Below are 57,671 nucleotides of genomic sequence, written 5' to 3'. Positions count from 1 at the left end.
TTTGAAAGTGAAAATAAAAAGTTAAAAATAGAATTAAAGAGGAAATTACTCGATTTAGAAGTGTTATATATTCAAACAGAGAAAAAAGTAAATGGGCTATATACAATACGTCAACAAATAGTAACTGCTTTGTCCACTATTGCGTTTTTAAAAATACAGGAACACAATGATTCTAATTTGAATAAAATGATAGAAATGAGAATTAATAAAAGTTTAGAAAAAAATTCACTGGATAGCTTACTATATTATCAACAGAAAAAGCAAAATATTGAAAACGAAATGATATTTATCAAACAAATTATTAATGGAGAATTAAAAAATGGAGAATTGTAGAAAAGTATAAATTCTTCAAAAGTATTGCTCTTCAGTAACTCAAAATCCTACCATAACGTAAACAAAATATCGTTTTGTATATTTTTAAAATAAGATTAACTATTCCTGTTAATTTTTTTATAAATTTATTTTGTGCTAATTTTATGGCATATGACTTGCGAATGTATAATTATAACTTTAAAAATTATAATTATGTATTCAGTTAGCAACCTAACAACAATTGCAGATTGCAATGTGTTATTAACCATGGCCGGAAAAGAAAAATCTGATTTAGCTTTTAAAAAGCTTTCCGAAGAGCGATTAGTTTCAAATTACAGTAGTAATGCTGTTGAAATCGATGCAATTTTACAAGGAGTTATTGCAGAAATTGCAGCAGTCGACACGGTGCTTATCGTTTTACCTCCGGGATCAACAAGAGATTCCGAAGAAAAAAGAAAAGTACGATTAGAGTACCGCAAATTTTTGTTAGAAAACAGAAAAGAAAGTTATGGAGCAGTCGCTCTTCTTGAAAAAGAATTAGACCTAGAACGTGTTATTAAACAATTGGATGAAGTTGATGCTTTTATTGTAGAAGTGACAACACATCGAGATACGTTGTAAGGTGATGATTCATTTAGCTTTAAGCCGCCTTTTAAAGGTGGCTTTTTTCATTTAAAAGAATGAATGTATTTTTTATTCCTTATTTCTATCATTCTTTTTTATACATTTATAAAAGCTAATTCATTGATTATGATAGAAAAAATTAAACTCGACAACATTTTATTTCTGGATATTGAAACTGTTCCGGAAGAAGAAAACTTCAAATTGCTTGATGAAGAGAAGCAGTATCTTTTTGAAACCAAAACACAGTACCAACGAAAAGACGAATTTACTCCTGAAGAATTTTATGATAAAGCCGGTATTTGGGCTGAATTTGGAAAAATTGTTTGTATTTCAGTGGGTTATTTTATAACGAAAGGAGATGTCCGAAATTTTAGAGTCACTTCTTTTTTTGGAGAAGAGAAAATGATTTTGAAGGATTTAAGCAATTTACTCAATAACCATTTTAATCAACCACAGCATATTTTATGTGGCCACAATGCCAAGGAATTTGATTTTCCTTTTATCGCCAGAAGAATGATTATTAATCAAATTGAAATTCCAGCTAAATTGAATTTATTTGGCAAAAAACCTTGGGAAGTTCCACATTTAGACACGCTTGAGCTTTGGAAATTTGGCGATTACAAACATTATACTTCCATGCGATTACTCACTAAAGTGCTGCAAATTCCATCTCCTAAAGATGATATTGACGGTAGTGAAGTAGCCTATGTTTATTATGTAGATAAAGATATTGACCGCATCATCACTTATTGTGAAAAGGATGTGATAGCCGTTGCACAAGTTTTTTTACGATTACGTAGAGAGGATTTATTAATTGAAGAGGAAATTATTCATGTATAAATTGATTTCCTCTATTTAGTTTTTTTTATTTCTTTAAAATTATTTTTTTAATGATTTTGTGGTTATTATTTTGAATAGAAAGAAAATAAATGCCATCTGTTAGACCACTAAGATTTAATTCTTCAGTGTTCTGAATTGTGTTTTTTGAGATGATTTTTCTTCCCTGAATATCAAATAAATCTATTTTAGTTTCTCCCACTATTTCATTTGTGAGCTGAATTGTAATATAATTTTGAGTTGGATTAGGGTAAACACGAACAAATTCTATTAAATTTTCTGATGTACTTAAACTGTTTTCAATTGTAATTATAACGGTATTATTTGGCAACCAACCCGAAGAACTGTTAAGTATATCTGCTTTAAACGAATCTTGACCGGGTTCAAATTGTGAATTTGAATAGCTTATTCGACCTTCATTTATATCACTTTGTGTAAAAGTATTACCTATTGTAAGTGCAGTTCCATTTTTTGTAAGCAGACCAAGTATAGGCGTTTCTGTAAGTGTATAAGTTTGGTTATTGTCTGATTGAGAAGGTGTTGAGGCATTTATTTCAGTGTTTAAAATAATTTTATCACTTGACGTTGTAGTTATAATTCCATTGTTTTCAAAATTTAAATTATTTGTAACAGTTGATAAACTACAAAAATCTAATGAAAATGAATTGATGCTTCCACCATCACCATTATAATTATCAACCACTTGAAGTTTCCAAATTCCATCAGCAGGTAAATTGTTTAAATTACTTAATAGTTGTAGTGGTTTTATAATTCCTGAAATTGCGGGTGCTGGGTTTATTCCACACTCCAAATCTAATCCGGAGTCATCTAAAATGGCATCTATATCATCTTCTCCACCGCAAGGCTCCTCAAACAAAGTTATTCTCGGACTTCCAATAGAAGCTGGGCCATCAAGATAAATTGTCATGTCTTGAACCCAAGTATGTGTTAAATTTAAAGTAACATTTATATCTCCAATGACAAAACCACCCGAAACGGTTACTGGGACTGAAGCCAATGAATTTGCTACACTGCCAATAGAGGCGTCTGAAAAATCTGTTCCTATAAATTGATTTTGACAATTCAAAATACCGGTTTGAAAACTGGAAACACTATAATTTGTTGCAGTTCCACAACGATTACTTGGTTTAACTCTCCAATAATAAACGGTTTCACTTGCTAAGTTAGTTACGGTATAATTTGTGTTTGCAGTTGATTGAGATTCAATGATTGAATTAAAATTAAAATCTGTAGCAATTTCTAGCATATAATTTTCAGCATTAATATCTTCTTCCCATGTTAAATTTAAGGTGGTTGAAAGACCTGTTTGACCATTTATAGGGTAGGTCGTGGTAACAGAATTAAATTGATTGCTCAAAATCTTTAAATTTACATAACGGGTTTCCGTATCCAATCCATTACTTCCTACTACTCCAATGGAATATTCTCCCGGAATAACATTTGATAAATTTGAAACAGTCATCGTAAAAATACCATTCGTGTTTATGGGGTTTGAACTAAAATTGACATTAGCTCCGGCAGGTATATTTATTGCGGATAAATTTACATTCCCACTTGATGCTCCATTGAAATTAAATGAAAAGACGGCTTCCTCGTTGGCACATTTTACTTGATCATATCCAAGAGGAACTATTCCAAAAGAAGAATCAATCCCTGAAATAATCAATCCGAAAGGTTGATCATTATTGACTAACGTTCCTTTACTGGAAATAGTGATGGTATAATCTCCACCATTAACTGAATCTATTTTAATTGTTTCAACGGTATCTACAAAATTATCCCCGTTTCTTACTGCTAAAAGAGAAGCATTAGATTGTAACCGCCATGGAAAATAGGTATTGGAACCTTGTGTAATTCTAATATCTAAATCATTTACTAAAGCGGGAATTGTGCTGTTTAATACTCCGTTATTAACAATTCCGGGCACATCAGTCCAACAGATCGTCGCGGTTAAAGGAGCCCCAGCAATAGATTTTACAGTCATTGTGTAGGTATCATTTGTCGCTATTTTTTCTTCAGAAATCCAAGTACTTAATCCATTGTTTGTGATGGCAATGGCAGCCGCTTTTGCATTCAAAAGACCCCAGCCAAATTTTGCATCCGGCCCGGCATTTCCGGCATCATCTGCTGTATGACAAACTAATCCTTTTAAAGTTGAAGAACGAATGAATTTTTGATATAAATTGGAATAATGTTGTTGTAATAATAATAGGGTTCCCATAACATTCGGACTTGCCATTGATGTTCCCGATAAAGAGGTGTATTGATTATCACCCGAACTCGTGGTTGAATTTAAGGATGTTCCGTTTCCTGTTATATCCGGTTTTATTCTGAAATCATCTGATGGCCCTTGACTACTGGATGAGTTTATATTTACTAAAAGTAGATTTCCATTAGTATCAACAATAGCATCTTGTGCGTTAGCAATGACTAAATTGTTTTTTCCGTTTTTATTTCCTGTTAATTTATCATAGCCAGCTGTAGAGGGGTTTTGATTTGTGTTCCCACCATCATTTCCGGCAGAAACAACCATTAAATAATAAGGTGAAACGTATTGAATTTCATCCCATGCTCTTGTATCTGCAGAATAGGCTCCTATATACCATGGCCCAGGAGCACTTGAAATCGGAACACCATAGGAATGATTTGATAACAATAAACCATTTTGAATTTCAGCTAAAACCTCTGCTTCATCATTAGTCCAATCAAATGTTTTTACGGTTGCTAAATTAGCCATCCCTTTTGCATTTGCTTGAACGCCGGTTGCTGTTATTGTTCCTGTCACATGTGTACCATGGAAACTATTTGAGTTTAAAACAGTTACACCGTCTCCAATTTGAACTCTTCCCCCAAATTCTTGATGGGATATTCTAACAGGACCACCATCCCAAACTCCTCCAATCATGTTTTGACCATTTAAATTGAGGCCTAAACTTCCACCGGAATTTAAGTGGTTTGTTCGTGTTGATTTTGCAGCATTTATGTTGTTTATGGAAAAATATTTTGGACTTCCGTCAGGATGTAGACCAATTAACTCATCAAAACTTCCATCCGAATTATATTTAAAAATCTCCCACTGATTAGCTCGGGCAGCAAGGATAGCTTTTTCTTTTTCTATCTTGGCTTTTTTTGCAAACTGAACTTGTAGTGTTTTAATTTTAGCAATATCATATTGCTCTAATAATTCTTTTTTTTGTTCAACAGTTTGCCCTTTTAACAAAAAAGGAGTCGTAAAAACAATTATTATTAGAATAATAATTTTACCTGAGAAATATATATTTTTCATCAATTTATTTTTAAATCATTTCAAAGATATAAAATATTACTTCCTTTAAAAGAATTTATATTACTCTTAAGTCATCTCTAAACTTAATTATAGCTCACTTTTATTTAAAAAATATTTTTAAGATGAAAATGAAAAAAATAAATTAATTTTAAAACATGAATAATCAAAAGCTGTTATCGGTAGAAAACTTGACTATTTCTTTTAAAAGAGAGAATGAATTTATTCTGGTTGTTCATCAATTAACCTATGAATTATATGAAAATGAAATTTTAGGAATTGTCGGGGAATCAGGATCCGGAAAGTCTGTTTCTTCCTTGGCAATCATGGGTTTGTTGCCTTCTTCTATTTCAAAAATCGCCAATGGTTCAATCGTTTTTGAAGGCAAAGATATTTCCTTTTTGTCGGATCAGGAATTTCAAAAAATCAGAGGAAATGAAATTGCAATGATTTTTCAGGAACCCATGAGTTCACTGAATCCTTCGATGAAATGCGGCATGCAAGTAGCAGAAATTTTAGAAATACACACTTCACTTTCAAAAAAAGAAATTAAAAATCAAGTAATTTCTCTTTTTGAAAAAGTAAAATTACCAAATCCGGAAGAACTGTTTTTTAAATATCCTCACCAAATTTCCGGCGGACAAAAGCAACGGGTTATGATAGCTATGGCAATTGCTTGTAAGCCTAAAATTTTAATTGCAGATGAACCCACAACTGCTTTGGATGTTACCGTTCAAAAGGAAATCATACAATTGCTAAAAGAGTTACAGAGAGAAACGAAGATGAGTATACTTTTTATTTCACACGATTTATCTTTAGTTTCTGAAATCGCTAATCGGGTTTTAGTGATGTATAAAGGTCAAATTGTAGAACAGGGAATTGCCAAAGAAATTTTCGAAAATCCGCAACATAATTACACTAAAGCTCTTATTGCCTCGCGACCTTCATTGGATTTTCGCTTGAAAAGGCTTCCCACCATTCAAGATTTTTTGAAAGAATCATTCAAAAGTGAAATAGTATCTGCAGAGGAAAGAAATAAAAACCAATTGAAAATCTATTCAAAATCGCCACTTTTAGAAGTAAAAAATATTGGAAAAGACTATTTTTCTTCGGTAGGTTTATTTGGAAAGCAACATTCTTTTAAAGCCGTAAATGAGGTTAGTTTTAAAATTTATGAAGGCGAAACAGTTGGCTTAGTTGGGGAATCAGGGTGTGGAAAATCAACATTAGGAAATGCTATTTTGCAATTAGATAAAGCTACATCGGGTCAAATTTTATATAAAGGAAATGATATTACAAACTTAAATAAGGAAGATATTCGAAAATTACGAAAAGAAATTCAAATCATTTTTCAAGATCCATATTCTTCTTTAAATCCGAGAATTCCAATTGGAAAAGCCATTATGGAGCCTATGAAAGTACATGGTTTATTCGCTAACGATGCTGAACGAAAAGTAAAGACAATCGAAATTTTGGAACGAGTTGGTTTAGGAGAACCCTTTTTTAACCGTTATCCACATGAGTTTTCAGGAGGACAGCGGCAACGCATTGGAATAGCCAGAACAATTGCCTTACAACCCAAGCTTATTGTTTGTGACGAATCGGTTTCGGCGTTAGATATATCTGTTCAGGCTCAAGTGTTGAATTTATTGAACGAATTAAAAGAGAATTTTGGCTTCACTTATATTTTTATTTCACATGATTTAGCGGTTGTAAAATATATGAGTGACCAAGTTTTAGTGATGAATAAAGGAAAAATTGAAGAAATGGCTGATGCCGATGAATTGTATGCTCATCCAAAAAGTGAGTATACTAAAAAGTTGATTGAAGCGATACCGAAAGGATAAAAATTAAAAAAATATGTTATTTACTGCAACTTTTTCAGAGTTTTATGAAAAATTTAAAACCAGTCTTTCTGATGGGACTTTTGCCAAACTTACTTTTGCCAAAACCATTGGAAAAACGGAATTAAAAAATATTTTTATTCGTCCTATTTTAGAAGAAAATGAGTTGAAATTAGAACTAAAATTCCGATTTCAAAAAGAAGAGTTGTTTGAAATTCATACTATTAACGAAGCCTTTAATCGCTTGCTCCCTTTTATTAATAATCCGTTTTTATCAGTTATTTTATTTACAACAGAATTTGATTTGACGTATAAATTAAACAAAAAAAGAGTGGTGAATGTAACCGATCAACATCCAACTTTTGGCAATGCGAATGAGGTTTTATTGGCCTATTTAAACAAATAAAAAGCTATTAAAGGTTGAATTTTAATAGCTTTAATTTTTTTTTAAACAATATTTAATCTAAAATCATCTCAGGAATTTCACCTTCTACAATTAATTTCCCTTCTGTGGCTTTGACAATTTCTTCTACAGAAACACCAGGAGCTCTTTCTAGTAATTTAAAACCATTTGGGGTAACATCCATCACGGCTAATTCGGTGACAATTTTTTTAACACAACCCACTCCGGTTAATGGTAATGTACAGTTTTTAAGCACTTTAGATTCGCCGGCTTTGTTAACATGCATCATCGCGACGATGATATTTTCGGCAGAAGCAACTAAATCCATTGCTCCTCCCATTCCTTTCACCATTTTTCCGGGGATTTTCCAATTAGCAATGTCTCCCTTTTCAGAAACTTCCATGGCTCCTAATATAGTTAAATCTACTTTTTTACTTCGGATCATCCCAAAACTGAATGCTGAATCAAAAAAGGAAGCTCCGGGCAAAGTCGTGATTGTTTGTTTTCCCGCATTAATGATATCGGCATCTTCTTCTCCTTCAAAGGGAAATGGACCCATACCAAGCACGCCATTTTCACTTTGAAATTCAACAGAAATGTCTGTTCTGACAAAATTTGCTACTAATGTTGGAATGCCAATTCCTAAATTTACGTAGTAACCGTCTTTTACTTCTTTTGCAATTCGTTTTGCAATTTGATTTTTATCTAGTGCCATGATTTATGCTTTTTGTCTAACGGTTCTTTGTTCAATTCTTTTTTCAAACTTTTCCCCTTTAAAAATACGATTGACCATTATTCCCGGAATGTGGATTTGGTTAGGGTCTAGAGTTCCGGCGGGCACTAATTCCTCCACTTCTGCAATCGTAATTTTAGCTGCTCCGGCCATACAAGAATTGAAGTTTTTGGCTGTACCTTTGAATATTAAGTTTCCGGCTTCATCTCCTTTCCACGCTTTTACAATGGCAAAATCAGCTTTATAGGCTTCTTCCATCACATACATTTTTCCGTTAAATTCGCGGGTTTCTTTACCTTCAGCTACTTCAGTTCCGTATCCGGCAGGTGTAAAAAAAGCAGGAATTCCATGTTGAGCCGCTCTACATTTTTCAGCTAATGTTCCTTGTGGAGTGAGTTCTACATCAAGTTCACCGGAAAGCATTTGGCGTTCAAACTCTGCATTTTCTCCTACATAAGATGAAATCATTTTTTTAATCTGTTTTTTTTGGAGTAGTAATCCTAACCCAAAATCATCCACTCCGGCATTATTAGAAATGCAAGTTAAATCTGAAATGCCTAATTTAACTAATTCAGCAATGCTGTTTTCCGGAATACCACATAGGCCAAATCCACCCAACATGATGGTCATATTATCTGTAATGCCGTTCAGAGCTTCCTGCACGGAATTTACTTTTCGTGTAATCATACGTTTGTTTGTTTTTCGAGTTTTAAAGGTATAAAAAAAATGAGCTTTTCGCAAAGCCCATTTAGTATATTTAAAATTCAAATTGATTTAAAAATTAAATTCATCCACTTCTTGGTCAAAGTCTAAAGTGTCTTTAACGGGTTTCCAACAATCTACTTTTATGGAAATATTTTTAGGCCTATCAAAAGCTTCTTTAGAAACATTGAGCTTGTCATCTTTGTAGCATTTATCCATATAAAGTCCCCAAATCGGGAGAGCCATTGTCGCTCCTTGTCCCATGGAAGTGCTTCTAAATCGAGCAGAACGGTCTTCACAGCCTACCCAAACGCCGGTACATAAATTAGGAACTATTCCCATGAACCAACCATCTGAGTTGTTTTGAGTTGTACCGGTTTTTCCTGCAATGGGGTTGGTAAACTGATAATTATATTTTGTAAATCCGGCACCGCCCCAACGCAATCGGGTTCCGGTTCCGTCTTCGGTTACTCCTTCCATTAACTTAATTACGGCATAAGCAATATCTTGATTTAAAACATCATGTGTTTCAGGAATTGATTCAAAAATGACATTTCCATTTTTATCTTCAATGCGGGTAATAAGTTGAGGTTTGATATAAATTCCTTTGTTGGCAAAAGTACTAAAAGCAGCAACCATATCCTGAACGGTTATTTCTACAGCTCCAAGGCAAATGGCAGGTTGTTCGGGAATTTCGGTTGTAACACCAAGTTTATGAGTCAAATCAATTACTGCTCTTGGTCCGGTTCGGTCTATTAATTTAGCCGAAACGGTATTAATTGAGTTGGCTAACGCTTTTTTCAAAGTAATCATGCCTCGGTATTTTCCGTCTGAATTTCTGGGGGTCCAACTTTCAGTAACATTATGTCTGCCTCTTGGAATTGTAAAAGGAGAGTCAATAATAGAATCACATGGCGACATGTTTAATTGTTCAATAGCAGTAGCATAAACAAATGGTTTAAAGGTTGAACCAACTTGACGGGCACCTTGTCCGGCATGGTCATATTGAAAATGCTTATAATTTATTCCTCCAACCCAAACTTTAACATGACCGGTTTGAGGTTCCACGGAAATCATTCCTGTTTGTAAAAAATGTTTATAATACCGAATAGAATCCATTGGAGACATAATTGTATCCCGTTCACCTTTCCATGTGAAAATCCGCATATCGGTCTTTACAGAAAATGATTTTATTATTTCTTCATCGCTTTTTTCCTGAAGTTTCATAAGTCGCCATCGTTCAGAAACTTTCATGGCTCGCATTAAAAGTTTGTCTGTTTCATCCTTATTAAGTTTTAAAAACGGAGCGTTTTTATTTGTCTTTTGAGCAGCAAAGAATTCTTTTTGTAGGTTTTTCAAATGCTCATCCACCGCTTCTTCAGCGTGTTTTTGCATGCGGGAATCTATCGTCGTATATATTTTTAAACCGTCATTGTAAACATTATATTCCGTACCATCCGGTTTTTTATTTTCCTTACACCATTTTTTCATGTAATCCCGGAGGTATTCTCTAAAATAAGTTGCAATTCCATCGGTATGACTTTCCGGATTAAAATCTAAAACAACCGGTTTTTTCTCTAAAATAGCTTTCGCTTCGGGCTCTAAAAAGTTATTTCGAACCATTTGGGCTAATACTGTATTTCTTCGGTTTAACACTAATTGTTTTCTTTTTTCACGAACCGGATTAAACAAAGACGGATTTTTAAGCATTCCAATTAAAAGAGCACCTTCTTCAATAGATAAATCTCTCGGTTCTTTACCAAAATAGACTTTTGCAGCTGAACGTATTCCTACGGCAGTATTAACAAAATCTGCTCGGTTTAAATACAAAGCAATGATTTCATTTTTAGTATATTGGCGTTCTAATTTGGTTGCAATAATCCATTCTTTTACTTTTTGCACCATTCTGAAAAGAATGAATCGGGAACCTTCTCCGTGAAACAAAAGTTTGGCTAATTGTTGTGAAATAGTACTTGCTCCACCATCGGCTCCTAATTTTACTGCTGCACCAAAAGTTCTACGGGCATCAATTCCGGAATGTTCATAAAAACGTTCGTCTTCCGTTGAAATTAAGGCATCAACTAAATGTTTTGGTAAGTCTTCAAATTTTACAGGCGATCGATTTTCGCGATAAAATTTACCTAAAATTACCCCGTCTGAAGCGATAATTTCTGTAGCTAGGTTTGAATCAGGATTTTCTAATTCATCGAAACTTGGCATCGAACCAAACAAACCAAAATTGGCAAAAACAAAAAACAAAAACACACCACCTAATCCTAAAAAAAAGATTTTCCAGAATTTTTTTTGATAATAAGCAATGTCTTTTACGCCGGTATATTTTTTTTGAGCCATAGTATTCTTTATTCTTGTTTTTCTATTCTAAATCCAACTTCGGTTATGCCGTCTAATTTTTCAATACCTTCAATTTTTCCGGATTGTCTGACCGCTTGTTGAATGGTAACTTTATATTGACCTGAATTTTTAAACACAAAATTTTCTTTATAAAACAATTTATTTTCTTTGGTATCTGATAAACCTTCCCCTAAAAGTGTTCCATCCGGTTTGGCCATTTTATATTCAAGGGTGTCAACCAACGTTTTTTTAGAAGGATGTTCCATTTCAACAATCAAAAATAAATTATTAAAAGGATAATTTTTATTGTTTCGTATATTGATAAAAAGATTTTGCTTCGTTAAGGTATCTTTTTGCTCAAAGGTAAAAGAAACAATACTGTCTTTGTGCCAATTTTGACCCACCGTTTTGTATTCATCAAAAACCCGTTTCTTATCACAAGAAACCAGAAACAAAAGTAGGACAACTAGAAAAAAACTATTTTTTAGAGTCATTTCTAATGATATTATTAGGTCTTCTTTTCTTATTATTGTTGTTATTATTGTTTTTCTTTTTCTTGGGCTGATCAAAACGTGTTAAACTCTCTTGGCCCATGGCATTATTGAAATCTTGTTTTGGTTCCTGAACAATTTCAAGAGCAAAGTCTTCTAAGGAAGCTACTCTTCTTTTTTGTTTGTTTTCGGCTACTATTTCTTTAATTTGCTCTACATGTAACACGTGCCAATTAGCAATATTATCGGCATAAGCATACCACATCAACCCTTTAAAAATATCTTGTTTTTGGCAATAGGCAACTCCTTTTTCCGTTTCCAGTTTTGTTTCAAAATCAGGAAAATCTTTCAAAGCATCCATATACGTATCTAACTCATAATTTAAACAACATTTGAGTTTTCCACATTGTCCGGCTAATTTTTGAGGATTTAGCGAAAGTTGTTGATAACGTGCGGCAGAAGTATTTACACTTCTAAAATCAGTTAACCAAGTGGAACAACACAATTCTCTACCACAAGAACCAATTCCCCCTAAACGAGCTGCTTCCTGTCGGAAACCCACTTGTTTCATTTCAATTCTAGCCTTAAATGTTTGAGCATATTCTTTGATTAATTGACGAAAATCGACACGATCTTCTGCCGTATAATAAAAGGTTGCTTTTGAACCATCACCTTGGTATTCAATATCAGAAATTTTCATTTGCAATTGAAGATGAATGGCAATTTCACGTGCTTTCACTTTCATCGACTCTTCTTTTGCCTGCATATCTTTCCAGATATCAATATCTTTTTGTGATGCTTTTCGGTACACTTTGGTAATGTCCGGACTGGTGTGATTCACCCCTTTTTTCTTCATTTGAATTTTTACCAACTCGCCGGTTAAGGTTATGATGCCAACATCATGCCCCGGAGAAGCTTCGGTAGCTACTATGTCACCAATACTTAAGGTAAGTTTTTCAGTATTGCGATAAAATTCTTTTCGTCCGTTTTTAAAACGAATTTCGACACAATCAAACGGCTCTTGTCCGTTAGGCAAACTCATGTTAGAAAGCCAATCGAAAACCGTTAATTTATTGCAGCTATCGGTGCCGCAAGTCCCTTTATTTTGACATCCTTTGGGAGCTCCTCCATCTTTACTCCCGGTAGAACAGTTTGTACAAGCCATAATTGATTATATATTGGTCATTCCGATTCTATCGGAACTACTGACATTAAACGTTAAGTGTGTAAAGATAGTATTTTTTTGATAGAAGTTTAAGCTTCCAATTTCAAAATCAAAACAATCAAAATTATACCAATTTACGTCTCTTTCACCGAAATAATATGAACCGGACAAGCCTTTTCGGCAGCTTCACAGGCTTCTACTATCAAGTGATTAGGCGATTTTACGGTGTGAAAACCTTTGTTATTGACTGACTTTAATAACACCGATTTGCCATCTTTTTTAGACATTTGAAATTGGGCAGGTGCCATTTCAACACAATAATTGCAACCAATACATTTGTCGCGTTGAAGGGTAATAATAACCATATTATTGCTCCACAATTTTATACAATTTATCTGAATTTCGAACTCTAAACGGAAGTTTTAAGGTGCAACTGTCGCCTTTGGAAGCTTTTTCCAGCTTTAAATCGTTTACCATCATGTCTTCAATTATCAATTCTTGAACACCGGTTGTGGGTCCGGTTATCATGATTTTATCGCCAATTTTGATGTCATAGGCTTCAATTTTAAACTCTGCAATAGTTGATTTTGGAAAAAAGTGAACACCTTTGCCTACATATACTTTCTTTTGCGTCGCATTTGAACCCGGATTAGCACTCCATTCGCCTAATTTTTGTCCCAAATAATAACCGGACCAAAATCCTCGGTTGTAAACTGTACTTAAATCTTCCATCCATTGGTCGATTTTTTCTTTCGTGAATGTTCCGTCGTAGTAAGAATCAATCGCGTCACGATAGGTTTTGGTAACCATCGCCACATATTCCGGTGCACGACCTCGACCTTCTAATTTCAAAACTTTGATCCCAGAATCGATAACTTGGTCTAAAAAATCTAAGGTGCACAAATCTTTGGGCGACATCATGTATTCGTTATCAATTTCAATTTCAAAACCGGATTCTTGATCGATAACGGTATATTTTTTTCTGCAATTTTGCTTACAAGCTCCGCGGTTAGCGGAGGAATTATGCGAATGTAAACTCAAATAACATTTCCCGGAAACGGCCATACACAAGGCTCCATGACCAAAAATTTCGATTTCAACTAAATTGCCACTTGGTCCTTTGATTTGTTCTTTTTCAATTTGCTCCGTGATTTTTTTTACTTGACGCAAACTTAATTCACGAGATAAAACAATGGTATCTGCAAAAAGGCTGTAAAATTTCACTGTTTCCACATTTGTCACATTCAATTGTGTTGAAATGTGAACTTCCATTCCGATAGTTCTTGCTGAGGCAATCACTGCCTGATCTGAGGCAATTACCGCTGTGATTCCTGCTTCTTTTGCTTTGTTCAAAAGGGTTTTTACCACTGAAATATCGTGGTCATAAATAATTGTATTTAAAGTAAGATAGGTTCGAACATTTTTGGCGTTGCAACGTTTGGCAATTTCTTTCAAATCCTCCATCGTGAAATTGATGGTTGCCCGAGCTCGCATATTTAATTGTTCGACTCCAAAGTAAATCGAATCGGCACCATTATCCAAAGCGGCTTGCAAGGATTCAAAGTTTCCTGCGGGAGCCATGAGCTCAATTTTTCCTGATAAAGTCATGATTATGAAAGGATTTTATATAATTTATCAGACAATCGAATGCGAAAAGGAACAGTAAAAGTCAACTTATCTCCTGGTTTTGCCAATGAATTTTCGGTTCCGTTGACAAACATTTTTTCTAACACAAATTCTTCATTTCCGGTAGTTGGTCCCGAAATTAAAATTCTGTCACCAATAGTTAATTCATGGTTTTCCATCAAAAACAGTCCCACTTGGGCTTTGGTGTAGTAATGTTGAGCTTTCGCAACCAATACTTTTTTTCTTTTAATGCGTTCGCGAAGGGGTTTTTGCTTAGCCAATTCGTTAAAGCCGGGTTCAGCAATTGCCAAAGAAACATCGGACAATTCACCGGTATGTTTGAATTTTAAAGCATCCGATTTTCCTTTTTTGAAAATCATGTTTCCTTTTTGAATGCCTCTTCTTAAATTTACTTGTTCGGCTAACGGTAAATGAATAATTTCCTGACATTCGGCTGAACAACAATTATCCATTTTTTCTTTGCATTCGTCGCATTGAATAAAAAGTAAATGACAACCATCGTTTACACAATTGGTATGATTGTCGCAGGGTTTCCCACATTGATGGCATTGTGAAACAATATCGTTAGTGATTCGTTCGCCCAAGCGATGATCGAACACAAAATTTTTACCGATGAATTTACTTGGCAAACCTTCTTGCTCAATCTGACGGGCATATTCGATAATTCCGCCTTCTAATTGATACACGTTTTTGAACCCTTTGTGTTTAAAAAACGCACTTGCTTTTTCGCATCGAATTCCTCCGGTGCAATACATCAATAAATTTTTATCTTCTTTGAAGTCTTTAAGTTGTTCTTCGATAATTGGCAACGATTCTCTAAAAGTGTCCACATCAGGTGTAATTGCCCCTTTAAAATGACCAATTTCACTTTCGTAATGATTTCTAAAATCAACTACTATTGTGTTCGGATCTTCAAGCAATTGATTAAATTCTTTTGCTTTTAGGTGAATCCCTTTGTTGGTGACATCAAAAGTGGAGTCATCCAAGCCATCCGCAACAATTTTATGTCTAACTTTAATAGTCAGTTTTAAAAAGGAATGATCGTCGTGTTCTCTGGCGATATTCAAACGAATACCTTTCATAAAATCATACGCTTCAATCGTATCTTTAAATTGATAAAAATAATCTGCGGGTAATGAAAGTTGGGCATTGATTCCTTCGTTCGCCACGTAAATTCTTCCCAAGACATCCAACGGATTCCAAGCTAAAAACAAATCGTCTCTAAATTTTTTAGGGTCTTCAATTTTGGCGTAGGCATAGAAAGACAACGTCAATCGTTGTTTGCCGGCTTGATCAATAAGTTCGGCTCTTTCCTCTGCTCGCATTGTGTTATACAGTTGCATGCTATAAACAGTTTGAGTGAGTAAAATAGGTTTGAATTCTAAATGGAAGAATTCGTTGGCAAAGGTACTAAATTGGTTGTATATATAAAATCATTCTTTGGCGACTATTTTTTTGAAGTAGCATCAGAAATTAAATAGCCGATGAGCACCGTTGGAAATAATACGCCGATAATTGCTTCAAGAATACTGATTGATTGTGAAATGGGATTCACCGGAGTAATATCACCAAAACCAACAGTACATAAGTTTACATAACTGTAGTAAATAAAATCGTAAAAAACCATTTCTGAACTTGAAAAAGAATCATTAAAAGAGAAAGAGAGAGGAGATAAATTATAAATCAAGTAAAAAACAAATGCAAATAATAAACCAATTAAAAGATAGGAGGCTATACCCCCTTGAATTCTATGGATACTATCGGAATTCGTTTCAAATACTTTTATAATGAAAACATAAAGTAAAAGACTGATAATTAATATCCAACAAACAATCGCAACAATTATTAAGTTAGAAATTTCGAGGTTCACATTTAAAATCTCTAGGGTTGAAATGACAATTGCTAAAAAAATAGCTAGATAACGAACCGTAGTTTTTGTTTTGATCGAATAAACGCCAAGCACAAGATTTGCGGCTAAAAACAAGGACACCAAGCCTTGAATAAAAGGCCTATTGTGTGAATAGGGCAGAATTAGAAACAAAATAATTACCAGAAAAGTCAAAAAGACCGGAAATATTTTTGATTCATTCCATGTGCTTATATACGATTTCATACTTTGTATTTATTAGATAAGTAAACAGCACTGATGCCGTGAAAAAAAATACTCAATAAAACGGTTAAAATAATGGTGCTAATCATTTTTTCATAGCCTTTAAAGTTCACTTGTAAAACAAACATGGCTAAATATAAAATGGAGGCAATCCCTCTAGGACCAAACCAACTGATAAATAGTTTGTCAAACCAAGTTAAACCTGTTCCGGTTAGAACAAAAATCACCGGAAGCATTCGAATAATTGTTAAACTTAAAAGTGCATAAATGATTACATTCCAATCAAGAAAATCGTATATTTTATGGACAATAAAAAACCCAAAAACAAAAAAGATAAACATGTTTAAACCGTTAGTAATGGTTTCATTGAATTCACTGATAATTTTTACATCCGAATCTGATTTTATATTTCTAAAAGCTAAACCTGCAACATATGCGGCAATAAATCCATTTCCGTGAACTTCTTCGGCAAAGAAATAAGCGGCTAAAGCCAAAAGCATTCCGGAAATAGTCAGGAATATATGTTCAATACTTTTGTTAACAATGCTTTTATTGATTATTTTACTTCCAAAATGACCTATTAATAGGCCGATACCCGTTGCGAAAACAAATTGTTTCATTAAAAAAATTAAAAAATCTTTTGTTTCAATACTGGTAGCATTAACATCGGTTTCCTTGTTAATAATAAAAAAACAGAGTAGTACAAAAGGTAAAACAAAGCCATCGTTTAAACCACTTTCCACATTGATGGATTGTCTGATTTTTTCTGGAATCCATTTAAATGTTACAACTGCTTGGCCTAAAACGGCATCAGTTGGAGCTAAAATAAGAGCTAATAACAAAACCACAACGATATCAACTTCAGGAAAAATCAGTTTGGCTAAACCAAAACCAAAAATAATTGTGATTGGCAGACCTATAAAAAGCAATCGAAAGGGAATACTCTTGAAACTTTTTAACCCCTTCAAATTAATAGACGATGCATCTGTAAAAAGCGTAATTACCAAAGTCAATTCTAAAAAAATTCGAATCAATTTAGTATTGAAACCATCTTTGGCAAATTCAAAGGAAAAAGTTGATAATATAATTCCAACAAAACAGAAGAATAACGGTGGAGAAATTGGACTTGAAACAAGTTTTTTTGAAAAAATACCGTATATAAAAAGTAAAACGGCTACTATAATAATTACAGGAAATTCAGTCATCTTATTTTTTTTAGTAAACACAAATTTAACAATCTTTTAATAAAAAACAGAGTTCAAAAAGAGAATGTTTTGTACAATACATAATAATCAAGGAGATTGCGTATTTTGTAAAAAAGAATTAAATATAATTATATTTTTTTTAACAAAATAATTACATTTGTCTATAAATCAAATACTATGAAAGTTTCAATCATAACAAAATTGTTATTTGTTCAGGCTTTATTAATTACTGTTTTAGTTTCTTGTAAGCAGGAAACTCCTCCTGATGCCATTCCTTTAGAAATAGCTGTTATCGAAGTTTTACAGCAAGATGTAAGATTAGAATCAGAATATACCGGACAAACATTTGGTCAATCAGATATTCAAATTAATCCTCGTGTTGACGGAGTTATTGAAAGTCTTAACTTTAAAGAAGGAAGCGTTGTTACTAAGGGAGAATTATTGTACACCATCGATCCATTGCCTTTTCAAGCAAAAGTGATACAAGCTCAAGGTAATTTAGCGGAGTCACAAGCACGTTTAGCTAAAGCAAAATCTGATTTAGACATGGTAGAACCTTTGGCTAAAATGAATGCATTAAGCCAAAGAGAGTTAGTAGCTGCCAAAGAGGCTTATAATGCTGCTTTAGCAAAAATGAGTGCTTCTGCAGCTTCTTTAGATAATGCAAGAATTGAGTTGGGTTATTGCAGAATTACAGCACCCGTTAGTGGTTTGATTGGGATATCAAAAGTACGGGTAGGCGATTATGTTCGTCCAGGTGCCACTTCTGTTTTAAATACAATTTCAGATTTAGGTGATGTGCGTGTACGCTTTACTATTAGTGAACAGGAATTTCTTCGAATTTTTAGAGAGTATAACAAAGAAAATTCAACATTAAAAGGTATAGGAGAATCGATAACACTTAAATTATCCGATGGTTCAATGTATCCACAATTAGGTAAAATGAGTTTTGCAGACCGTCAAATTGATCCATCAACAGGTGCCATAACTTTTGAAACTGCTTTTCCAAATCCGGATAAATTACTTCGCCCAGGACAATATGTAAAAGTAGGCGTGGTGACCGATGTGCGAAAAAATGCGATTGTAATTCCACAACGTGCCGTCATTGAAATGCAAGGAATTTATCAAGTATATGTTTTAGGAGCCAACAATACCGTCGAAATGAAAATCATTACTCCAGGCCAATCTTTTAAAGATGCCTATGTCATTGAAGACGGGTTAAAAGCAGGAGATAAAATTGCAATGGGAGGTACTTCCTTATTGCGAAACGGAAGCGTAATTGTACCTAAAGCTTCAAATTGGCAACCAGGTCAAGCTGATAAGAAAGCAGCTCAAACTAAATAATTTAAAGTATCATGGGAGAATTTTTCGTCCGAAGACCAATTGTTGCAATGGTTATCAGTATCATCATCGTGATACTCGGATTATTGGCATTACAAAAGACACCTATTTCTCAATATCCGGACATCAATCCACCGGTTGTAAAAATCACCACGAGTTTTACAGGGGCAAATGCGTTGAATGTGGAGCAGGCAGTTGCAACTCCTATTGAACAAAAAGTGAATGGAGTTGAGAATATGTTATACATGAAATCAATTAATACTTCCGATGGTGCTTGTACTATTGAGGTGACTTTTGATGTTGGAACCAACTTAGATAATGCCAATATGTTAACTCAAAATCGGCAGAATCAATCGTCTCCATTTATGCCTTCAAGCGTAAAGCAACAAGGGGTTGTGGTTAAGAAATCATTGTCTTTTCCGATGATGTTGATAACAATTACCTCCGATAATCCGAAATATGATGCTAAGTTTTTGAATAATTATGCCAGTATCAATGTTCTGGACCAATTATCACGTATTAAAGGAGTCGGTGAAGTTGCACTTTTTGGAGGTAGTGATTATGCGATGCGTGTTTGGTTGAAACCTGATATTATGTCCAAACTAGGCGTAACGGTTGAGGATGTGAAGAACGCCTTGAATGCCCAAAACATGATTAGTCCCGGTGGAAAATTTGGAGCTGAACCGGCACCGATGGGCACCGATTTTACTTATGGAGTTACACTACAAGATCGTTTAGTTAATGAAAAACAATTTGCTAGCATTGTTGTTCGAAGTAAGGAAGACGGAGCTCAAGTATTACTTAGCGACATCTCTCGTGTAGAGTTAGGTACTGAAAATTATAGCTCATCGGCTCGTAGAAACAATGCTCCAAGTGCAGTTCTTGCTTTATATCAAATGCCGGGGAGTAACGCACTTGAAGTATCAGAATCAGTAAAAAAAGCAATGAAGGAAGTTTCTGAAAGATTCCCTAAGGGAATCCAATACCAGGAATCATTAGATACTACACTAGCTATTACTGCTGGTGTTGAAGATATTGTGCATACACTTTTTGAAGCTATCTTCCTTGTAATTCTTGTAGTGTTCATTTTTTTACAAAACTGGCGGGCTACACTTATTCCTTTGATTACTGTTCCCGTTTCTTTGATTGGTACAATCGCCGTTTTCCCCTTATTGGGATTTTCTATCAATACACTTTCATTATTAGGTTTAGTTTTAGCCATTGGTATTGTTGTAGATGATGCCATTGTTGTTGTGGAAGCCGTCATTCATCACATAGAAAAAGGTAAATCCCCGCGAGAGGCGACTATTCAGGCGATGAAAGAGGTTTCCGGACCTGTAATTGCGATTGCTTTAATTTTGTGTGCGGTTTTCATTCCTGTAGCTATGACACCGGGTATTACCGGTCGTTTCTATCAACAATTTGCTATTACGATCGCGGTTTCGGTTGCCTTTTCGGCTTTTAGTGCATTGTCCTTAAGTCCAGCACTCTGTGCCATGCTCTTAAAACCAACAAAACCGGTCAGTGAACAAAAGGGATTGTTGGCAAAATTTTTCACAGGATTTAATGCAATTTTCGAAAAAGTAACGGGAGGTTATTTAAATGGTGTCAATTACTTTGCTAAAAAATCCTTCCGAATTGTACTTTTACTTGGGGTTGTAATGGTAGGAGTTGCTTTGTTGGGTAAAAAAATTCCATTAGGGTTTATTCCTGAAGAAGATCAGGGTTATGTGTTAGTTAATATTGTGCTACCTCCTGCTTCATCTCTGCAGCGTACTGATGAGGTTTCGAAAAAAATAGACAGCTTCCTTGGCGAAGAAGAATCAATATTATCTTTTACAACGATTAATGGGTATAGTGCTTTGACTAGTTCTTTTCAACCAAACAATGCTTTCATTTTTATTTCTTTAAAACCGTGGGAAGAAAGAACTGAAACGGCAAAACAGTTGGTTGACCGATTGAATGCCAAACTAGCCACGCAAATCACCAATGCAACCGCATTTGCTTTCGGCCCTCCGGCAATTCAAGGGTTAGGTGCTTCAGCAGGTTTCAGTTTGATGCTGCAGGATCGAGGAGGAAATTCGCCCCAATATTTGGCACAGCAAACGCAAGCTTTCATAGCTGCAGCTCAGAAACGTCCGGAAATACAACGAATTTATACCACTTTTAATGCAGGTACTCCCCAAATTAAATTAGAGATTGATAACGACAAAGCGATGAAATTAGGCGTTCCAGTTTCTAAGGTAACAGAAGCCTTGGGAGCACTCTTGGGAGGAACCTATGTGAATGATTTTAACCGTTTTGGTCGTCAATATAAAGTTTATTTACAAGGCGAAGCGGTGGATCGTGTGAAACCGGAAAATTTAAATCTGATTTATGTAAAAAATAGTAATGGAGATATGTTGCCAATTTCTACTTTGGTTAATGCTACAAAAGTAACCGGGCCTGATTTTACCAACCGATTAAATCTATTCAGAGCTGCGGAAATTGGCGGTAGTCCAAATGAGGGTTATAGCAGTGATCAAGCGTTAAAAGCTTTAGAGGAAGTTGCCAGTCAAACCTTACCGGCCGATATGAGTTTTGACTACATCAATCTTTCGTATCAGGAAAAAAATTCTCCCGGAGGAGGAACGGTATTCTTAATGGCATTGATATTCGTGTTTTTAATTCTAGCTGCTCAATACGAAAGTTGGAAACTCCCATTTAGCGTGCTACTTGGAGCACCATTCGCAGTATTTGGAGCATTTTTAGGATTGTTTTTAGCAGGATTTGGTAGTGATGCCTACGTAAATAATGTTTTTGCTCAGATTGGGTTGGTTTTACTTATTGGTTTAGTAGCCAAAAATGCGATTTTGATTGTTGAGTTTGCCAAAGAAGAGTACGAAAAAGGGGTGCCTTTGGTTCAAGCTTCTATGGTAGCTGCAAAGCTTCGTTTCCGACCTATTTTGATGACAGCATTTGCATTTATTTTAGGTGTTGTTCCCTTGTTAACAGCAACAGGTGCCGGTTCGCAAGCACGTATTGTTATGGGAATGGTAGTGTTCAGTGGTATGTTAATTGCAACGATTTTAGGAGTTTTAGTAGTTCCGGGATTATTTATTATGATTGAAAAATTGGGAAGCAAGAAAAATGAACTATCGGAAGGTGAAAATAGTACAGAATCTAATACTTCAAGCCATGAATAAGCATTATAAAATAGTAGTTATTCTTTTGATTGCTGTTTTACTTCCTATAGGATGTAAAGTGGGACCCAAATACAGTCGACCTGTAGTGGAAAAAAATCCACAGAGCTATGCAAATCAAGCAGCTGATGCGAATGTAAATGATTCAGTGGCAAATGTTAAATGGTTTGACATTTTTGATGACCCGGTTTTAAAAGACTTGATTCAAAAGGGACTGGATAATAATTATGATTTACGAATAGCCTTAGCAAGAATTGAGCAATCAAAAGCGGTTTTAGGAATTACAAAAGCCGATTTATACCCTTCTATTGGTTATAATGGCGTAATCAACAGTAAACAAACAGCTGCTTATCCAACCAGTTTGGTGGCAAACATGTCTTGGGAACTTGATTTCTGGGGGAAAGTTCGTCATGAAACAGGTGCATTGAGAAGTGAATTATTAGCATCTGATGAAGCTAGAAAAGCAGTTGTTTCCGGTTTGGTTGCTGAAATTGCTTCGACTTATTTTCAATTGAGAGATTACGATAATCGATTAATTATCACTCAAAAAACGATTGAATCCAGAAAAAAATCAGATGAAATTATCGGTCAACGTTTTAAAAAGGGCTATGTTTCTCAGTTGGATAAAGTGCAAGTAGAACAACAAGTTGCTATAGCTGAGCGTACCTTTCAACAAGTTAAAAGAGTTATTACTATTTTAGAAAATTCGTTAAATATCTTAACCGGACAAATGCCGGGACCTATCCCACGTGGAAAATGGAATTATGAACAAACCGTCGCTAAGCAAATTCCGGTTGCTTTACCCTCTACATTGTTGGAAAATAGACCCGACGTAAAACGTTCGGAATTAGAATACATTGCTGCCAATGAACGAATTGGTGTAGCTCAAGCTATGCGTTTTCCTTCCTTCAATATTGCTGCTTTTGCAGGATTTGCAAGTCCGGATATTTCTAAAGTTTTTGATAGCGGTTCCTACATTCAAAATGTTGGTGGTGGCGTATTTGGACCGTTGTTTAATTTTGGAAAAAACAAACAACGCGTAGTTTTGAACCAACAAATTGCGGAAGAATCTAAATTAAACTACCAGAAATCGATAATAAATGCGGTTGCTGAGGTTGAAACTGCTTTGGTTACAGTTGATACGTACAATGAAGAATGGAATGCAGCCTTCAGACAAACAGAAGCAGCCCGAACATATTTAAAATTATCGCAAGCACGATATGATAATGGATATGTTTCGTATTTAGAAGTTTTGGATGCCGAGCGTTCTTTATTTGATTCAGAATTAAATTTATCATTGTTATCACAAGAAAAATTATCGGCTGTTATGCAGTTATACAAAGCTTTAGGTGGCGGATGGTAATTTGAAAAAGTTATATAAAATTATAAAAAAACCACCTGAAAAGGTGGTTTTCTATTTAACAAAATTTGTTGTAAGTATCTTTTAAATTCGCGGCAATCATTTCTGTCTGAATACTTTCAATGTGTTAACGTTCGGGCAGGTGAACCATTTCACATCTTTAAATAAAGCCAAACTTGCAGATAAAGGAGGTAAATAAATCGGGGTGATTTTTATAAATATATCTTATTCAATTAAAGAAAAAACAGTTCTATTAAAATCGGATTTGTCATTAAATTCAAAAAAGAAAAATTGATATAAATAGATTGTGTTAAATTCAGAATAAATAGTAGGGTAATTATTTATTTGATTGTTATATACTAAAAATTGAATATATTTGTTTTAACTAACTAATTTAAGATTATGAATAGACGTAATTTTTTAAAAAATTCTGGTAAAGTAATTCTTGTAAGCTCTGCTTTAGTAATTACCGGAAATTTTGTTGCATCATGTTCATCTGATAGTGATGATTCATATGATGACGGCTATTATGACGATGGCTACTATGATGATGGTTACTATGATGATGGGTATTATGATGACGGCTACTATGGCGATTAATCTTCTAGAATAATTCATTGAAGAAAATTCTTTTTCTACACGATACCAACACTTCATTAAAGCGAGGTGCTGAACTAACTATAATCCAACTGGTTGCTCTTGGCAATCAATTGGGTTATACTGTTTCAGTTGATTTATTGACAAATTTTGACAGTACAAAAAGTAAAATTCAAGAATCAGATTTAATAGTTTTAAACAGCACTTCACGTTGTCGATTTGAAAAAAAACTACTTCATTATTTGATTGATGAAAAGATAAAATACATCAAAATTGAATTTGATTATAATTTTTGCGTTAGGAGAAACATTTTATGTACAGTTGACAGAGGTATTAGAAATTGTTGTGATAATGAAAAATACCATTTGTACCACCATGTCTTTGCCAATGCTAAACTGAATGCGTTTCAATCACCCAAACATTATCAAGATCATTTTGAATTTTATGGTGAATCGGTAGCCAATAAAATTATTATGCCGCCAACGGTTGAAGTTGATAAACTACAAATTTCAGAGAATAAAAATGAAACTGTTATTCCTTTTTTTGGTGATTTAAGTTACTTAAAAGGAGGAGAATCGTTGTTGGATTATGCTTTAGAAAATCCACAATTTACTTTTCAGGTTTATGGAAAAAATGAATTGAGAAGAGATTTACCACCTAATGTTTTTTTGAATGCCTATATTTCAAATGATGAAGTGCTGAAAATTCTGGGTCAATCAAAATATTTTTTCTGCAAACCGGTTTGGCCTGAACCCTCAGGAAGATTAGCCGCTGAAGCCTTTTTGTCAGATTGTGAAATGATTACAAACGATAGAATTGGAACTTGGTCGTTTGATTTTTATCCGAATAATAAAGACAAGGCGAAACAAGAAATGAAAGAAACACCACAAGTTTTTTGGGATAATATAAACCAAATTTTATACCAAAATCAACCGAAGGAAGTTTCAGATTTGGGGCATGTTTTGGTCTATAAAAGTTATGGAGGTTTGGGTGATATTTTCTTCTGTTTACCAAGTTTGTTAAACTTAAAAGAAGTTTCAAAATCAGTTAGTTTTGCAGTACATCCTAGATTGGTTTCGTTTTTTACAAATTATTTTAAAGAAATTACCATAGTTGATGAAGAAAAAGTAAAGGAATGTGAATCTGATTTTGATAAAATTATAGAATTAGGTAATTATCCGGCTTTTAGAGGTTATGATTTACCGTATGCTTTGAAATATTCAACGCATAAAAAAGTAAAGCAACATGCTATTCAGCATCATATCGACGGATTAGCAAAATTTCATAAAAATTGTTCCAATCAATATAAAGAATACCCCTATTTTAATAGAAATACCAATTTTGAAAATCCATATTATACTGTTCATCCCGGTGCTGGCTTTTTATTAAAAATTTGGCCTACCGAAAATTATGCAAAACTGATTGAAGAATTATATCGATTATTTCCACGACTAAAATGTAAAATCATTTTGGGAAAAGAAGATCCAAATCCGGCCGATTTTTTTACAAAAGTAATGCCTCATATTGAATATGTCACTGGCGGTTTAGAGGATATTGGAAAAGCAATGGAATCCGCTTTTTTTCATATTGGAAATGATGCCGGAATTACTCACGTAGCCGGAGCGTTTAATGTGCCAACGGTTGGAATTTACGGTCCAACCGGACCTGGTTCATGGGGAAGTTTTGCTCAGTTTAACGAAATCATTTGGGGTAAAAAAGGCAATTGTGATTTGCGATGCAATTATGATGTTATTCTAAATTGTCCGGATCGAGTTTGTTTGTCCTCAACAACAGTTCCTCGCGTTTTGAATTCATTGTATAAACTTCTGCAAAAAGCATATGAAGATATCGCTTTTGATTTTATAGTGAATCCACTATTAGAAGTTGATTTTTCAGAAACAGATTGTCTGTTGAAAATAGTTGAAACAGAATTGTTAATTGAATACAGAGATTTATCGATGAAAAATTCTGTTGAAGAAATTTTAAAAGGAAATTTCAAAGAAAATTATTCAGAGGAAGAAGAAGAGTTGATACATGTTTTTATAGAACAACAAGTAATTTTTTGTATTCCTGAGTTCAAATAAAAAATCCTTTCTGATTTGTTTTCGGAAAGGATTTTTTAGCTTAACAAAACTCGTTATATGCATCTTTTAAATTCTCGGCAATCATTTCTGCCGGACGACCTTCAATGTGGTGGCGTTCCAACATGTGAACCAATTCACCGTCTTTAAACAAAGCCATACTTGGCGATGAAGGGGGAAAAGGAAACATATGTTGTCTGGCGGCATCAACGGCATCTTTGTCAACACCGGCAAAAACAGTCACTAACTGATCCGGTTTTTTTGCACCATCTAAACTCATTTTAGCTCCCGGTCTTGCATTTCTTGCAGCACATCCGCAAACAGAATTGACTACAACTAATGTAGTTCCTTTTTGTGAAATTGCAGTTTCTACGGCCTCTGCACTATATAATTCTTGAAAACCAACGTCTGATAATTCGGCTCTCATGGGTTTTATCATTTCTTCTGGATACATATTCTTTTATTTTTAAAAGTTTCAGATTGCAAAGTTACTAAGAATTCAATTGTTTAGAATGATTATAATCATAAAGATTTGTTATGGTTCGATTGGTAATTAAAACACAAAATCCAGATAGTTTTCGGGGGTTATAATTTGAATTTCTGCTTCCGGATAATTTGATGTAAAGGTTTTGGTGATTTTTGTGTTCTTTTTTGAATTCCATTTAAATTCAAAAGCAAAAAGTTTGCCGTCTTTTTCCTCTAAATAGTCAATTTCTTGTTGTGCTTTTGTTCTCCAAAAAAAAGTATTACAAAAGTTTTTATGATAGTTATTTCGCTTCATTCTCTCAGAAACAAGATAGTTTTCCCACAATATTCCCGTGTCTTGTCGAATAACGATAGGAGAAAAGTTATTAATTACCGCATTCCGAATACCATTGTCGTAAAAATATATTTTTCTAGAAAATTTTAATTCATTTCTTAAGTTTCTACTGAAGCTATTTAATCTAAAAACAACAAAAGATTGTTCTAACAAATCTATATATCTTTCAATTGTTTTGCTGTCAAGGCCAACTAATGTAGCTATTTCGTTATAAGACACCTGAGAGCCTACCTGAAAGGATAATGCTTGAAGTAGTTTGATTAATTTTTCCGGTTTTTTTATACCATCAAGCATTAAAATGTCTTTAAACAAATAACTATCAGCTAAGTTTTTTAAAAGTTCAATTTCTTCACCGGAATTATTTATTATATCTGGATAATATCCATAAACCATTCGGTGTTGTAAAAGACGAGTTTCGTGTAATTTGCCAAAATGATTTATTAACTCTTTTGTTGAAAAAGGAAAAAGTTTAAACTCAAGTTTCCTTCCTGTTAGTGGTTCATTAGTTTTATTTTTTAGTTCAAATGATGAAGAACCTGTTGCAATTATTTTGATTTCAGGATAATTGTCATGTACTAATTTGATGGTCAATCCTATGTCATCAATCCGCTGTACTTCGTCAATAATTATAATTTTGTGATTTCCTATCAAGGTTTTGAGACTTAGTGAAGATTGATTTTGAAGCATCAATCGAACATCATTTTCATCACCATTTAGCCAAAGTACGCTTTTTTCTGCACCAATTAGGCTTTTTAATAAGGTAGTTTTTCCAGTTTGTCTGGCACCAAACAAGAGTATCACTTTTTGCTTCAACAAACTCTTTTGTAGTGTCTCTAAAAGTTCTCTTTCAATACTCATGATTCCTTTTTTTATCGGACAAATATACAAATTATAGAATAAAATCCAAAAAAGTCATGTTTTTTGCGGAAATAATTCCTTAAAAGTCATGTTTTTTGCGGAATCAAATCCTCAAAAGTTATAAAATTATAATAAATCGGTGCCAAATTTCAATCCAATAAAAAACGTTCTGGGTCGTGACGGACCGTAAATATAACTTGCATCGCGGTCAACCCCTTTGTCAAAATCACTTTGATAACTGTTTAAAATGTTTTGAATACCGCCACTCAACTGAATTTGAAATTTTTCTTTCACTTCAAACATATAAGACGATTTGATATTGACTTCAAAAAAGTGATCGGTTTTTTCTAAGGTGTCCGTTGTAATGTATCCTTCAAAATGGGGGACATACATACTTCCGGTGTAAACCAACGACAAATTATTTTGAAACGCTTTTTTAGGAGAAAACGTAGTCATTAAATTTCCGTAAACATTGGGTGAACGGAAAAAATTCTGATTTGTGTTTACACTATTTTCAGTCCATTGAACAGCTTTGTCATACAATGCTTTTTGAAGCGTTGCTCCACCTTGAAACTGCCATTTCTGACCCGGAGCATATTTTGCTTCTACATTTATTCCGTAAACATCGGCTCCTTTTCCGTTTCTTTTCTCCCAAATGGTTTCCGAAATCTGTTCCAAAACAAATGGGTCGTTCAATCGGGTATAAAAAGCTTCAAAGGTCAAACCCGCTTCCGAATTGGCTAAAACTTTTGTCCAATCTAATGAGGTTAAAAACGAATGCGAAGTTTCTGAAATCAAATCATCTGCCAACTCAACCAAAGCCACTTCTCCGGCGGCAATTCGAGCATGAATATCTTCCGAAAATACCTGTGGAGCTCTAAATCCTTTGGCATAACTGTTTCGCCACTGCAAGTTTTCTTTCAGGTTATATAAAATATTCAATCGCGGATTAAAAATGACTGCTTCATCAGCCGCATTGTGAAAATCGGCTCGCAACCCTGCTAAGACTTTCAACTTTTCATTGACTTTCCATTCTTCTTGAGCATAAATACCTAAAATATCCAACGTTTGATTTACAAAAGCATTGTAACCGGGTTTTGCATCGGTCATGATTTCTTTTTTGTATTCAGTTCCAGCGGTTAATGTTCCGGTTCCATTTAAAAAAGCATCTTGTTTGCGAATGTATTGTCCGCCGCCAATCCATGTTTTTACTTCGGTATTACCGAAACCTTTCAAACTTTCTTCATAATTTATGTTTCCAAACGCATCGTCAATTCTTCCTCCGTAAAAATTGTCGTTCGTTGATTGTTGCGTATTGAAATAAAAGGCATATTTATTTTTTTCGTCTTCCGAAAAACCTTCATAGGTTAATCCTCCGCCGGTCATTTTTGAAGTAATTTGTTCGGTCGTATAGGCTTCAAAAGGTTGCAAATCGAAGTTGTTTTCGCCACCTCTACGAAATTCATTGATGGTATGAAATTCGGCGGTTATTTTACTTCGCACAAACGGACGATAAAAAGCTTTAAATCCAAACGTTTGATTTTCCATCGATGGAATTTCAGTATAATTATCATCATTTGCATCAAATTGCGTTCGGTCACGAAGCATACCAAAAATTTGAATACCCAAATTTAAATCTTCGCTTAAAACCGTTCCGTTTAATGTCAGAGCTTTATCTGGCGAAGTTCCATCAATTAAGCCATAATGCGTGTTTATCTCAAATGAATCAGCCACAGGTTCTTTGGTAATAATATTGATAGTTCCTGCAATCGCATTCGAACCGTATAACGAAGAGCCTCCGCCACGAACCACTTCAATGCGTTCAATCATATTGGTCGGAATCTGATCCAATCCATAGACACCATTTAGTGCTGAAAAAATAGGGCGACTGTCCATTAATATTTGCGAATAAGCTCCGTCCAAGCCATTCATACGAACTTGTGAAAATCCGCAATTTTGACAATTAGTTTCCATTCGCAATCCTGGTTGAAAACTCAAGCCTTCCGATAAACTAATGGCTTGGGCTTTTTGCAACACTTCCGAATTTGTTATGGTTACAATCACTGGTGCTTCTGTTCTTTTTTGCAGGCCTCGTGTTGCTGAAACAACCACTTGGTTTAATCCGAAAATACTTTCTTCTAAATTAAAATCCACATGAATTTTGCCATTTACTGGAACGTTCACATTTTTTTCCTGGGTTTTAAAACCTATTGCCTGAACAACAATGGTTTGCTTTCCGGCAGGGACGTTGATAGAAAAATTTCCGTTTTCATCAGAGGATGCTCCGGTAGTTGAGTTTTTCAAAACAACACTCACAAAAGGAACCGGTTGACCTTCTGCTAAAATATGACCAACCACTAATCCTTTTTCTTGAGCGGATATGAAGAAACTGTATAGGAATATAAAAACAAGCAGATTTTTTCTCATAACAAAAAATAATTTTAGACAAAACTAAAAAATATTTTACTTATATCAAATTAAGTTAGTATATTTGTTATCAATTAGTTGAATTTATGACCTATTCGGAAGAAAATTATATCAAGGTAATTTATCATCTTTCTTTGGTTTCGCCCAAAGGAATCAACACCAATGCGATTGCCGGAATGATTGAAAGCAAAGCTTCTTCGGTGACGGATATGGTGAAGAAATTAGCCGAAAAAGAATTGGTTGATTACCAAAAATACCAAGGTGTAACGTTAACCAAAAAAGGGCTTCATGCCGCAAAAATGATTGTGCGGAAACATCGTTTATGGGAAGTTTTTTTAGTTGAAAAGTTAGCTTTCACATGGGATGAAGTGCACGATGTAGCCGAAGAATTGGAACATATTCACTCGGAAAAATTAATTAATCGATTGGAAGAATTTTTAGGATTTCCAAAAGAAGATCCTCACGGTGATCCTATTCCAGATAGAAACGGACAAATTATTAAAGTTGAAAAACAATTGCTTTCGGATGTTTCGTTACACACAAAAGTCATTTGTTTGGGCGTAAAAGACAGTTCACCTAGTTTTTTACAATATTTAGATAAACACCAAATTTCGTTGGGATCAATCATAGAAGTAGTTAACAAAGAACTTTTTGATATGTCGTTAACCTTATTTGTAAATAACAAAGAAATCTTGATTTCAAATAAAATTGCCAGTAACCTATATGTAAAATTAGTTTAACATGTTTGAATCAATTATAGCTTATTTAGAAAGTATAGATCCGGTATTAGCCGCTTTGTATGCAACCTTATTTACTTGGTTTTTAACCGCTTTAGGAGCATCGGTTGTTTTCTTTTTTAAAACCATGAATCGACTGGCTCTTGATGGAATGCTCGGATTTACAGGAGGTGTTATGGTTGCCGCTAGTTATTGGAGTTTGTTGGCACCTGCCATTGAAATGTCACACGGAGAAGGATTTCAAAAAGTGTTTCCGGCAGCTTTCGGATTTATATTAGGGGCTTTTTTCTTATTCGGATTAGATAAAATATTACCTCATTTACACATCAATTTTAAAGAAACAGAAGGCGTTAAAACACCTTGGCAAAAAACGACTCTTTTAGTTTTAGCAATAACCTTGCATAATATTCCGGAAGGCTTGGCTGTTGGTGTTTTATTTGGTGGTGTTGCTGCAGGAGTTCCCGAAGCATCCATCGCGGGTGCGGTTGTTTTGGCAATAGGAATTGGGATTCAAAATTTTCCGGAAGGAATCGCTGTTTCGATGCCGTTGCGGCGAATGGGAATGAGCCGTAAAAAGAGTTTTATGTACGGACAATCTTCTGCATTAGTGGAACCAATCGCCGGAGTAGTTGGTGCTTTGGCAGTGACTTTTTTTACACCTATTTTACCTTACGCATTGGCTTTTGCGGCCGGAGCAATGATATTTGTGGTGGTGGAAGAAGTAATTCCGGAAACCCAACAAGCTAATAATACCGATATTGCAACCTTAGGTTTTATAGGAGGTTTTGTGGTAATGATGACATTAGATGTGGCTTTGGGTTAACGACAACCACAATCATCTAAACCACAATTTTTTTTTGGTTTCTTTTTGCCAAAAAATCTCTTGTAGAGAAAAGCTAAAGCAAATCCTAAAAATACAAAGGCAATAATTTCTTGAAAATCCATAAGGTAAAGATATAAAAAGAGTCCTTTAGAAACTAAAGAACTCTCTAAAACAAACATGAAAACCAAATTTAAAATTGTGCAGTTATTCCAAAATTGATTCCAAACGGCATTCCGGGACGTAGTCCTGATGGAACTCTTGAAACAGCATATTCTTTATCTAAAATATTCACCATATTGGTCATTAAACTTACTTTTTCCGTTAAATAGTATTTCGCGGATGCATCGACTATAAAATTACTTTTGATTAATTCGTTTGCAGGAATGGGTCCTTGACCGGCAACGGTTCTAAATTCGTCAGTATATTTTCCGCTTAGGGAAATTGTAAATTTTTGGTACTCCAAACCTGCCACAATAGCAAATTGATTTTTTGGAATGTATGGAATTTCGTCACCCACTTCAATATCACCCCAAGCTTCAGTTCCACTAGCAAAATTGCTTTTTAATTCTGTATTTGTAAAAGTATAAGTGGCTGTGATTGGCAATTTTAATTTACTGTTTTCATTATTTAAAATGTTGTAAGAAACTAAAACTTCTACGCCATTTACTTCTGCTTTTCCTGCATTGAACAAATCGCCGGTTCCGGTTCCTCCTGAAGCATTCGTATCTGCACCTTGAAGGTTGCTGAAGTCATTGTAAAAACCTATTATTTCTCCTGAAAGTGCCTTTTTAGTGAAACGAAATCCAGCTTCGTAGTTAATACTGTTTTCAACGTCTGCACCTTCAACAGCACCGGGAGGCGAAAATCCTTTGTGTAAACTTGTAAAAGCGGTATAATTATCATTGAATTTGTAAAGAGCACCCATTCCCGGAATGAAAACATCAACGCGGTTATTAATTTCAACCAAATTTGCTCCGGTTCTCTCAACATCGGCATTTCCATAATTTAAACTGGTGGATAAAATATTTTCGTAACGTAAACCCGGTGAAAGCACTAACTTATTGTAGGTAAAATTATACAGCACATGAGCGGCAACAGCTTGTGCTTCCAAAATTCGGTTGGCGTCTGTTCCGGGAGTTCCGGCAGAAGTTCTAAACAAGGCTTTGTTTTGAATGGCATAACCATCCACCCATTGAAAACGATCTTCGTAATCTTCATGGTAGCGAACACCAAAATCTAAATCATGTTTAAATTTTTCTGAAGCAAATTTCAAGTTAGCAATAGTTTGAATTCCTTTGGAACCGTAACTTCTGTTGTTTGCTTTTACTCGTAAAGCATTGTCAGGCGAATCAGTTGTTCCGGTAATTGCATCATAAGCAATTTGATTGGTTACGGGATCTTCTAATATATCGCTTAAAGCGTAATTGGTTCCGTTGATTCGAACGTTGTCTAATTTATACCAATTTCTCGAAAAAGTAGTGTTGTAAACTTTGGTAGTTAACGTAAAATTATCCGATGGGATCAAAAGATGCGTTAGCATGATTTGTTTATGGTTGGTTTGAATATTATCGGCTTCCGAACCTAAATATCTTCGGTAAGGATTTGAATCAAAATCGGCGTCGGTTAAACCTAAGTACGTTTCATTGGAAGATTCATCCGACAATTGTGCTTTTAATGTAAGTGATTGAAAAATTTTAGCATCCGCATTGGTGTTGATTCTGAATTTTCCAACATAATCATTTCCATCGAAACCGGTATTTTTATTGCTGAAGTCTATTGTTTTAAAACCATCTGAATTTCGATTGTTGTATTCTACCAAATAGCCGAAGTTATTAAAATTGTCACCTAAGTTCACATAAGTATTTCGAGTATCATAATTGCCCATACTTGCCACAACTCTTCCTGAAAATTGCGACGGAATTTGGTTGGAAACCATATTTATGGCTCCACCGGTTGTATTGGGGCCATATTGGATTTGGCTTCCGCCTTTTAAAATTTCAAAACTCTGAATGCGGTTAACTGTTGGAAAATAATAAGCTGCCGGAGCTGAATAAGGAGCGGGTGCAATTAAAATTCCGTCTTCCATTAAGGTGATTTTTGAACTTCGTGACGGACTGGTTCCACGTAAACCAATGCTTGGACGAAGTCCGAAACCTTCTTCTTCTACAATATTTACGCCTGGAACTGTTCGTAAAATTCTGTTGATATCGTTGTAATGAAATAGTTTCAATTCTTCCGGAGAAATGAAATAGGTAGAACCGGCAACGTTTTTGGCTCTGAATTTACTTCCGACAACCGCATCGCCAAAAAGGGTGACACCATCTAGTTTTCGAACGGAATCATTTAGAGCTACATCTTCAACATTTTCTGTTGTTTGCGAAAAAGTGGTAAGTGAAAAAGTAAGGAAAATAAAAGAGAAAATAGTTTTCATTTTTGTTATTTAGAATTAATCTACATTGCAAAAATAATAACTATTTTTATTTAGACAAATTATAAATAACAAAATTTATCAATTAATTTATAACCAATTGAAAATGAAAAATTTAATTAAAATAGAAAAATCAATTGATTATGATTCGTCTTTTGTTGTGCGAACTAGTCCAATTCCAGCAATAAAGAATACCAAACCTAAAACACCATAAATAATAGTCGTTTTAAGAGTTTGATTGCTTTCGGAGGAGTTTACCGCTAAATAAGCAGTATATAATAGACCAGCAATACCTAAAACGGTTAAAATTGCACCAAAAATTCGTTTAAGATTCATAAAGATGTAAATTTAATTAGACAGTTGTTTTACTTAAGACATCAAAAATTCCGAAGACTTTTAATAACCAAATGACAACCCCTATAACTACAATTAAATTAAAAATACTTTTAATTTTTCGGTCCATCGGGATGTAATTATTTATTATCCAAAGTAGGAATCCAACAACTATAAGGACGAGTAAAATGTTTAAAATTGGCATAAGTGTATCTATTAAGAATAATCAAAGGTAAGTCATTGAAAATCCATCAAATTACACAACTTTAAGTAAAAGTTGCAAAATTCATACGTTGAAACTTGAAAAAAGAATTATTTTAATAACTGAAATGCCAATAAAGCTACCAAATAGGCAAAACCACTCATCACTAAAAGCTGAATGATGGGCCATTTCCAAGAATTTGTTTCTTTTTTAACGATAGCAAGTGTGCTCATGCATTGCATAGCGAAAGCATAAAAAAGTAATAAAGAAATACCGGAGGCAAAGTTGTAAATAGGTTTTCCGGTTTCAGGATGCACTTCCGCCAGCATTCGCTGTTTAATAGTGTTTACTTCTTCTTCATGGCTACCAACGCTGTAAATGGTGGCCATTGTCCCCACAAACACTTCTCGTGCCGCAAAAGAAGCAACAATTCCGATTCCTATTTTCCAATCGTAGCCTAAAGGAGCAATAGCCGGTTCAATAGATTTGCCAATAATACCAATATAGGAGTTTTCTAATTTAAACGAAGCAATTTTATCTTCCAATTCATCTGTCGTTAGTGTGCTTTTTGCTTCTGTTTGAATGATTGTTTCTGCGTTTTTAAAATTAGCTGTTGGTCCATAAGAAGCCATGAACCACAAAACAATGGACAGCGAAACAATTATTTTACCGGCACCGAATACAAATGCTTTTGTTTTTTCCAACACATTTAAGCCTACATTTTTATAATAAGGAATTTTGTAGTTAGGCATTTCTACCACAAAAAAACTTTTGGATTTGAATTGCAGAATTTTATTCAAAATCATTGCTGAAACTATGGCCATTAAAAATCCAAGTGCATACAAAAGCATTAACGTTAATCCTTGCAGATTTAAAACGCCAAATAATCGTTGATTGGGTATGATGATAGAAATCAAAATGGTATAAACCGGAATTCGTGCTGAACAAGTGGTAAATGGTGTAACTAAAATAGTTATTAAACGCTCTTTCCAATTTTCTATGTTTCGGGTGGCCATAATTGCAGGAATGGCACAGGCAGTTCCTGAGATTAAAGGAACCACACTTTTTCCGCTCAAACCATATCTTCGCATACCTTTATCCATTAAAAAGACAACACGACTCATATAGCCGCTTTCTTCCAACAAGGATATGAAAAGAAAAAGAAAGGCAATTTGGGGGATAAAAATAACTACACCACCAATGCCAGGAATTATTCCTTGAGCGATCAAATCGGTTAATTTTCCCGCTGGAAGATTTTCAGCTGTCCAGGAACTTAAAGAGGCAAATTGTTCGTCAATAAAATCCATTGGAACACTCGACCAATCAAAAACAGATTGAAAAATTAGAAATAAAATACCAAAGAAAATTACATATCCCCAAATTTTGTGTGTAAGGATTTTGTCTAATTTACTTCCTAAATCGCGAGCTTTAGACAAGTCAACTTTTTTAGCTTCTTTTAATAAATCATTGATAAATTGGTACCGTTTGACGGTTTCTTTATGTTGTAAACGTTTCAATTCGGAATCAGGTTTTGAAAACGAATTGTTTTGCAAAACCGCTTTATTTATGGAACCAAAATTAACATCTTGCGAAATGACCAACCACAATTTGTATTGTTGTTGATTGGGGAAAATCCGATGTAGATTTTCAAAATAATCTTTGTCAATTTCAGAGGCATTTAAACAAGCTTCGGTAGATAATTGTTTGTAATTGACAATTAATTCTTTTAATTCATTGATTCCGGTTGCTTTTCGGGAACTGATTAAGGCAACTTTGGTTTTTAAAACGGTTTCCAATTTTAGAATATCCAACGAAATACCTTTCAATTCCATTTGATCGGCCATGTTAATGACCAAAATGGTGGGAATTTCTAAATCTTTTATTTGTGTAAAAAGCAGCAGATTTCGTTTCAAATTTTCTACTTCTGAAACCACCACCACCACATCCGGATAATCAGCATCGTTTTTATTTAACAACAATTCTATAACCAGATTTTCATCTAATGAATTTGCATTCAGACTATACGTTCCCGGTAAATCAAGTATAACAGCTTTATTGTTATTTGGCAAATAACAACTTCCTACTTTTCGTTCAACCGTAATTCCAGGATAGTTCCCCACTTGTTGATTTAATCCGGTGAGTTGATTAAATAATGATGTTTTACCCGTGTTTGGGTTACCAATAAGTGCAACTTTAATGGGGTTTTCTTTCATGTTTTGTTGCAATTAATTTCGAATGATTTCTACAACAATTTCATGAGCCATTTCTTTTCGAATAGCCAAATGAGTTCCGTTCATGTCTAAGTACAGCGGATCTCCAAATGGTGCAACTTGAATTAATTCAACTAAATGTCCTTCCATACAACCCATTTCAATTAATTTCAATGGAATTTTATCGATATCGAAGCTTATGATTACTCCTTTCTCGCCTTTTTTGAGTAGGTCAACAGTTGTTTGCAATGTTTATTTAGAATAAATATAAATACAAAAGTACAGTTTTTTATAAAACCTTTACTGATAAATGTCAGTTTATAAGTTTATTTATTTTCGTCCAATAAAAAATGAATATCTTCAATTAATCTTTTAATATCTTCTTTTTTAGTGCCATCATAAAAACCACGAACTCTTCTTTGTTCATCAACTAGAATAAAATTTTCCGTATGAACCATATCGTATAACTCCCCGGCCGTATCTGTTTTTACTGCTAAGTAGGATTTTCGGGCAATATAGAAAATATCTTTTTTATCTCCGGTAACTAAGTTCCATTTTGAGTCAATAACACCTTTTTCTAAAGCATATTTTTTTAATACCGGAACACTGTCAATATGAGGCATGACGGTGTGAGAAAGCAACATTACTTTTGGATTAGTTTTAAATGCATTTTGAATTTCAACCATATTATCTTGCATGATTGGACAAATAGTGGGACAAGTAGTAAAGAAAAAATCAGCTACATAAATTTTTCCTTCATAGTTTTTTTGAGTAATTATTTTTCCGTTTTGATTAGTGAATGAAAAATCAGCAATGGTATGATATTTACTGATATGTTGCACGGTAGTATCGACTAATTCGGGATTTACCATCGAAGGGTTATAAATGGGTAACGTTTTTTTTGGATTTAAAAATTGATATGCTATCGAAAGAAATAGTACAGAAAATAAGACAAATCCTAAGATTAAAAATTTATATCGTTTGATAAAGGAGAGCATACTGTTTTTTTGCAAAGGTAAAAAAGATAACAAACTAAATACTAGTTATACAAGTGTTAATTAATACCACTCAATTCAATTGGTTTTTATATTTTTGAATAAAATTTAAAATAAATGAAAAAAATTATACTCCTTTTATTGTTTTTTCAATTTTCATCTTCAATTGCTCAATTTAATTCAACGGCACCTTGGATGGATTCTCTTCAAAAGAAAGAAACAGGTGATGCAACAATTGATGAAATTAAAGCGGCATTTGATAAGTATTGGGAAGGTAAAAATTATAAAGCAAAAGGAAGTGGCTACAAACCTTTCATGCGTTGGGAAACCCATTGGAGAAATAAAGTGGATAATTCGGGATATTTATTGACTCCGGAACAAATGTGGAATGCTTGGAATCAAAAAAATCAAGATAGGGTTAATCGAAATTCAACGCAAAGTGCTGTTAGTAATTGGGAGCCACTAGGACCATTTAATCATATTAATTCAGGTTCTTGGTCATCGGGGCAAGGAAGGGTAAACGTTGTTGTGGTCGATCCAAATAATGCAAATACACTTTATCTCGGTGCTCCGGCAGGAGGAATTTGGAAATCAACAGATGCGGGTATAAATTGGACTCCGCTTTCCGATTATCTCCCTCAAATTGGGGTTTCGGGGATAGCAGTTGATCATACAAATTCAAACATTATTTATATTGCTACCGGAGATAAAGATGCTAGTGATTCTTATTCAATAGGAGTTTTAAAATCACTTGATGGTGGAATTACATGGAACACTACCGGACTTACCTTTACTAACACTTCAACTTTAGCAAGTGAAATTTTTATGCATCCATCCAATCCGGATATATTATGGGTTGCCACCAGTGTGGGATTGTACAAAACCATTAACGCAGGGGTTACATGGGTTCAAAAATTAAGTGGAAATGTTAAAGATATAAAGTTAAAACCAGGAAATCCAGATGTGATTTATGCGGTTACTCCGAATAGATTTTATCGTTCAACAAATGGAGGGGATAACTTCACCCAAATTAGTTCAGGAATGCCTACGAATTCAGGAAGATTAATTATTGATGTAACTCCGGCTAATCCGGAATATGTTTACGTATTGAGTGCTCGAACAAATTGGAGTCATCAAGGGCTTTACAAATCAACAAATTCAGGATTAACATTTGCAAAAACGTTTAACAACACGGATATTTTTGAAGCTAATCAGGCTTGGTATGATATGGCATTGGCAGTTTCAGATACTAACGCCGAGGAAGTTTATACGGGGGTTTTAAATGTTTGGAAATCAACAAATGGTGGAACGTCTTTTATGAAATTAAACAATTGGTCTGATCCTTTTCAGGCTACTTATACTCACGCAGATATACATTTTTTAAGATTTTATAATGGAGTACTTTATTGCGGAAGTGATGGGGGAGTTTATGTTTCTTCAAACAGTGGGGAATCATTTACTGATTTAACAGCCACCGCTCAAATAGGACAATTTTACAGAATTTCGATTGCAAAACAAACTTCTTCTAAAATAGCCGGAGGATTACAAGATAATGGAGGTTATGCCTTTAGTGGTAACGTTTGGAGAAATTATTATGGAGCAGATGGAATGGAAACGGCCATTGATCCAAATAACAGTAGTAATTTTTATGGGTTTATTCAAAACGGAAGCGGATTGTATTTTTCAACAAATTCCGGAAATAGTTTATCAGGAAGTATTAATGCTCCGGATGGACAAAACGGAAATTGGATAACTCCTTTAGCTATTAATTCTTTGGGGGAATTATATGCTGGTTTTAATGGACTTTATAAGTTGAATATCAATGCTTGGACTTTGGTTTCTACTACTTCATTTACATCCGGAAATTTAGAAAGAATTACCATTGATCCTTCTAATGATAATATTATATATGTGGGAGATGAGAATAATTTGTTTAAAAGTACAGATAAAGGAATAACATTTTCACTAGTAGACTCCTTTTCAAATGCGATAACAGGGATAGAGGTTCATTCCCAAGACAGTAATATTGTTTATGTAACCACGGCTGGCACTTCAGGAAGTGTTTTTAAATCTACAACCGGAGGAATGGGCTTTTTAAATATTGGAGCAGGACTGCCCAATATCGGTAAAAATGTAATTAAACACCAAGGAAATCATGTTGATAATCCATTATATGTAGGAACAAGTTTAGGGGTTTATTATCGGGACGATACCATGAGTGAGTGGGTTCCTTTTGACACTAACCTTCCAAATGTTGATGTCACCGATTTAGAAATTCATGTATTGGACGAAAAAATTATTGCCTCAACTTACGGAAGAGGTGTTTGGCAATCATCAATTCCAACACAATTAGCCCAAAATGATTTAGCTCTGATTAGTTTGGAAGATCCCTCTATTGAAAATATTAATTGTAATGTCAATTCACTATCCTTCTTAGTTAAAAACACGGGATTATCAACGGTTACTAATTTTACGCTCAATTACACTATAAACGGAGTTCCTAATAATTTTATTTGGAATGGAAATTTAGAGTCTTTGGCAACAACAACTATTGAAATTTCAGGACTTAGTTTAATTAGAGGGAAATCAGTCATTCAAGGAACAGTTGTTTTACCTAATGATTCATTTGCCAATAATAACAGTATCAATGTTGAAATTTTAAATAATGATAATGGCTCGGTAGGTTCTTTAAACACCTTTGAAACGCCATTTACAAACCTTGTAACTTCACAAGCTGGAGGAACTAGTTTGTGGCAAAGAGGAATACCAACAGGAACATTATTAAATACAACTTCTTCAGGAGTGAGAGTTTATGGAACGAATTTGAGCGGTAATTATACAGATGGAACAAAAGCTTATTTATATTCTCAATGTTATAATTTCTCTCAGATTTCTAATCCTGTCATCCGATTTAAAATGGCTTTTGATTTAGAATTGAATTGGGATATTTTATATTTGGAATATTCTACCGATATAGGCCAAACCTGGAATGTATTAGGATCTGCAGACGATGCTAATTGGTACAATAGTAGTCGAACTCCACAAACCGCAGATGATTGTAACAATTGTCCGGGAGCACAATGGACAGGAACAAATACTACTATGCTAGAGTATAGCTATATGTTGAATCAGTTTATTGGTCAAAGTAACATTATTTTTAGATTTGTTTTTCATTCAGACGAAGCAGTTAATAATGAAGGAGTTATTATTGATGATTTTGTCATCGATGGGACATTATCTACATCTGATTTTAGTTTAAATGAAATTGCTATTTATCCTAATCCGTCTAATGGATTGTTTACACTTACTTATGGTAATTATAAACCGCAAAAAGTGGAAGTATTTGATGTAACAGGAAAAATCATTTTAACCATTGAGGAAAACGCTTTATCAGATGATAAAATGCAATTGAACCTTGAAAAAGTGACCACTGGTGTTTATTTTGTTAAAATAAGTAATGAAGATCAACAAGTAGTTAAAAGAATAATCAAAAAGTAAATTTAATGAGCAGAAAAAGTCACATCATCGGATTTTTAATTTTTAGCATTAGCATTTGTGGATATGCCCAAAATGAATCACGCGGAATTAACCTGAATTTCATGGATAAATCAGTTAAGCCAAGTGATAATTTCTTTCGCTATGTAAATGGAACTTGGCTCGATCAAACAGACATTCCTGCTGATAGAACCCGATGGGGGAGTTTTGATGAACTTCGTGAAAAAACAGATAAAGATATGATGCTTATTTTAAAAGAAGCATTGAATAACCCTTCTTATACAGCCGAAACAGATCAAGGTAAAGCACTAAATCTATACCGTACAATTATGGATACGGTTACTAGAAATAAACAAGGAATTAAACCGTTAAAACCTTATCTGGAAAAAATTAATGCTGTAAAAAATGTAGCTGACCTTAAAAAACTTTTAATAGAAATGGAAACTCAGGGAGGAGTTGGTTTTTTTGGAGTTGGTGTAGGAACAGATGCTAAAAACAGTAACAGAAATGTGGTAAATGTTGGTTTAGGAAGTCTTGGGTTACCGGACCGTGATTACTATGTTTCAGAGGATAAAGACAGTAAAGAAAAAAGAGAAAAGTACCATGCTCACATCATCAAAATGATGAGCTATTTAGGCGAAAAACCAGCTCAAGCTAAAGCTACTGCTGATAGAGTTTTAACTCTTGAAATTGCCATGGCAACACCACGTTTAGATCGAGTGGAACGAAGAGACCGAAGAAAAACCTACAATCCGATGACGATTGCTGAACTTCAAAATTTAACGCCTACCATTAATTGGAATGAATATTTGCAAGGAGTTGGTTTGCCAATAGTGGATACAATTATCGTTTCTCAACCGCGTTACATGACCGCTTTAGAAACTATTTTCAAAGAAAACAAAGTGGAGGATTGGAAAGCCTACATGCGTTGGACACTTCTTAATCGTTATTCCGGATTATTATCAACAGAAATAGGAAATGCCAATTGGGATTTTTATGGAAAAACCTTAACGGGAGCCATCAAACAAAGACCGTTTGATGAAAGAGCGTTACAGTCTGTAAACGGAACCTTTGGGGAAGCATTAGGCAAAATTTATGTAGAAAAAATGTTCCCGCCTGAAGCTAAAGAAAAAGCCAGAAAAATGATTGATAATTTGTTTTTAGCGTATGAAAACAGAATCAATAATTTACCTTGGATGGCAAAATCAACTAAAGATAATGCTATTGCAAAACTCAAAAAATTCAATGTTAAAATCGGTTATCCTGATAAATGGAAAGATTATTCTAAAGTTACAATCATTGGGCCAAAAGATGGAGGAACTTATTTTGAAAACTCCAAAAGAATAACGAAATGGCGTAATGATGAAAATTTCGCCAAATTAAATAAACCGGTTGACAAAACAGAATGGGGAATGTCACCACAAACGGTGAATGCTTATTATAATGCATCATTTAATGAAATTGTTTTCCCAGCGGCTATTTTACAACCACCATTTTATGATTACAGAGCTGATGAAGCAGTTAATTATGGCGGAATTGGAGCAGTTATTGGGCATGAAATTTCACACGGATTTGATGATAGCGGTTCTCGTTACAATGCCGATGGAAATTTAGTAAATTGGTGGAGCGAACAAGATTTGAAACAGTTCACAGAATTGGGCGGAGCATTAGCGAATCAATATTCGCAATTAGAACCACTACCGGGAATTTTTGTGGACGGGAAATTTACTTTAGGTGAAAATATTGGTGATTTAGGCGGAGTAAGTGCAGCTCTGGATGGTTTAAAAATTCATTTAAAACAAGCTGGCAATCCGGGATTAATTGACGGATATACTCCCGAACAACGTTTCTTTATTTCTTGGGCTACTATTTGGAGAAGTAAAGCCAGAGATGAAGCCATTAAAAATTTAGTAAAAACAGATTCTCATTCACCGGGACAATACAGAGCTTATGTTCCACTGCAAAATGTTGATGCCTTTTATGATGCCTTCTCCATTGAAAAGGGAGATGGAATGTATCTGGAAGAAGATAAAAGAGTTAAAATTTGGTAAAAGAGTTATAAATTTGATAATCAAAACAATAAAACAAATAATAGGCCGTTGTAACTCTGTAATCATTGCATAATGCAAGTTAGAGTTAGTTAAATTTTGTTTTGGTGTTTTGAGAAAGGCGTTCCTGAATTTGATTCGGGAACGCCTTTTGAATTTTATACTGAACTTGTTTCAGTATCTTTTTAGACTTTTATAATATAGATTTGCATTGATTTTTCTCAGAAACTAAGCCACTTCTCAATAACTCATCTCAACAATTTGTTTTACTTTTTCTAACGTAATATTCTGTTTTTCGCCCATCGCTTTCCACCCTCTTTCTTCAAAACGATTCACGATAAAATCAGCAGCTTTTTCATAGTCTTTTGTATAATTAGAAAGTTTGGTTTCCATGCCCATTTTATGAAGGAATTCAACTGTTTTTTCAATGGCTTGGGTTGCTTTTTCTTCAGCTGAATTTCCTTTTATATTCCAAACGCGTTCGCCATATTGAGCTAATTTTTCTTTCTTGGTTTCAAACATTGTTCGGTATAAATTCGGGCCTATGATAGCCAATGTTCTCGCATGATCAATTTCATACAAAGCGGTTAATTCGTGACCAATCATGTGGGTAGCCCAATCACTCGGAACACCTTTTTGAATTAATCCGTTCAACGCCATAGTAGTACACCACATAAAGTTGGAAGCCAATTTGTAATCGGACGGGTTTTGAACCACATCCGGTCCAATTTCAATTAACGTTTGTAAAATACTTTCAGCTATTCGGTCTTGCAAAAGTGCGTCATGAGGATAGGTTAAATATTGTTCCATGACATGCGTAAAAGCATCGACCACACCGTTTTCCAATTGTCTTTTCGGTAATGAAGCCACAACCGATGGATCACAAATGGAGAATTTGGGAAACAAAGCACTTCCACCTAAGGTTAATTTTTCCTGTGTAGCTTCAATGGTTACCACCGCACCCGAATTCATTTCGCTTCCCGTTGCCGGCAAGGTTAAAACGGTTCCAAACGGAATAACTTTGGAAATATCTTTAAATAAGATTCGATTTCTTAAAATATCTGCTTCTTCACCTTCAAAATTTACAGCACCTGAAATGAATTTTACCCCATCAATCACACTTCCGCCACCAACGGCCAAAATGAAGGTGATTTTTTCGTTGCGAATGATTTCTACCGCTTTCATCAAGGTTTCAAAACGTGGATTGGGTTCGATACCACCAAATTCAACAATGTCTCTCCCAGAAAGTGCAGCTTTTACTTGGTCGTAAATACCATTTTTAAAAATACTTCCTCCGCCATAAGCCAATAAAACTTTGGTGTTGGTGGGAACTAATTCAGTTAATTTGGCGATTTGACCTTTCCCAAAAATATAGTTGGTGGGATTGTATAATTCAAAGTTTGTCATGGTAAGATTGTATAAAAGTTTAAAATTTTTAAGAGTTTAAATGGTTTAAAACTTAAACGCATACAAAGTTACAAAAGGATAGTAGGAACAAGTGGTAAAGGAGTGTTAAGAGTAAAGATTCATTTTCTATAAAACAAATTATGATCCAAAAACGCCCACACATGTTCCGGTAAAAGGGCTCTTACGTTTTTGCCGTTTTTGATGCTTTCTCGAATAAAGGTGGAAGACAATTCAATCACCGGAGCACCAACCCGATGAATTTTTGGGTGATTGATAAACTGTTCGTCAATCACACCGGAATTCAATCTTGGATAGACAAAAATAGCATGATTTTGCAGAATGACTTCAAAATTTTTCCATTTATGCAGTGAGTTCAGATTGTCTTCACCCATAATCAAGGCAAACTCATAAGTTGGATATTTCTCTTGCAAATGAGCCAACGTATTAACTGTATAATTGGGTTGTGGTAATTTGAATTCAATATCGGAAGGTTTGATTTTCGGATAGTCTTTCGTGGCTAAATGCACCATTTCCAAGCGATGATAATCATCTAACAACGTACTTTTTTGTTTGTGTGGATTGTGAGGTGTAACGACCATCCAAACTTGATTCAAATCGGAATATTCTACCATGTGATTGGCAATGATTAAATGCCCCACATGAATGGGATTGAAAGTGCCAAAATAGAGACCGATTTTCATAGTTTAGTCCTTAGTAAATAGTTCTTAGTCCTTAGTTTTAAGTGTTTTTGAAAATCAATAAATCATTTTTGATTCTTCCTGAATCATAAGTATAAGCTCATCAAATAAAGATTCATCTTTGATAAAATCTAATTCTTTAGAGATAATGATTTGTGTTTCAATTTCGTTTAATGAACCTTTAGCGATATCAAGAAAATAGCTGAATGATTTATCAGTATTTCTTCCAAAACCTTCGGCTATGTTAGATGGAATTGAAACAGCGGCTCTTTTTAATTGGCTAGATAAAGCAAAACGTTCATCATCAGGAAATTTTTTAACCAATTTATAAACTAAAAGGACAATTTTTATTCCTTTTTGCCAAATAAGTAAATCTTTATAGGAATTTACAGCTGCCATAAATGTGTTTTTTATGTTTCTATCTTAAAGACTATCCACTAAGGACTAAGTACTATCGACTAATAAACTCCCTCACCAATTCATACGCTTCCGCTTTCGCTACCTCCAAATCATAGTTTTTAATTATTTTGTCGAATTGTGGAGCAGTAGCTAATTCTACAGATGCTTTTGCGATTCGCATATTGATTTTATCATCAGATTCTGTTGAACGTTTTTTCAAACGGATCTTTAATTCGTCAATACTGGGTGGTTTTACAAAAACTGCCAAGGTTTCTTGTTTGAATTTAGATTTAATTCGCAATCCGCCAGCCACATCTATATCAAAAATAACATTTTTACCTTTTGCCCAAATGCGTTCAACTTCGCTCTTAAGCGTGCCATAAAAATTATCGCGATACACTTCTTCCCATTCCACAAACTCTTCGGCTTTGATGTGGTTTTTAAATTCTTTTAGTGATATAAAATAATAATCTTTTCCGTGCACTTCTTCTCCTCTGGGTTCACGGGTTGTACAGGAAACCGAGAATTCCAAATTCAAATCGGGTTGAGCCAGCAAATGCCTTACAATGGTGGTTTTTCCCGAACCGGATGGGGCAGAAAAGACTAATAGTTTTCCTTTATTCATAGTGTTATTTTCTTTACTCTTTATTCTTTCCTCTATTTTCTAATTATAAAACATTCAAAACTTGTTCTTTAATTTTCTCCAATTCATCTTTCATCATCACAACCAATTTTTGCATTTCTGAATGATTGGATTTAGATCCCATAGTATTGATTTCACGACCTATTTCTTGGGTAATAAAACCTAACTTTCTTCCATTGGCTTCTGTTCCGGCTATGGTTTCGATAAAATAATTCAAATGATTTTCTAAACGAACGCGTTCTTCAGTAATATCATATTTTTCAAGATAAAAAATCATTTCTTGTTCAAAACGGTTTTCATCCACATTGGCTTCCAATTCATCCAAAGCAGTTCGCAAGCGATTTTTAACGGTTTCAATTCGTTCCGTATCCATACTTACGGCTTGATTCATATAATTACGAATGTTTTCGATTCTGGTTACAAATTCATTTTCCAATGATTTTCCTTCATCTAAACGAAAAGAGGCAATATTTTTCATCGCATCATCTACCACTTTCATAATCTCATTCCATTCATTTTCGTCAATTTCGTCACGTTCAGTTTTTAACGCATCCGGCATTCTGACAGCCATTTTCATCAATTCCGTTTCATCTGCATTTGGAATAACTGCTTTCATTTGATTGATATAACCTTTCACTATTGGCACATTGATTTTAGAAGATGTTTCTTCGCCGGTTACTTCTATATAAATGGAGAAATCAACTTTGCCTCGCTCTAATTTTTGAGCAATGGTATTACGCAAACCCAATTCCATTTCACGATAAACAGAAGGCATTCTGACATTCAAATCTAAACCTTTGCTGTTTAGTGATTTTACTTCTACTGTAATTTTTTTGGTTGGAAGTTGCAAAGATGCTTTTCCGAAACCGGTCATTGATTGTATCATAAATTATAAAAAATGTTTTCAAAGATAAGGAAAAGTGTTCAGTGTTTAGAAGGAAAGAAGTCAGTTCTTTAGAGATCTGAAAACTAATCGTTGACTATTGAGTACTCTTTTTCTGAGTGACCAAATAAACCCCTGTAAATATTAGGATTGCCGAACCGATTTTGATCCAACTTAGGTCGTCTTTTCCTAAACTGATGGCAAAAACAGTTGCAAATAAGGGTTGAAGATAGATAAAAACAGCAACGGTTGTGGGTTTTAATTCACGCATCGAAACTAAGTTTAACAAATAGGTTAAAAAGGTCGAAAACACAACCACAAATCCAATTTTCCAATAAATATCCGTTGGAATAATTGCCCAATTTATGGCATTAAATTCACCCCATCCAAAGGGTAAAACCATTAAAAAGCCAAAGGTATAAATCCACTTAACAAACGTAAACGCATTGTATTTATCCATTAATTTTTTAACGATAATGAGATAAAAACCATAAGAAACGGCATTCACAAAAACCAACAAATTTCCTAGCATTTCATTTGGAGCATTGATTAGCGATTTTCCGTAAAGGATGAGTGATATCGTTCCTGCCAAACCTAAAACTATTCCAAAAATTTTACGTTTTTTCATTCTTTCTTTCATGATTATGGCTGAAAGAATTAATACTATCATGGGTGTGGTAACCATTAAAACAGCTCCCATTATAGGTGATGTATAACTTAAACCTTTAAAAAAAGTAAGCATATTAAAAGCAACACCAAAAAAGGCAGCCGCAACAATTCGAGGAAAATCTACTAAAGCAATTTTTTCTTTCGGACCAAAAAATGAAACCAGCCAAAAAAGAAAAACAGAACCACCAACCCGGAGGAGAATAAATCCAAAGGGTTCAACATATTTTGGCATTACATCTTTAGCAATCGTAAAAGTTATTCCGTAAATAATGGACACCAACATGGCGGCCACTAAAGCCCAATTTCTTTTATTCATTAGTCAAAAAATCAATGGCGGCTTGAACCGTTTTTGGGCTGTTACCAATAAAAATTGTTTTATCAATAACGATTACAGGACGATTTAAAAAAGTATAATGTTCTAAAATGTAACGTTTAAAATCGGATTCGGAAAGGTTTTCATCTTTTAAGCCCATTTCTTTATATAGTTTGGCTCTTTTGCTAAAAAGGATTTCGTAACTTCCGGCTAAAACATGAATTTCTTCCAATTGTTTCACGGTTATAGGTTCCTCTTTGATGTCCTGAAACAAAAAGTCGTCCGTTTTTGGTAATGATTGGATGATTTTTTTACAGGTATCACAGGTCTTTAAGTAGTATATTTTTCGCATGCTGCAATTTTCAGCAAAAGTAATGACTTTTTGAGTAATTCTAAATCAGATAATTGAGGCATAATTAAAAAGAGTTAACCAAAAGGAATCAATAAATACAATTTATATTTTGAGTAAATCAAAAATAGTAGTAATATTGCACTCTCTAAACCGGTCCTATAGCTCAGTTGGTTAGAGCACCTGACTCATAATCAGGTGGTCCTTGGTTCGAGCCCAAGTGGGACCACAAAAAACCTTCCAAATCGGGAGGTTTTTTTTATTTCAATAAATTATTTTAATGAAAGTTAAACCAAAATGGAATATTTTACGTTAATATAATTTTGAAATATAGGAAGTTGTCAAAAAAGATGTACTTTTGCCGATGATTTACGATTTTAAAAGGAAGTATAGAAAAAAATAACAACTTAGTTTTTGTTTTAAAGAGATTTTTACTTTATTTGCCTAAATATTTTGTTAAAGAATAAATTTATTTACTTTTACACCCTATGAGAATTGTCCCAAACTGGTTTATAAATATATTGGGTGGTTTTATTTTGATACTATCTAGTGCAACTGCATTAGCTCAGGGCTCAAATAATCCGCCTCCACCAACTCCGCCACCGCCCGGTACACCAATCGATAATTGGATTTACTTGCTGTTAGTTCTTGGTGTGGTATTTGCTTTTTACAAAATCAACAATAAACAAACGATAAAAAAAACTCCGAAGTAATTCGGAGTTTTTTATTGATATGAAAAACTAATTATTTTTTATACTCAAATAATCGAGCAACATATTTACCAATTACATCAAATTCTAAGTTTATTTTAGTGCCAACTTTAAAAGTCTGAAAATTAGTATGTTCAAAAGTATAGGGAATTATAGCAACACTAAATTCGTTTTGCTTGGAATTAACCACCGTTAAACTTACACCATTCACCGTGATAGAGCCTTTTTCAATAGTGATATTGTTTGGTTTACTATCATATTGAAAAGTAAAATACCAACTCCCGTTAGATTCTTTAACGGCATTGCAAATACCAATTTGATCAACATGTCCTTGAACAAGGTGTCCATCTAATCGGGCATCCAGTTTCATCGCTCTTTCCAAATTGATAAAATCACCTATTTGCCAATTTCCAATGGTTGTTTTGTCAATGGTTTCTTTGATGGCTGTAACTGTATAAATATCATTTTTTATGGCAACAACAGTCAAACAAATTCCATTGTGAGCTAAACTTTGATCAATTTTAAGTTCTGATGTTATCGAAGAAGATACTGATACATGAAGATTGTCGCCGTCTTTTTGAATATCTTTGATGATTCCAAGAGTTTCTATAATTCCTGTAAACATTTGCGTTTTATTTTCTTAAATTTGCACTTCAAAAGTAGCAATAAATATCTTGAAGCCATGGTGAAAAAAGCAGAAAATATTCTGGTAGGAATTTCAATTGGAGATTTAAACGGAATTGGAAGCGAAGTTGTGCTCAAAACCTTCGAAGATCCAAGGATGTTGGAGCTTTGTACTCCCGTTATTTTTGCTAATGTTAGGATGTTGTCTTTTCTTAAAAAAAGTTTTGAATCAACGGCTTTACTGCACGGAATTGACAAGTTAGATCAAATTGTTCCTGGAAAAATAAATGTGTTTAATTTATGGAGAGACAGTTTTAATTTAGAATACGGTGTAGCGGATGATATTGTTGGTAGTTATGCGGTAAAATCTTTTGTGGCCGCGACTAAAGCTTTAAAAGAAGGTGAAATAGATGTTTTAGTAACAGCTCCAATCAATAAATATAATATCCAATCAGAAGAATTTAAATTTCCGGGGCATACCGATTATCTTAATCAGGAATTAGAAGGTGATGCGTTGATGTTAATGGTTAATGATTCCTTGCGAGTGGGTTTATTTACAGACCATATTCCTGTTACGGAAGTTTCAAAATATTTGACAGAAAAATTAATCAGACAAAAAATAGCTACAGTTAAGCAATCATTAATGCAGGATTTTAAAATAAGCAAACCAAAAATTGCTGTTTTAGGACTTAATCCTCATTGTGGTGACCATGGTGTAATTGGAAAAGAAGATGATGAAGTAATCAGGCCAACTATAAAGAAGTTATTTGACGAAGGGACATTTGTTTTTGGGCCGTATGCTGCCGATAGTTTTTTCGGAAACAATTCACAGGAAAAATTTGATGCGGTAATTGCATGTTACCACGACCAAGGGTTAATCCCTTTTAAAACATTATCTTTTGGAAACGGAGTGAATTATACAGCAGGATTAAATAAAATACGAACATCTCCGGATCACGGAACGGCATTTGAAATTGCCGGAAAAAACCAAGCTGATTTCAATTCGTTTAAAGAGGCAGTTTATTTGGCATTGGACATTTATAAATCCAGAATGGAGTATGCTCAAATAACGGAAAAACCGCTTAAAACAAAAGAAAAACAGTTTTAAACAAAAAAATGTTTATAACCGTATTGGATTTGCGATAATTTTATATCTTTGCAAACCCAATTTTTGGGACAAATTGTTGTGGAGATGAAAGTATCTAATGAATTTTTAATTCCGTTTATCGGATTAAAGCTAGGAAAACATCAATTTGACTATCAAATAGATAAAACGTTCTTTGATCGCTTCGAATATGATGATTTTGAAAGTTGTGATATCAAAACAACGGTTGTTTTAGAGAAAAAAACAACCATGTTAGAGTTACATTTTAAACACAAAGGAACCGTAAATGTCCCTTGTGATTTGACAAGTGAACCGTTTGATTTACCAATTAAAGGCAAAATCAAATTGATTGTTCAGTTTGGAGATGCTTTCAATGATGAAAATGAAGAATTGTTGATTTTACCTCATGGGGAACATCAAGTAGATATTTCACAATACATTTATGAAATGATTGTATTGTCAATTCCTTTAAAAAGAGTTCATCCCGGTGTAAAAAACGGAACATTACAATCAGAAGCTATTGATAAACTGCAAGAATTGACAGTCAAAGAAAAAAAAGCAGAAAAGAAAACAGAAGAGACAGATCCCCGTTGGGATCAATTAAAAAAACTATTAACGGATAAATAATATAGTAAAATGGCACATCCAAAGAGAAAGACCTCGAAAACCAGAAGAGACAAAAGAAGAACTCATTATAAAGCAACTGTTGCTCAAATTGCAACTTGCCCGATAACAGGTGAGGCACATTTATACCACAGAGCTTACTGGCATGAAGGAAAAATGTACTACAGAGGTCAAGTTGTTATTGACAAAACCGAAGCTGTTGCTTAGTACTTTTTTTATAGTTTAAAAATAAACTCTCACTTGTTGAGAGTTTTTTTGTTATACCTATATTTTAAAGAAATAAGCGAATAGAAATCGATTGAGTTTAGATTTTTTTTTGTAATTTCCACCTCTTTTTAACCTATATAGGAAAAGAAAAACCAGCAAACCCTATGAGTAAAATAACAGCCGCCATAACCGCAGTGGGTGCTTATGTTCCTGATTTTGTGTTGTCAAATAAAGTATTGGAAACATTGGTTGATACAAATGACGAATGGATAACTTCCAGAACAGGAATTAAAGAAAGACGATTATTAAAAGAAGAAGGAAAAGGAACTTCTTTTCTTGCTATAAAAGCTGCTCAAAATCTATTTGAGAAAAACAACATCAATCCGGAAGAAATTGATTTAGTAATTATGGCTACAGCTACACCGGATATGCCAGTGGCTTCCACAGGAGTTTATGTAGCCAGTCAAATTGGAGCAGTGAATGCTTTTGCCTATGATTTACAAGCCGCTTGTTCCAGTTTTCTTTATGGAATGTCTAATGCAGCAGCTTATATTGAATCGGGTAGATATAAAAAAGTTTTGTTGATTGGAGCAGATAAAATGTCTTCAATTATAGATTACACTGACAGAGCAACTTGCATTATTTTTGGAGATGGTGCCGGAGCAATTTTATTCGAACCTAATGATGAAGGTCTCGGTCTACAAGATGAGTTCTTGCGAAGTGATGGTATTGGAAGGGAGTTTTTAAAGATTGAAGCCGGAGGTTCTATTCTTCCAACTTCTCAGGAAACATTAGATAACAAACAACATTTTGTTTTTCAAGACGGTAAAACAGTTTTCAAATATGCTGTTTCAGGTATGGCGGATGTAAGTGAAAAAATTATGCAACGTAATAATTTAACGAATGACGATGTGAATTGGTTGATTGCTCATCAGGCTAATAAGCGTATTATTGATGCAACATCTAGTAGAATGGGATTAGATGAAAGCAAAGTCTTAATAAACATAGAACGTTATGGAAACACAACTTCCGCAACGCTTCCTTTGTTGTTAAGTGATTATGAAACTAAATTAAAAAAAGGAGATAATTTAATTTTTGCAGCTTTTGGTGGAGGATTCACTTGGGGTGCAATCTACCTGAAATGGGCTTACGATAAAAAATAAACAAAACTAAAATAAATCAAAAACATCATGGATATTAGAGAAATTCAAAACCTAATCAAGTTTGTAGCCAAATCAGGAGCTACAGAGGTAAAATTAGAAATGGATGATTTTAAAATCACCATCAAAACTACTGAAGCCGGTGCTGCTGAAGCTTCTTATTTCCAACATTATCCTGCTGCACAACCTATGCAACAGATGATGCCACAACATCAAATGCCTCAACCGGTTGCACCCGTTACTCCGGTAGCTGCTCCGGCTGTTGATGATAATTCAAAATACATTACGATTAAATCGCCAATGATTGGAACTTTATACAGAAAACCGGCTCCTGACAAAGCTCCATTCGTAGAAGTAGGTGCTACAATTTCTAAAGGAGATCCCGTTTGTGTAATAGAAGCTATGAAATTATTTAACGAAATTGAATCAGAAGTTTCAGGAAAAATTATCAAAATTTTGGTTGATGATATGTCACCGGTTGAGTTTGACCAACCTTTATTTTTAGTAGATCCGTCTTAATTTGAAAAAATGTAATCATTTGAATTCATTTTCAAATTTTCACTCGAGGCTTAGCTGAACTGAGCGAAGCTAAATTGTTTAATTTTCAAATTAAAATCTATGTTTAAAAAAATATTAATTGCTAATCGAGGAGAAATTGCACTGCGTGTAATTAGAACCTGTAAAGAAATGGGTATCAAAACCGTAGCGGTTTATTCTACGGCAGATGCAGAAAGCCTGCATGTAAAGTTTGCAGATGAAGCGGTTTGTATCGGTCCACCGCCAAGTAATTTGTCTTACTTAAAAATGTCAAATATTATAGCGGCGGCTGAAATTACAAATGCTGATGCTATTCACCCCGGTTATGGTTTCTTATCTGAAAACGCTAAGTTTTCTAAAATTTGCCAAGAGCATGGTATAAAATTTATTGGAGCTTCTCCGGAAATGATTGACAGAATGGGAGACAAAGCTTCAGCAAAAGCAACCATGAAAGCGGCCGGAGTTCCTTGTGTCCCTGGTTCTGAAGGTTTGTTGGAATCTTTTGAACAAGCGGCTCAAATAGCTAAAGACATGGGTTATCCTGTCATGCTTAAAGCAACTGCCGGAGGCGGCGGAAAGGGAATGCGTGCAGTTTGGAAAGCAGATGAACTTCAAAAAGCATGGGAAAGTGCTCGTCAGGAATCAGCTGCTGCATTCGGTAATGACGGAATGTATATGGAGAAATTAATTGAAGAGCCACGTCATATAGAAATTCAGGTTGTAGGGGATGCTTATGGAAAAGCATGTCACCTTTCAGAAAGAGATTGTTCAGTACAACGTCGTCATCAAAAATTAACGGAAGAAACTCCTTCTCCATTTATGACGGACGAATTGCGTGAAAAAATGGGTGAAGCTGCTGTTAGAGCGGCTGAATTCATTAAATATGAAGGTGCTGGAACAGTTGAGTTTTTGGTGGATAAAAACAGAAACTTCTATTTCATGGAAATGAATACCCGTATTCAAGTGGAACATCCTATTACGGAACAGGTAATTGATTACGATTTGATTCGCGAACAAATATTAGTGGCTGCCGGTGTGCCAATTTCAGGTAAAAATTATTTGCCACAATTGCACTCAATCGAATGTCGTATTAATGCGGAAGATCCATATAATGATTTTAGACCTTCACCGGGTAAAATTACGGTACTACATGCACCGGGAGGACACGGAGTTCGTTTAGATACACACGTTTATGCAGGATATAGTATTCCGCCTAATTATGATTCAATGATTGCTAAATTGATAACTACTGCTCAAACCAGAGAAGAAGCAATCAGTAAAATGAAACGGGCCTTAGATGAGTTTTATATCGAAGGAATTAAAACAACTATTCCTTTTCACCGCCAATTAATGGATGAACCGGATTATGTTGCCGGAAACTATACCACAAAATTTATGGAAAGTTTTAAAATGAACGATCCGGAATAAATAAGAAAATCCCAAGTTCTCACTTGGGATTTTTATTTTAGTATTATTTCTTTTTCTACAATGTTTCTTTCAACCAGCCAAAAAATTCTCGTTGCCAAACCAAAGCATTTTGTGGTTTAAGTACCCAATGGTTTTCTTCAGGGAACAACATAAATCGGCTTTTTATTCCACGTAATTGAGCTGCTTGAAAAGCTTCTTGTCCTTGTCCAATGGGCACACGATAATCTTTGCCTCCCTGAATAATTAAAATAGGAGTGTCCCATTTTGAAACTAAATTAATCGGATTGAATTGCGTATAAGTTTTTTGAGCAACAGAATTATCTTTTTCCCAATAAGGACCGCCACTATCCCAGTCTGTAAAAAAAACTTCTTCGGTGGTGCCGTACATACTTTGCAAATTGAAAACACCACAATGCGAAATAAATGTTTTAAAGCGTTTATTGTGTATTCCGGCCAAATAGAAAACAGAATAACCACCATAACTCGCACCTACAGCACCAAGTCTTGATTTGTCAACATAGGACTCTTTGGAAACATCATCAATGGCAGATAAATAATCATCCATCACTTGACCACCCCAATCTTTACTGATTTGTTCATTCCATGCGACACCATGTCCAGGCATTCCTCTTCGGTTTGGTGCCACAATAACATAACCTTGCGAAGCCATTAAAGAGAAATTCCAACGGAAGGAATAACTTTGTGTTAAAGCACTTTGTGGCCCGCCTTGACAATATAAAAGGGTGGGGTATTTTTTTGTTTTATCAAAATTAGGAGGAAGAATTACCCAAACCAACATTTTTTTACCGTCGGTTGTGGTTACATATCTTTTTTCATAAGTAGGTAAAGACATTTTAGCATAGGCTTTGTCATTTACTTCGGTTAATTTTAACCAAGCATTTTTCTTTAAATCATAAGAATAAATTTCTTTAGAATGATTCATGTCTGTTCGGGTTACAATGATTTTATCTCCGGTGAATCCAACCAAATCATTCACGTCAAAAGTACCGGTTGTAATTTGACGAACCATTACAGCTATTCGGGTTAAGCCGGGAAAGTTAACTTCAAATAATTGTTTTGTACCATCCACAGCGGCGGTAAAATAGATTTTTTTACTATCAGGACTCCATTTGAAACCATCTACTGTTCCGTCCCAATTGGCAGTTAAGTTCATGTCCATTCCTTTAAATCGAACAATGATATCATTTTTATCAGCTTCATAACCATCACGTTTCATTTGTAACCAGGTCAAATCGCCGTTAGGGGAAAAGAGGGGATTTGTATCGTATCCTAAATTAGATTCAGTTAGATTTTTGGTTGTTTTGTTTTCTAAATTATACTCATATAAATCAGTATTTGTCGATGTGGCATAGGCAGTTCCTGATTTCTTTTTACAAACGTAAATGATACTTTTTCCGTCTGGTGACCAAGTGAAATCTTCGTCCCCACCAAATGGTTTTTGGGGAGAATCATAAGGCTCTCCTTTCATGATGTCAATGGCAACAGATTTGTCATCTCCATTCGCATCGGCATAAAAAACATGATTATGATTTCCATCATTCCAAGTATCCCAATGGCGATAATCTAATCCGTTATAGACTTGAACATTTGATTTTTCAAGTTCAGGATAGAGGTCTTTACCCAATATTTTTTCAAGTTTAACTTCTTTGTTGGAAAGCAAATATTTTCCGTCGGGGGAAAGGTTTTTATCAGTCAAAAGTTCTTTAGTTTCAGGAATTTCGGTTGCAAAACCACCATTCACAGAAATGCTGTAAAATTTAGAATCAGATTTATTTTCCTCTACCGAAGGTACAGAAACTTTGTAAATCACATTTTTTCCATCTTTAGAAATGCCTAAAGCAGAAACTCTTCCAAGTTTCCAGAGTAATTCCGGGGTTAAAATTTGTTGTGCTGAAACGGACGATGCTCCCATTATAAAAGCGAGGATTAAAATTATTTTTTTCATTGTATTTGATTTTCAAAGTATAAAAGTAACTATTTTTTTTCCATAAAAAAAGCCACCTCAACGAGATGGCTTAGATTTATAAATGAATTACTTATTGTTTGATAAACCTCTTCACAGCAGAAGTTTCATTGTCTGACACTTCTAATAAATAGGTTCCGGAAGCAAGATTTGAAACTAAAACTGTTTTGTTTTCAATTTTTCCCTGAGCAATCACTTGACCCAATAAATTCAAGATTTTATAAGTTGTAAATTGCGTTTCAGCATCAATATGAACTAAATCTCC

General features: G+C 34.4%; 52 protein-coding genes and 1 tRNA gene (2 of these 53 cut by a window edge). 22 read left to right on the top strand and 31 right to left on the bottom strand.

Going from position 1 to position 57,671, the window contains the following annotated elements:
* The 3 genes from C0512_RS00505 to C0512_RS00495 all read left to right on the top strand — a co-directional run.
* Positions 1 to 333 carry the 3' portion of a hypothetical protein gene (locus tag C0512_RS00505; RefSeq protein WP_290858052.1) on the top strand. It extends 162 nt beyond the left edge of the window, so only the last 333 of its 495 coding nucleotides appear in the window; its start codon lies off the left edge, out of view; its stop codon occupies positions 331 to 333.
* Positions 334 to 525: 192 nt separating this feature from the next.
* On the top strand, positions 526 to 933 hold the full coding sequence (locus C0512_RS00500; RefSeq protein ID WP_290858050.1) for a hypothetical protein: 408 nt from the start codon (positions 526 to 528) through the stop codon (positions 931 to 933).
* 129 nt (positions 934 to 1,062) lie between these two features.
* Positions 1,063 to 1,776: a 3'-5' exonuclease gene (locus C0512_RS00495; RefSeq protein WP_290858044.1), complete on the top strand. Its 714-nt coding sequence runs from the start codon at positions 1,063 to 1,065 to the stop codon at positions 1,774 to 1,776.
* A gap of 25 nt (positions 1,777 to 1,801) precedes the next feature.
* On the opposite strand, the gene C0512_RS00490 is transcribed toward C0512_RS00495, so the two are convergent.
* Positions 1,802 to 5,080, bottom strand: a complete 3,279-nt coding sequence (locus tag C0512_RS00490; RefSeq protein WP_290858042.1) for a S8 family serine peptidase — start codon at positions 5,078 to 5,080, stop codon at positions 1,802 to 1,804.
* 155 nt (positions 5,081 to 5,235) lie between these two features.
* On the opposite strand from C0512_RS00490, the gene C0512_RS00485 reads away from it, so the two are divergent.
* Both C0512_RS00485 and C0512_RS00480 read left to right on the top strand, forming a co-directional pair.
* Positions 5,236 to 6,924, top strand: a complete 1,689-nt coding sequence (locus C0512_RS00485; RefSeq protein WP_290858041.1) for an ABC transporter ATP-binding protein — start codon at positions 5,236 to 5,238, stop codon at positions 6,922 to 6,924.
* A gap of 13 nt (positions 6,925 to 6,937) precedes the next feature.
* On the top strand, positions 6,938 to 7,327 hold the full coding sequence (locus C0512_RS00480; RefSeq protein ID WP_290858039.1) for a hypothetical protein: 390 nt from the start codon (positions 6,938 to 6,940) through the stop codon (positions 7,325 to 7,327).
* A gap of 52 nt (positions 7,328 to 7,379) precedes the next feature.
* Here the strand turns inward: C0512_RS00480 and C0512_RS00475 are convergent, their stop codons facing one another.
* The 10 genes from C0512_RS00475 to C0512_RS00430 form a co-directional block, all read right to left on the bottom strand.
* Positions 7,380 to 8,039, bottom strand: coding sequence for a 3-oxoacid CoA-transferase subunit B (locus C0512_RS00475; protein ID WP_290858037.1), 660 nt, complete (start codon positions 8,037 to 8,039; stop codon positions 7,380 to 7,382).
* 3 nt (positions 8,040 to 8,042) lie between these two features.
* Entirely contained in the window at positions 8,043 to 8,744 is a 702-nt protein-coding gene (locus C0512_RS00470; protein WP_290858035.1) for a CoA transferase subunit A, read from the bottom strand.
* A gap of 87 nt (positions 8,745 to 8,831) precedes the next feature.
* A complete protein-coding gene (locus tag C0512_RS00465; RefSeq protein ID WP_290858033.1) occupies positions 8,832 to 11,111 on the bottom strand; it encodes a transglycosylase domain-containing protein in 2,280 nt (759 codons plus the stop codon).
* Between the two features lie 8 nt (positions 11,112 to 11,119).
* On the bottom strand, positions 11,120 to 11,605 hold the full coding sequence (locus C0512_RS00460) for a gliding motility lipoprotein GldH (protein WP_290858032.1): 486 nt from the start codon (positions 11,603 to 11,605) through the stop codon (positions 11,120 to 11,122).
* Positions 11,589 to 12,767 (bottom strand): regulatory iron-sulfur-containing complex subunit RicT, encoded by a 1,179-nt coding sequence (locus C0512_RS00455; protein WP_290858030.1) that lies wholly within the window; start codon positions 12,765 to 12,767, stop codon positions 11,589 to 11,591. The genes C0512_RS00460 and C0512_RS00455 overlap by 17 nt, the downstream gene beginning before the upstream one ends.
* 134 nt (positions 12,768 to 12,901) lie before the next feature.
* Positions 12,902 to 13,132, bottom strand: a complete 231-nt coding sequence (locus C0512_RS00450; protein WP_290858029.1) for a ferredoxin — start codon at positions 13,130 to 13,132, stop codon at positions 12,902 to 12,904.
* A gap of 1 nt (position 13,133) precedes the next feature.
* Positions 13,134 to 14,375, bottom strand: coding sequence for a peptidase U32 family protein (locus C0512_RS00445; RefSeq protein ID WP_290858028.1), 1,242 nt, complete (start codon positions 14,373 to 14,375; stop codon positions 13,134 to 13,136).
* Between the two features lie 2 nt (positions 14,376 to 14,377).
* Positions 14,378 to 15,757 (bottom strand): rhodanese-related sulfurtransferase, encoded by a 1,380-nt coding sequence (locus tag C0512_RS00440; protein ID WP_290858026.1) that lies wholly within the window; start codon positions 15,755 to 15,757, stop codon positions 14,378 to 14,380.
* Between the two features lie 104 nt (positions 15,758 to 15,861).
* Entirely contained in the window at positions 15,862 to 16,527 is a 666-nt protein-coding gene (locus C0512_RS00435; RefSeq protein ID WP_290858025.1) for an ion channel, read from the bottom strand.
* Positions 16,524 to 17,729: a cation:proton antiporter gene (locus C0512_RS00430; protein WP_290858023.1), complete on the bottom strand. Its 1,206-nt coding sequence runs from the start codon at positions 17,727 to 17,729 to the stop codon at positions 16,524 to 16,526. The genes C0512_RS00435 and C0512_RS00430 overlap by 4 nt, the downstream gene beginning before the upstream one ends.
* Before the next feature lie 177 nt (positions 17,730 to 17,906).
* Here C0512_RS00430 and C0512_RS00425 point away from each other — a divergent pair, with 177 nt between their 5' ends.
* From C0512_RS00425 to C0512_RS00405, 5 genes are all read left to right on the top strand, one after another.
* Entirely contained in the window at positions 17,907 to 19,073 is a 1,167-nt protein-coding gene (locus tag C0512_RS00425) for an efflux RND transporter periplasmic adaptor subunit (protein WP_290858022.1), read from the top strand.
* 11 nt (positions 19,074 to 19,084) lie between these two features.
* Entirely contained in the window at positions 19,085 to 22,255 is a 3,171-nt protein-coding gene (locus C0512_RS00420) for an efflux RND transporter permease subunit (RefSeq protein WP_290858020.1), read from the top strand.
* A complete protein-coding gene (locus C0512_RS00415; RefSeq protein ID WP_290858019.1) occupies positions 22,248 to 23,615 on the top strand; it encodes an efflux transporter outer membrane subunit in 1,368 nt (455 codons plus the stop codon). The genes C0512_RS00420 and C0512_RS00415 overlap by 8 nt, the downstream gene beginning before the upstream one ends.
* Positions 23,616 to 24,014: 399 nt before the next feature.
* Positions 24,015 to 24,212, top strand: coding sequence for a hypothetical protein (locus C0512_RS00410; protein WP_290858017.1), 198 nt, complete (start codon positions 24,015 to 24,017; stop codon positions 24,210 to 24,212).
* A gap of 17 nt (positions 24,213 to 24,229) precedes the next feature.
* A complete protein-coding gene (locus C0512_RS00405) occupies positions 24,230 to 26,293 on the top strand; it encodes a glycosyltransferase family 9 protein (protein ID WP_290858016.1) in 2,064 nt (687 codons plus the stop codon).
* 40 nt (positions 26,294 to 26,333) lie between these two features.
* Here C0512_RS00405 and C0512_RS00400 read toward each other — a convergent pair whose 3' ends face one another.
* From C0512_RS00400 to C0512_RS00390, 3 genes are all read right to left on the bottom strand, one after another.
* The gene (locus C0512_RS00400; RefSeq protein ID WP_290858015.1) at positions 26,334 to 26,744 is read right to left on the bottom strand and encodes a BrxA/BrxB family bacilliredoxin; all 411 of its coding nucleotides are present in this window, start codon (positions 26,742 to 26,744) and stop codon (positions 26,334 to 26,336) included.
* 99 nt (positions 26,745 to 26,843) lie between these two features.
* Positions 26,844 to 27,968, bottom strand: coding sequence for an ATP-binding protein (locus C0512_RS00395; RefSeq protein WP_290858013.1), 1,125 nt, complete (start codon positions 27,966 to 27,968; stop codon positions 26,844 to 26,846).
* Between the two features lie 126 nt (positions 27,969 to 28,094).
* The gene (locus C0512_RS00390) at positions 28,095 to 30,395 is read right to left on the bottom strand and encodes a TonB-dependent receptor (RefSeq protein WP_290858011.1); all 2,301 of its coding nucleotides are present in this window, start codon (positions 30,393 to 30,395) and stop codon (positions 28,095 to 28,097) included.
* Between the two features lie 86 nt (positions 30,396 to 30,481).
* Between C0512_RS00390 and C0512_RS00385 the strand changes: the two genes are divergently transcribed.
* Positions 30,482 to 31,135, top strand: a complete 654-nt coding sequence (locus C0512_RS00385) for a metal-dependent transcriptional regulator (protein ID WP_290858010.1) — start codon at positions 30,482 to 30,484, stop codon at positions 31,133 to 31,135.
* A gap of 1 nt (position 31,136) precedes the next feature.
* Positions 31,137 to 31,955 carry a ZIP family metal transporter gene (locus C0512_RS00380; RefSeq protein ID WP_290858008.1) on the top strand — a complete coding sequence of 273 codons (819 nt, stop codon included), beginning with the start codon at positions 31,137 to 31,139 and terminating at the stop codon, positions 31,953 to 31,955.
* Here C0512_RS00380 and C0512_RS00375 read toward each other — a convergent pair.
* The 7 genes from C0512_RS00375 to C0512_RS00350 form a co-directional block, all read right to left on the bottom strand.
* Complete coding sequence (locus C0512_RS00375) at positions 31,952 to 32,134, bottom strand: hypothetical protein (RefSeq protein ID WP_367160208.1); 183 nt, start codon at positions 32,132 to 32,134, stop codon at positions 31,952 to 31,954. The two genes, C0512_RS00380 and C0512_RS00375, sit on opposite strands and share 4 nt — an antisense overlap.
* 11 nt (positions 32,135 to 32,145) lie before the next feature.
* The gene (locus C0512_RS00370; protein ID WP_290858007.1) at positions 32,146 to 34,386 is read right to left on the bottom strand and encodes a TonB-dependent receptor; all 2,241 of its coding nucleotides are present in this window, start codon (positions 34,384 to 34,386) and stop codon (positions 32,146 to 32,148) included.
* 138 nt (positions 34,387 to 34,524) lie between these two features.
* A complete protein-coding gene (locus C0512_RS00365; RefSeq protein WP_290858005.1) occupies positions 34,525 to 34,719 on the bottom strand; it encodes a hypothetical protein in 195 nt (64 codons plus the stop codon).
* A 16-nt stretch (positions 34,720 to 34,735) separates the two neighbouring features.
* A complete protein-coding gene (locus tag C0512_RS15985; protein WP_367160206.1) occupies positions 34,736 to 34,921 on the bottom strand; it encodes a Thivi_2564 family membrane protein in 186 nt (61 codons plus the stop codon).
* A 107-nt stretch (positions 34,922 to 35,028) separates the two neighbouring features.
* Positions 35,029 to 37,131, bottom strand: coding sequence for a ferrous iron transport protein B (gene feoB / locus C0512_RS00360; protein WP_290858003.1), 2,103 nt, complete (start codon positions 37,129 to 37,131; stop codon positions 35,029 to 35,031).
* Positions 37,132 to 37,143: 12 nt separating this feature from the next.
* On the bottom strand, positions 37,144 to 37,377 hold the full coding sequence (locus C0512_RS00355) for a FeoA family protein (RefSeq protein WP_290858001.1): 234 nt from the start codon (positions 37,375 to 37,377) through the stop codon (positions 37,144 to 37,146).
* Between the two features lie 77 nt (positions 37,378 to 37,454).
* On the bottom strand, positions 37,455 to 38,126 hold the full coding sequence (locus C0512_RS00350) for an SCO family protein (protein WP_290858000.1): 672 nt from the start codon (positions 38,124 to 38,126) through the stop codon (positions 37,455 to 37,457).
* A 114-nt stretch (positions 38,127 to 38,240) separates the two neighbouring features.
* Here C0512_RS00350 and C0512_RS00345 point away from each other — a divergent pair, with 114 nt between their 5' ends.
* Both C0512_RS00345 and C0512_RS00340 read left to right on the top strand, forming a co-directional pair.
* On the top strand, positions 38,241 to 41,621 hold the full coding sequence (locus C0512_RS00345) for a T9SS type A sorting domain-containing protein (protein WP_290857999.1): 3,381 nt from the start codon (positions 38,241 to 38,243) through the stop codon (positions 41,619 to 41,621).
* Between the two features lie 5 nt (positions 41,622 to 41,626).
* Entirely contained in the window at positions 41,627 to 43,669 is a 2,043-nt protein-coding gene (locus tag C0512_RS00340; RefSeq protein ID WP_290857998.1) for a M13 family metallopeptidase, read from the top strand.
* A gap of 237 nt (positions 43,670 to 43,906) precedes the next feature.
* Here the strand turns inward: C0512_RS00340 and C0512_RS00335 are convergent, their stop codons facing one another.
* The 7 genes from C0512_RS00335 to C0512_RS00305 form a co-directional block, all read right to left on the bottom strand.
* Complete coding sequence (locus C0512_RS00335; protein WP_290857997.1) at positions 43,907 to 45,073, bottom strand: iron-containing alcohol dehydrogenase; 1,167 nt, start codon at positions 45,071 to 45,073, stop codon at positions 43,907 to 43,909.
* 119 nt (positions 45,074 to 45,192) lie between these two features.
* Positions 45,193 to 45,774: a nicotinate (nicotinamide) nucleotide adenylyltransferase gene (gene nadD / locus C0512_RS00330; protein WP_290857996.1), complete on the bottom strand. Its 582-nt coding sequence runs from the start codon at positions 45,772 to 45,774 to the stop codon at positions 45,193 to 45,195.
* 54 nt (positions 45,775 to 45,828) lie between these two features.
* Positions 45,829 to 46,170, bottom strand: coding sequence for a four helix bundle protein (locus tag C0512_RS00325; RefSeq protein WP_290857995.1), 342 nt, complete (start codon positions 46,168 to 46,170; stop codon positions 45,829 to 45,831).
* Positions 46,171 to 46,222: 52 nt separating this feature from the next.
* Entirely contained in the window at positions 46,223 to 46,795 is a 573-nt protein-coding gene (gmk, locus tag C0512_RS00320) for a guanylate kinase (protein ID WP_290857994.1), read from the bottom strand.
* Positions 46,796 to 46,838: 43 nt separating this feature from the next.
* Positions 46,839 to 47,699, bottom strand: coding sequence for a YicC/YloC family endoribonuclease (locus C0512_RS00315; RefSeq protein WP_290857993.1), 861 nt, complete (start codon positions 47,697 to 47,699; stop codon positions 46,839 to 46,841).
* A gap of 94 nt (positions 47,700 to 47,793) precedes the next feature.
* Positions 47,794 to 48,681: a DMT family transporter gene (locus tag C0512_RS00310; protein ID WP_290857992.1), complete on the bottom strand. Its 888-nt coding sequence runs from the start codon at positions 48,679 to 48,681 to the stop codon at positions 47,794 to 47,796.
* Positions 48,674 to 49,030: an arsenate reductase family protein gene (locus tag C0512_RS00305; RefSeq protein WP_290857991.1), complete on the bottom strand. Its 357-nt coding sequence runs from the start codon at positions 49,028 to 49,030 to the stop codon at positions 48,674 to 48,676. The genes C0512_RS00310 and C0512_RS00305 overlap by 8 nt, the downstream gene beginning before the upstream one ends.
* Before the next feature lie 152 nt (positions 49,031 to 49,182).
* On the opposite strand from C0512_RS00305, the gene C0512_RS00300 reads away from it, so the two are divergent.
* Positions 49,183 to 49,256 (top strand) — tRNA-Ile (locus tag C0512_RS00300).
* 259 nt (positions 49,257 to 49,515) lie between these two features.
* Entirely contained in the window at positions 49,516 to 49,740 is a 225-nt protein-coding gene (locus tag C0512_RS00295; RefSeq protein WP_290857990.1) for a hypothetical protein, read from the top strand.
* Between the two features lie 31 nt (positions 49,741 to 49,771).
* On the opposite strand, the gene C0512_RS00290 is transcribed toward C0512_RS00295, so the two are convergent.
* A complete protein-coding gene (locus tag C0512_RS00290; RefSeq protein WP_290857988.1) occupies positions 49,772 to 50,362 on the bottom strand; it encodes a riboflavin synthase in 591 nt (196 codons plus the stop codon).
* A gap of 57 nt (positions 50,363 to 50,419) precedes the next feature.
* Between C0512_RS00290 and pdxA the strand changes: the two genes are divergently transcribed.
* From pdxA to accC, 6 genes are all read left to right on the top strand, one after another.
* On the top strand, positions 50,420 to 51,469 hold the full coding sequence (gene pdxA / locus C0512_RS00285; RefSeq protein ID WP_290857987.1) for a 4-hydroxythreonine-4-phosphate dehydrogenase PdxA: 1,050 nt from the start codon (positions 50,420 to 50,422) through the stop codon (positions 51,467 to 51,469).
* 84 nt (positions 51,470 to 51,553) lie between these two features.
* The gene (locus tag C0512_RS00280) at positions 51,554 to 52,093 is read left to right on the top strand and encodes a DUF177 domain-containing protein (RefSeq protein ID WP_290858105.1); all 540 of its coding nucleotides are present in this window, start codon (positions 51,554 to 51,556) and stop codon (positions 52,091 to 52,093) included.
* Between the two features lie 9 nt (positions 52,094 to 52,102).
* Positions 52,103 to 52,297: a 50S ribosomal protein L32 gene (rpmF, locus tag C0512_RS00275; protein ID WP_290857986.1), complete on the top strand. Its 195-nt coding sequence runs from the start codon at positions 52,103 to 52,105 to the stop codon at positions 52,295 to 52,297.
* Between the two features lie 164 nt (positions 52,298 to 52,461).
* On the top strand, positions 52,462 to 53,460 hold the full coding sequence (locus tag C0512_RS00270; protein ID WP_290857985.1) for a beta-ketoacyl-ACP synthase III: 999 nt from the start codon (positions 52,462 to 52,464) through the stop codon (positions 53,458 to 53,460).
* Between the two features lie 27 nt (positions 53,461 to 53,487).
* Entirely contained in the window at positions 53,488 to 53,976 is a 489-nt protein-coding gene (gene accB, locus C0512_RS00265) for an acetyl-CoA carboxylase biotin carboxyl carrier protein (protein WP_290857984.1), read from the top strand.
* Between the two features lie 99 nt (positions 53,977 to 54,075).
* Positions 54,076 to 55,422 (top strand): acetyl-CoA carboxylase biotin carboxylase subunit, encoded by a 1,347-nt coding sequence (gene accC / locus C0512_RS00260; protein WP_290857982.1) that lies wholly within the window; start codon positions 54,076 to 54,078, stop codon positions 55,420 to 55,422.
* 55 nt (positions 55,423 to 55,477) lie between these two features.
* On the opposite strand, the gene C0512_RS00255 is transcribed toward accC, so the two are convergent.
* Both C0512_RS00255 and C0512_RS00250 read right to left on the bottom strand, forming a co-directional pair.
* Positions 55,478 to 57,388 carry a S9 family peptidase gene (locus C0512_RS00255; protein ID WP_290857980.1) on the bottom strand — a complete coding sequence of 637 codons (1,911 nt, stop codon included), beginning with the start codon at positions 57,386 to 57,388 and terminating at the stop codon, positions 55,478 to 55,480.
* Positions 57,389 to 57,479: 91 nt separating this feature from the next.
* Positions 57,480 to 57,671 carry the 3' end of a reprolysin-like metallopeptidase gene (locus tag C0512_RS00250; protein WP_290857979.1) on the bottom strand. 3,018 nt of this gene lie beyond the right edge of the window, so the window shows 192 of its 3,210 coding nt (coding positions 3,019-3,210); its start codon lies off the right edge, out of view; the stop codon is at positions 57,480 to 57,482.

The organism is Flavobacterium sp. (genome assembly GCF_013822155.1).
Lineage (GTDB): Bacteria > Bacteroidota > Bacteroidia > Flavobacteriales > Flavobacteriaceae > Flavobacterium.
The sequence above is the reverse complement of the archived record's forward strand: the minus strand, read 5'-3'. Positions and strand labels throughout refer to the sequence as shown.

Excerpts from the sequence above, each read along its gene's own strand:
- C0512_RS00500 (WP_290858050.1), top strand. The coding sequence starts at position 526 with ATGTATTCAGTTAGCAACCTAACAACAATTGCAGATTGCAATGTGTTA.
- C0512_RS00495 (WP_290858044.1), top strand. The coding sequence starts at position 1,063 with ATGATAGAAAAAATTAAACTCGACAACATTTTATTTCTGGATATTGAA.
- C0512_RS00490 (WP_290858042.1), bottom strand. The coding sequence starts at position 5,080 with ATGAAAAATATATATTTCTCAGGTAAAATTATTATTCTAATAATAATT.
- C0512_RS00485 (WP_290858041.1), top strand. The coding sequence starts at position 5,236 with ATGAATAATCAAAAGCTGTTATCGGTAGAAAACTTGACTATTTCTTTT.
- C0512_RS00480 (WP_290858039.1), top strand. The coding sequence starts at position 6,938 with ATGTTATTTACTGCAACTTTTTCAGAGTTTTATGAAAAATTTAAAACC.
- C0512_RS00475 (WP_290858037.1), bottom strand. The coding sequence starts at position 8,039 with ATGGCACTAGATAAAAATCAAATTGCAAAACGAATTGCAAAAGAAGTA.
- C0512_RS00470 (WP_290858035.1), bottom strand. The coding sequence starts at position 8,744 with ATGATTACACGAAAAGTAAATTCCGTGCAGGAAGCTCTGAACGGCATT.
- C0512_RS00465 (WP_290858033.1), bottom strand. The coding sequence starts at position 11,111 with ATGGCTCAAAAAAAATATACCGGCGTAAAAGACATTGCTTATTATCAA.
- C0512_RS00460 (WP_290858032.1), bottom strand. The coding sequence starts at position 11,605 with ATGACTCTAAAAAATAGTTTTTTTCTAGTTGTCCTACTTTTGTTTCTG.
- C0512_RS00455 (WP_290858030.1), bottom strand. The coding sequence starts at position 12,767 with ATGGCTTGTACAAACTGTTCTACCGGGAGTAAAGATGGAGGAGCTCCC.
- C0512_RS00450 (WP_290858029.1), bottom strand. The coding sequence starts at position 13,132 with ATGGTTATTATTACCCTTCAACGCGACAAATGTATTGGTTGCAATTAT.
- C0512_RS00445 (WP_290858028.1), bottom strand. The coding sequence starts at position 14,375 with ATGACTTTATCAGGAAAAATTGAGCTCATGGCTCCCGCAGGAAACTTT.
- C0512_RS00440 (WP_290858026.1), bottom strand. The coding sequence starts at position 15,757 with ATGCAACTGTATAACACAATGCGAGCAGAGGAAAGAGCCGAACTTATT.
- C0512_RS00435 (WP_290858025.1), bottom strand. The coding sequence starts at position 16,527 with ATGAAATCGTATATAAGCACATGGAATGAATCAAAAATATTTCCGGTC.
- C0512_RS00430 (WP_290858023.1), bottom strand. The coding sequence starts at position 17,729 with ATGACTGAATTTCCTGTAATTATTATAGTAGCCGTTTTACTTTTTATA.
- C0512_RS00425 (WP_290858022.1), top strand. The coding sequence starts at position 17,907 with ATGAAAGTTTCAATCATAACAAAATTGTTATTTGTTCAGGCTTTATTA.
- C0512_RS00420 (WP_290858020.1), top strand. The coding sequence starts at position 19,085 with ATGGGAGAATTTTTCGTCCGAAGACCAATTGTTGCAATGGTTATCAGT.
- C0512_RS00415 (WP_290858019.1), top strand. The coding sequence starts at position 22,248 with ATGAATAAGCATTATAAAATAGTAGTTATTCTTTTGATTGCTGTTTTA.
- C0512_RS00410 (WP_290858017.1), top strand. The coding sequence starts at position 24,015 with ATGAATAGACGTAATTTTTTAAAAAATTCTGGTAAAGTAATTCTTGTA.
- C0512_RS00400 (WP_290858015.1), bottom strand. The coding sequence starts at position 26,744 with ATGTATCCAGAAGAAATGATAAAACCCATGAGAGCCGAATTATCAGAC.
- C0512_RS00395 (WP_290858013.1), bottom strand. The coding sequence starts at position 27,968 with ATGAGTATTGAAAGAGAACTTTTAGAGACACTACAAAAGAGTTTGTTG.
- C0512_RS00390 (WP_290858011.1), bottom strand. The coding sequence starts at position 30,395 with ATGAGAAAAAATCTGCTTGTTTTTATATTCCTATACAGTTTCTTCATA.
- C0512_RS00385 (WP_290858010.1), top strand. The coding sequence starts at position 30,482 with ATGACCTATTCGGAAGAAAATTATATCAAGGTAATTTATCATCTTTCT.
- C0512_RS00380 (WP_290858008.1), top strand. The coding sequence starts at position 31,137 with ATGTTTGAATCAATTATAGCTTATTTAGAAAGTATAGATCCGGTATTA.
- C0512_RS00375 (WP_367160208.1), bottom strand. The coding sequence starts at position 32,134 with ATGTTTGTTTTAGAGAGTTCTTTAGTTTCTAAAGGACTCTTTTTATAT.
- C0512_RS00370 (WP_290858007.1), bottom strand. The coding sequence starts at position 34,386 with ATGAAAACTATTTTCTCTTTTATTTTCCTTACTTTTTCACTTACCACT.
- C0512_RS00365 (WP_290858005.1), bottom strand. The coding sequence starts at position 34,719 with ATGAATCTTAAACGAATTTTTGGTGCAATTTTAACCGTTTTAGGTATT.
- C0512_RS15985 (WP_367160206.1), bottom strand. The coding sequence starts at position 34,921 with ATGCCAATTTTAAACATTTTACTCGTCCTTATAGTTGTTGGATTCCTA.
- feoB (WP_290858003.1), bottom strand. The coding sequence starts at position 37,131 with ATGAAAGAAAACCCCATTAAAGTTGCACTTATTGGTAACCCAAACACG.
- C0512_RS00350 (WP_290858000.1), bottom strand. The coding sequence starts at position 38,126 with ATGCTCTCCTTTATCAAACGATATAAATTTTTAATCTTAGGATTTGTC.
- C0512_RS00345 (WP_290857999.1), top strand. The coding sequence starts at position 38,241 with ATGAAAAAAATTATACTCCTTTTATTGTTTTTTCAATTTTCATCTTCA.
- C0512_RS00340 (WP_290857998.1), top strand. The coding sequence starts at position 41,627 with ATGAGCAGAAAAAGTCACATCATCGGATTTTTAATTTTTAGCATTAGC.
- C0512_RS00335 (WP_290857997.1), bottom strand. The coding sequence starts at position 45,073 with ATGACAAACTTTGAATTATACAATCCCACCAACTATATTTTTGGGAAA.
- nadD (WP_290857996.1), bottom strand. The coding sequence starts at position 45,774 with ATGAAAATCGGTCTCTATTTTGGCACTTTCAATCCCATTCATGTGGGG.
- C0512_RS00325 (WP_290857995.1), bottom strand. The coding sequence starts at position 46,170 with ATGGCAGCTGTAAATTCCTATAAAGATTTACTTATTTGGCAAAAAGGA.
- gmk (WP_290857994.1), bottom strand. The coding sequence starts at position 46,795 with ATGAATAAAGGAAAACTATTAGTCTTTTCTGCCCCATCCGGTTCGGGA.
- C0512_RS00315 (WP_290857993.1), bottom strand. The coding sequence starts at position 47,699 with ATGATACAATCAATGACCGGTTTCGGAAAAGCATCTTTGCAACTTCCA.
- C0512_RS00310 (WP_290857992.1), bottom strand. The coding sequence starts at position 48,681 with ATGAATAAAAGAAATTGGGCTTTAGTGGCCGCCATGTTGGTGTCCATT.
- C0512_RS00305 (WP_290857991.1), bottom strand. The coding sequence starts at position 49,030 with ATGCGAAAAATATACTACTTAAAGACCTGTGATACCTGTAAAAAAATC.
- C0512_RS00295 (WP_290857990.1), top strand. The coding sequence starts at position 49,516 with ATGAGAATTGTCCCAAACTGGTTTATAAATATATTGGGTGGTTTTATT.
- C0512_RS00290 (WP_290857988.1), bottom strand. The coding sequence starts at position 50,362 with ATGTTTACAGGAATTATAGAAACTCTTGGAATCATCAAAGATATTCAA.
- pdxA (WP_290857987.1), top strand. The coding sequence starts at position 50,420 with ATGGTGAAAAAAGCAGAAAATATTCTGGTAGGAATTTCAATTGGAGAT.
- C0512_RS00280 (WP_290858105.1), top strand. The coding sequence starts at position 51,554 with ATGAAAGTATCTAATGAATTTTTAATTCCGTTTATCGGATTAAAGCTA.
- rpmF (WP_290857986.1), top strand. The coding sequence starts at position 52,103 with ATGGCACATCCAAAGAGAAAGACCTCGAAAACCAGAAGAGACAAAAGA.
- C0512_RS00270 (WP_290857985.1), top strand. The coding sequence starts at position 52,462 with ATGAGTAAAATAACAGCCGCCATAACCGCAGTGGGTGCTTATGTTCCT.
- accB (WP_290857984.1), top strand. The coding sequence starts at position 53,488 with ATGGATATTAGAGAAATTCAAAACCTAATCAAGTTTGTAGCCAAATCA.
- accC (WP_290857982.1), top strand. The coding sequence starts at position 54,076 with ATGTTTAAAAAAATATTAATTGCTAATCGAGGAGAAATTGCACTGCGT.
- C0512_RS00255 (WP_290857980.1), bottom strand. The coding sequence starts at position 57,388 with ATGAAAAAAATAATTTTAATCCTCGCTTTTATAATGGGAGCATCGTCC.